At 72.7% G+C, this 54,718-nt stretch carries 55 protein-coding genes, 1 pseudogene and 1 riboswitch (1 of these 57 running past the window's edge); of the genes and pseudogenes, 14 read left to right on the plus strand and 42 right to left on the minus strand.

Translation table 11 applies throughout. The annotated features are described in order from the left end of the window. Positions 1–141: 141 nt before the first annotated feature. The gene (locus HZZ00_RS11935; RefSeq protein WP_180332155.1) at positions 142–1,299 is read right to left on the minus strand and encodes an ROK family transcriptional regulator; all 1,158 of its coding nucleotides are present in this window, start codon (positions 1,297–1,299) and stop codon (positions 142–144) included. A 320-nt stretch (positions 1,300–1,619) separates the two neighbouring features. Here HZZ00_RS11935 and HZZ00_RS11940 point away from each other — a divergent pair, with 320 nt between their 5' ends. Then, positions 1,620–1,925 carry an ABC transporter ATPase gene (locus HZZ00_RS11940; protein WP_180332156.1) on the plus strand — a complete coding sequence of 102 codons (306 nt, stop codon included), beginning with the start codon at positions 1,620–1,622 and terminating at the stop codon, positions 1,923–1,925. 25 nt (positions 1,926–1,950) lie between these two features. Here the strand turns inward: HZZ00_RS11940 and mug are convergent, their stop codons facing one another. The 3 genes from mug to HZZ00_RS11955 form a co-directional block, all read right to left on the minus strand. After that, positions 1,951–2,436, minus strand: coding sequence for a G/U mismatch-specific DNA glycosylase (gene mug / locus HZZ00_RS11945; protein WP_257585755.1), 486 nt, complete (start codon positions 2,434–2,436; stop codon positions 1,951–1,953). A 56-nt stretch (positions 2,437–2,492) separates the two neighbouring features. Then, positions 2,493–3,935 carry an adenylosuccinate lyase gene (gene purB / locus HZZ00_RS11950; RefSeq protein WP_180332157.1) on the minus strand — a complete coding sequence of 481 codons (1,443 nt, stop codon included), beginning with the start codon at positions 3,933–3,935 and terminating at the stop codon, positions 2,493–2,495. Positions 3,936–4,619: 684 nt separating this feature from the next. Beyond that, positions 4,620–5,507 (minus strand): alpha/beta hydrolase, encoded by an 888-nt coding sequence (locus HZZ00_RS11955; RefSeq protein ID WP_180332158.1) that lies wholly within the window; start codon positions 5,505–5,507, stop codon positions 4,620–4,622. Between the two features lie 149 nt (positions 5,508–5,656). Here HZZ00_RS11955 and HZZ00_RS11960 point away from each other — a divergent pair, with 149 nt between their 5' ends. Continuing rightward, positions 5,657–6,520 carry a helix-turn-helix domain-containing protein gene (locus tag HZZ00_RS11960; protein WP_180332159.1) on the plus strand — a complete coding sequence of 288 codons (864 nt, stop codon included), beginning with the start codon at positions 5,657–5,659 and terminating at the stop codon, positions 6,518–6,520. Between the two features lie 135 nt (positions 6,521–6,655). On the opposite strand, the gene HZZ00_RS11965 is transcribed toward HZZ00_RS11960, so the two are convergent. The 9 genes from HZZ00_RS11965 to HZZ00_RS12005 all read right to left on the minus strand — a co-directional run bounded on the left by HZZ00_RS11965 (position 6,656) and on the right by HZZ00_RS12005 (position 18,634). Beyond that, entirely contained in the window at positions 6,656–7,867 is a 1,212-nt protein-coding gene (locus HZZ00_RS11965; protein ID WP_374028522.1) for a PP2C family protein-serine/threonine phosphatase, read from the minus strand. Positions 7,868–8,143: 276 nt separating this feature from the next. Then, positions 8,144–9,967, minus strand: coding sequence for a thiamine pyrophosphate-dependent enzyme (locus HZZ00_RS11970; RefSeq protein ID WP_180332160.1), 1,824 nt, complete (start codon positions 9,965–9,967; stop codon positions 8,144–8,146). 412 nt (positions 9,968–10,379) lie between these two features. Beyond that, positions 10,380–11,228, minus strand: coding sequence for an SGNH/GDSL hydrolase family protein (locus tag HZZ00_RS11975; RefSeq protein ID WP_180332161.1), 849 nt, complete (start codon positions 11,226–11,228; stop codon positions 10,380–10,382). A 61-nt stretch (positions 11,229–11,289) separates the two neighbouring features. Further along, on the minus strand, positions 11,290–12,303 hold the full coding sequence (locus HZZ00_RS11980) for a hemolysin family protein (RefSeq protein ID WP_180332162.1): 1,014 nt from the start codon (positions 12,301–12,303) through the stop codon (positions 11,290–11,292). Further along, positions 12,300–13,643, minus strand: coding sequence for a hemolysin family protein (locus HZZ00_RS11985; protein WP_180332163.1), 1,344 nt, complete (start codon positions 13,641–13,643; stop codon positions 12,300–12,302). Before HZZ00_RS11985 ends, HZZ00_RS11980 begins: the two co-directional genes overlap by 4 nt. A gap of 175 nt (positions 13,644–13,818) precedes the next feature. Next, on the minus strand, positions 13,819–14,244 hold the full coding sequence (locus HZZ00_RS11990) for a GNAT family N-acetyltransferase (RefSeq protein ID WP_180332164.1): 426 nt from the start codon (positions 14,242–14,244) through the stop codon (positions 13,819–13,821). Positions 14,245–14,289: 45 nt separating this feature from the next. Continuing rightward, entirely contained in the window at positions 14,290–15,174 is an 885-nt protein-coding gene (locus tag HZZ00_RS11995; protein WP_180332165.1) for an LLM class F420-dependent oxidoreductase, read from the minus strand. A gap of 78 nt (positions 15,175–15,252) precedes the next feature. Further along, the gene (locus HZZ00_RS12000; RefSeq protein WP_180332166.1) at positions 15,253–17,826 is read right to left on the minus strand and encodes an ABC transporter permease; all 2,574 of its coding nucleotides are present in this window, start codon (positions 17,824–17,826) and stop codon (positions 15,253–15,255) included. 4 nt (positions 17,827–17,830) lie between these two features. Beyond that, positions 17,831–18,634, minus strand: a complete 804-nt coding sequence (locus HZZ00_RS12005) for an ABC transporter ATP-binding protein (protein ID WP_180332167.1) — start codon at positions 18,632–18,634, stop codon at positions 17,831–17,833. A 211-nt stretch (positions 18,635–18,845) separates the two neighbouring features. On the opposite strand from HZZ00_RS12005, the gene HZZ00_RS12010 reads away from it, so the two are divergent. Then, positions 18,846–19,088 (plus strand): toxin-antitoxin system HicB family antitoxin, encoded by a 243-nt coding sequence (locus HZZ00_RS12010; protein WP_180332168.1) that lies wholly within the window; start codon positions 18,846–18,848, stop codon positions 19,086–19,088. Between the two features lie 52 nt (positions 19,089–19,140). Next, on the plus strand, positions 19,141–19,479 hold the full coding sequence (locus tag HZZ00_RS12015; protein WP_180333473.1) for a fic family toxin-antitoxin system, toxin component: 339 nt from the start codon (positions 19,141–19,143) through the stop codon (positions 19,477–19,479). On the opposite strand, the gene HZZ00_RS12020 is transcribed toward HZZ00_RS12015, so the two are convergent. The 4 genes from HZZ00_RS12020 to bioB form a co-directional block, all read right to left on the minus strand. Next, positions 19,480–20,169 carry a class I SAM-dependent methyltransferase gene (locus tag HZZ00_RS12020; protein WP_180332169.1) on the minus strand — a complete coding sequence of 230 codons (690 nt, stop codon included), beginning with the start codon at positions 20,167–20,169 and terminating at the stop codon, positions 19,480–19,482. Between the two features lie 217 nt (positions 20,170–20,386). Next, positions 20,387–21,127 (minus strand): dethiobiotin synthase, encoded by a 741-nt coding sequence (gene bioD, locus HZZ00_RS12025; RefSeq protein WP_180332170.1) that lies wholly within the window; start codon positions 21,125–21,127, stop codon positions 20,387–20,389. A gap of 1 nt (position 21,128) precedes the next feature. Beyond that, the gene (locus HZZ00_RS12030; protein ID WP_180332171.1) at positions 21,129–22,418 is read right to left on the minus strand and encodes an adenosylmethionine--8-amino-7-oxononanoate transaminase; all 1,290 of its coding nucleotides are present in this window, start codon (positions 22,416–22,418) and stop codon (positions 21,129–21,131) included. Next, entirely contained in the window at positions 22,411–23,553 is a 1,143-nt protein-coding gene (bioB, locus tag HZZ00_RS12035) for a biotin synthase BioB (protein WP_180332172.1), read from the minus strand. Before bioB ends, HZZ00_RS12030 begins: the two co-directional genes overlap by 8 nt. Positions 23,554–23,700: 147 nt before the next feature. Here bioB and HZZ00_RS12040 point away from each other — a divergent pair, with 147 nt between their 5' ends. Continuing rightward, on the plus strand, positions 23,701–24,828 hold the full coding sequence (locus HZZ00_RS12040) for an 8-amino-7-oxononanoate synthase (protein ID WP_180332173.1): 1,128 nt from the start codon (positions 23,701–23,703) through the stop codon (positions 24,826–24,828). A 39-nt stretch (positions 24,829–24,867) separates the two neighbouring features. Here the strand turns inward: HZZ00_RS12040 and HZZ00_RS12045 are convergent, their stop codons facing one another. After that, positions 24,868–25,092 (minus strand): DUF397 domain-containing protein, encoded by a 225-nt coding sequence (locus HZZ00_RS12045; RefSeq protein ID WP_071828719.1) that lies wholly within the window; start codon positions 25,090–25,092, stop codon positions 24,868–24,870. 10 nt (positions 25,093–25,102) lie between these two features. Next, positions 25,103–25,963 (minus strand): helix-turn-helix transcriptional regulator, encoded by an 861-nt coding sequence (locus HZZ00_RS12050; protein WP_070028177.1) that lies wholly within the window; start codon positions 25,961–25,963, stop codon positions 25,103–25,105. A 213-nt stretch (positions 25,964–26,176) separates the two neighbouring features. On the opposite strand from HZZ00_RS12050, the gene HZZ00_RS12055 reads away from it, so the two are divergent. Beyond that, positions 26,177–26,647, plus strand: a complete 471-nt coding sequence (locus HZZ00_RS12055; protein ID WP_180332174.1) for an ATP-binding protein — start codon at positions 26,177–26,179, stop codon at positions 26,645–26,647. Positions 26,648–26,765: 118 nt separating this feature from the next. On the opposite strand, the gene HZZ00_RS12060 is transcribed toward HZZ00_RS12055, so the two are convergent. From HZZ00_RS12060 to HZZ00_RS12070, 3 genes are all read right to left on the minus strand, one after another. Beyond that, positions 26,766–27,239, minus strand: a complete 474-nt coding sequence (locus HZZ00_RS12060; RefSeq protein WP_070028173.1) for a C40 family peptidase — start codon at positions 27,237–27,239, stop codon at positions 26,766–26,768. A 3-nt stretch (positions 27,240–27,242) separates the two neighbouring features. Then, a riboswitch (cyclic di-AMP (ydaO/yuaA leader) is annotated at positions 27,243–27,474 on the minus strand. 341 nt (positions 27,475–27,815) lie between these two features. Beyond that, positions 27,816–28,124 carry a hypothetical protein gene (locus tag HZZ00_RS12065; RefSeq protein WP_070028172.1) on the minus strand — a complete coding sequence of 103 codons (309 nt, stop codon included), beginning with the start codon at positions 28,122–28,124 and terminating at the stop codon, positions 27,816–27,818. Between the two features lie 7 nt (positions 28,125–28,131). Beyond that, positions 28,132–28,761 carry an ATP-dependent Clp protease proteolytic subunit gene (locus HZZ00_RS12070; RefSeq protein ID WP_180332175.1) on the minus strand — a complete coding sequence of 210 codons (630 nt, stop codon included), beginning with the start codon at positions 28,759–28,761 and terminating at the stop codon, positions 28,132–28,134. Between the two features lie 85 nt (positions 28,762–28,846). Here HZZ00_RS12070 and HZZ00_RS12075 point away from each other — a divergent pair, with 85 nt between their 5' ends. Continuing rightward, positions 28,847–29,134: a type II toxin-antitoxin system Phd/YefM family antitoxin gene (locus tag HZZ00_RS12075; protein WP_180332176.1), complete on the plus strand. Its 288-nt coding sequence runs from the start codon at positions 28,847–28,849 to the stop codon at positions 29,132–29,134. A 56-nt stretch (positions 29,135–29,190) separates the two neighbouring features. Here HZZ00_RS12075 and HZZ00_RS12080 read toward each other — a convergent pair. The 10 genes and pseudogenes from HZZ00_RS12080 to HZZ00_RS12125 all read right to left on the minus strand — a co-directional run. Further along, a pseudogene (locus HZZ00_RS12080) lies at positions 29,191–29,907 on the minus strand (lysophospholipid acyltransferase family protein); the annotation flags it as partial. A 106-nt stretch (positions 29,908–30,013) separates the two neighbouring features. Continuing rightward, positions 30,014–30,658: an isoprenylcysteine carboxylmethyltransferase family protein gene (locus tag HZZ00_RS12085; protein ID WP_180332177.1), complete on the minus strand. Its 645-nt coding sequence runs from the start codon at positions 30,656–30,658 to the stop codon at positions 30,014–30,016. A gap of 137 nt (positions 30,659–30,795) precedes the next feature. Further along, a complete protein-coding gene (gene rocD / locus HZZ00_RS12090; RefSeq protein ID WP_180332178.1) occupies positions 30,796–32,013 on the minus strand; it encodes an ornithine--oxo-acid transaminase in 1,218 nt (405 codons plus the stop codon). Then, on the minus strand, positions 32,013–32,822 hold the full coding sequence (gene ddaH / locus HZZ00_RS12095; RefSeq protein WP_180332179.1) for a dimethylargininase: 810 nt from the start codon (positions 32,820–32,822) through the stop codon (positions 32,013–32,015). The genes rocD and ddaH overlap by 1 nt, the downstream gene beginning before the upstream one ends. A gap of 256 nt (positions 32,823–33,078) precedes the next feature. Beyond that, positions 33,079–33,564: an Lrp/AsnC family transcriptional regulator gene (locus HZZ00_RS12100; RefSeq protein WP_070028160.1), complete on the minus strand. Its 486-nt coding sequence runs from the start codon at positions 33,562–33,564 to the stop codon at positions 33,079–33,081. Positions 33,565–33,599: 35 nt separating this feature from the next. Beyond that, positions 33,600–33,755, minus strand: coding sequence for a hypothetical protein (locus HZZ00_RS12105; protein WP_180332180.1), 156 nt, complete (start codon positions 33,753–33,755; stop codon positions 33,600–33,602). 117 nt (positions 33,756–33,872) lie between these two features. Then, the gene (locus HZZ00_RS12110) at positions 33,873–34,823 is read right to left on the minus strand and encodes a cytochrome c oxidase assembly protein (RefSeq protein ID WP_180333474.1); all 951 of its coding nucleotides are present in this window, start codon (positions 34,821–34,823) and stop codon (positions 33,873–33,875) included. Positions 34,824–35,142: 319 nt separating this feature from the next. Then, positions 35,143–36,168, minus strand: a complete 1,026-nt coding sequence (locus tag HZZ00_RS12115; protein WP_180332181.1) for a 6-phosphofructokinase — start codon at positions 36,166–36,168, stop codon at positions 35,143–35,145. A 225-nt stretch (positions 36,169–36,393) separates the two neighbouring features. Beyond that, on the minus strand, positions 36,394–37,122 hold the full coding sequence (locus tag HZZ00_RS12120) for a type 1 glutamine amidotransferase (protein ID WP_070028154.1): 729 nt from the start codon (positions 37,120–37,122) through the stop codon (positions 36,394–36,396). A gap of 21 nt (positions 37,123–37,143) precedes the next feature. Next, positions 37,144–38,382: a MurT ligase domain-containing protein gene (locus HZZ00_RS12125; RefSeq protein ID WP_180332182.1), complete on the minus strand. Its 1,239-nt coding sequence runs from the start codon at positions 38,380–38,382 to the stop codon at positions 37,144–37,146. A gap of 152 nt (positions 38,383–38,534) precedes the next feature. Here HZZ00_RS12125 and def point away from each other — a divergent pair, with 152 nt between their 5' ends. Then, positions 38,535–39,074 carry a peptide deformylase gene (gene def, locus HZZ00_RS12130; RefSeq protein ID WP_070028150.1) on the plus strand — a complete coding sequence of 180 codons (540 nt, stop codon included), beginning with the start codon at positions 38,535–38,537 and terminating at the stop codon, positions 39,072–39,074. Position 39,075: 1 nt separating this feature from the next. Here def and HZZ00_RS12135 read toward each other — a convergent pair whose 3' ends face one another. Then, complete coding sequence (locus HZZ00_RS12135; protein WP_070028148.1) at positions 39,076–39,720, minus strand: TetR family transcriptional regulator; 645 nt, start codon at positions 39,718–39,720, stop codon at positions 39,076–39,078. Positions 39,721–39,886: 166 nt separating this feature from the next. Here HZZ00_RS12135 and HZZ00_RS12140 point away from each other — a divergent pair, with 166 nt between their 5' ends. Next, positions 39,887–41,116: an acyl-CoA dehydrogenase family protein gene (locus HZZ00_RS12140; protein ID WP_180332183.1), complete on the plus strand. Its 1,230-nt coding sequence runs from the start codon at positions 39,887–39,889 to the stop codon at positions 41,114–41,116. An 84-nt stretch (positions 41,117–41,200) separates the two neighbouring features. On the opposite strand, the gene HZZ00_RS12145 is transcribed toward HZZ00_RS12140, so the two are convergent. The 8 genes from HZZ00_RS12145 to HZZ00_RS12180 form a co-directional block, all read right to left on the minus strand. After that, positions 41,201–41,746, minus strand: coding sequence for a cupin domain-containing protein (locus tag HZZ00_RS12145; RefSeq protein WP_180332184.1), 546 nt, complete (start codon positions 41,744–41,746; stop codon positions 41,201–41,203). A 7-nt stretch (positions 41,747–41,753) separates the two neighbouring features. Further along, complete coding sequence (locus HZZ00_RS12150; protein WP_180332185.1) at positions 41,754–42,977, minus strand: cytochrome P450; 1,224 nt, start codon at positions 42,975–42,977, stop codon at positions 41,754–41,756. Beyond that, complete coding sequence (locus HZZ00_RS12155; protein ID WP_180332186.1) at positions 42,974–44,038, minus strand: type III polyketide synthase; 1,065 nt, start codon at positions 44,036–44,038, stop codon at positions 42,974–42,976. The genes HZZ00_RS12150 and HZZ00_RS12155 overlap by 4 nt, the downstream gene beginning before the upstream one ends. Before the next feature lie 742 nt (positions 44,039–44,780). After that, the gene (locus HZZ00_RS12160; protein ID WP_071828720.1) at positions 44,781–45,014 is read right to left on the minus strand and encodes a DUF6213 family protein; all 234 of its coding nucleotides are present in this window, start codon (positions 45,012–45,014) and stop codon (positions 44,781–44,783) included. A gap of 26 nt (positions 45,015–45,040) precedes the next feature. Then, positions 45,041–46,426, minus strand: coding sequence for an NADP-dependent succinic semialdehyde dehydrogenase (locus HZZ00_RS12165; RefSeq protein ID WP_180332187.1), 1,386 nt, complete (start codon positions 46,424–46,426; stop codon positions 45,041–45,043). 76 nt (positions 46,427–46,502) lie between these two features. Continuing rightward, positions 46,503–46,976 (minus strand): NUDIX domain-containing protein, encoded by a 474-nt coding sequence (locus HZZ00_RS12170; RefSeq protein ID WP_180332188.1) that lies wholly within the window; start codon positions 46,974–46,976, stop codon positions 46,503–46,505. Further along, a complete protein-coding gene (locus HZZ00_RS12175; RefSeq protein WP_180332189.1) occupies positions 46,973–48,511 on the minus strand; it encodes an ATP-dependent DNA ligase in 1,539 nt (512 codons plus the stop codon). The genes HZZ00_RS12170 and HZZ00_RS12175 overlap by 4 nt, the downstream gene beginning before the upstream one ends. 60 nt (positions 48,512–48,571) lie before the next feature. Next, a complete protein-coding gene (locus HZZ00_RS12180) occupies positions 48,572–49,513 on the minus strand; it encodes an NAD(P)/FAD-dependent oxidoreductase (RefSeq protein ID WP_180332190.1) in 942 nt (313 codons plus the stop codon). Positions 49,514–49,590: 77 nt separating this feature from the next. On the opposite strand from HZZ00_RS12180, the gene HZZ00_RS12185 reads away from it, so the two are divergent. The 5 genes from HZZ00_RS12185 (at position 49,591) to HZZ00_RS12205 (ending at position 53,782) form a co-directional block, all read left to right on the plus strand. Then, the gene (locus HZZ00_RS12185) at positions 49,591–50,166 is read left to right on the plus strand and encodes a helix-turn-helix domain-containing protein (RefSeq protein WP_180332191.1); all 576 of its coding nucleotides are present in this window, start codon (positions 49,591–49,593) and stop codon (positions 50,164–50,166) included. Between the two features lie 92 nt (positions 50,167–50,258). Then, a complete protein-coding gene (locus tag HZZ00_RS12190) occupies positions 50,259–51,224 on the plus strand; it encodes an NADPH:quinone oxidoreductase family protein (protein ID WP_070028127.1) in 966 nt (321 codons plus the stop codon). After that, entirely contained in the window at positions 51,221–52,402 is a 1,182-nt protein-coding gene (locus HZZ00_RS12195; protein WP_180332192.1) for an acyl-CoA dehydrogenase family protein, read from the plus strand. Before HZZ00_RS12190 ends, HZZ00_RS12195 begins: the two co-directional genes overlap by 4 nt. Further along, complete coding sequence (locus HZZ00_RS12200) at positions 52,399–53,472, plus strand: acyl-CoA dehydrogenase family protein (protein WP_180332193.1); 1,074 nt, start codon at positions 52,399–52,401, stop codon at positions 53,470–53,472. Before HZZ00_RS12195 ends, HZZ00_RS12200 begins: the two co-directional genes overlap by 4 nt. Before the next feature lie 115 nt (positions 53,473–53,587). Next, positions 53,588–53,782 (plus strand): hypothetical protein, encoded by a 195-nt coding sequence (locus HZZ00_RS12205; protein WP_070028124.1) that lies wholly within the window; start codon positions 53,588–53,590, stop codon positions 53,780–53,782. A gap of 14 nt (positions 53,783–53,796) precedes the next feature. Here the strand turns inward: HZZ00_RS12205 and HZZ00_RS12210 are convergent, their stop codons facing one another. Continuing rightward, positions 53,797–54,718: the 3' portion of a phosphodiester glycosidase family protein gene (locus HZZ00_RS12210; RefSeq protein WP_180332194.1), read on the minus strand. Its footprint extends 317 nt past the window's final position; 922 of the gene's 1,239 nt are visible here — the last part of the coding sequence; the start codon falls outside the window, past its right edge — the gene reads right to left on this strand; its stop codon occupies positions 53,797–53,799.

The raw sequence follows: 54,718 nt of genomic DNA on the forward strand, positions 1-54,718 counted from the left end.
GCGCCGTCCAAACCTGCCCTGGCGCTGCTCCTGCCCGCCCGGCCGCGGCAGCCGGCGGTCCCGCTCGCCAGGCCGAACCACCCACCCGTACAGGGGATTTCACGCATCCCTGCCGTGGCACCACAAGGGGGCCCCGACCGGTCAGCGGCGCGCCGTGACCGTGCCCGCCACCGCGAACAGCTGCTCCTCCACATGGTCCAGGGCCAGCCGCAGCGCGCCCGTCGGCACGGCCGCCTCACCCAGCGCCGACAGCGCAACCCGGGGAGGCCGCAGGCAGTAGCGGGCGAGTTCACGGCGCAGCGGCTCCAGCACACCGTCCAGGCCGGCCGCCCAGCCGCCGATCACGACCAGCTCCGGATCGAGCGCCAGCACCAGCGCGGCCACATCGTGCACCAGCCGCTGGACGAACCGCTCCTCGGCCGCCCGTGCCCGCAGATCGCCCTGGCGGGCCAGCGCGAACACCTCGGCCACCGCCTGCTCGTCCAGCGGGTGCAACGGCTCGTCGGTGGTGGACAGCAGCGTCTCCGGGGTGGCCTCCCGGCCCAGCAGGTGCAACGCGCCGATCTCCCCGGCCGCCCCGCCGAAGCCCCGGTGCAGCCGCCCCCCGATCAGCGCGCCCGCCCCCGGGCTCAGCCCGGCCAGCACGAACACCACGTCGTCGGTGCCGTCCGCCGCGCCCTTCCAGTGCTCGGCGACGGCCGCCGCGTTGGCGTCGTTCTCCACCAGCACCGGGCACTTGAACGAACGGCTCAGCCGCTCACCGAGGTTGAGCCCCGTCCACTGCGGCAGCGCGGTCCCCAGCCGCACCGTGCCGTCGGCCGCCACGATGCCCGGCGTGCCCACACCCACCGCGCGCAGCGAGTCACGGGGGACCCCGCAGCGCCGCAGCAGCTCGGCGACCGCGCCGCGCAGCCGGTCCAGACGCTCGTCCGCCGAAGCGGTCTCCCCGACCTTCTTGGACTGTCCGCCCAGCACCCGGCCGTCCAGGTCGGACAGGAGCGCGGCGACCCGGTGCGCCCCGACCTCCAGGCCCAGCAGATGCCCGGCCTCCGCCCGGAACCGGAACCGGCGGGCCGGGCGCCCCTGCCGGCGCGCGATGCCCTCGTCGGCGGCCCGCTCCACCACGAGCCCCGCCTCCATCAGCCCCTCGACCACACCCTCGACGGTGGGCCGGGACAGCCCGGTGACCCGGGCGACCTCGGTGAGCGTCGCGCAGTCCGCGGCACGCAGCGCGTGCAGCACCACCGCCGAGTTGATCCTCCGCAGCAGCGAGGGATCGCCGCCGGTCAGCTGCCCCACCGTCCGTCCTCCCAGCTCGCGGGCGTATTGGCCGGATCGTACTCGTCCGGCCCCATCCCGGGCGAGCGCCGGACGGAGCCGGGAGGGGAACACCGGGACGGCCGGTGCGACCCCCGGGGCCCGCCAGGGCCCTTCTTCCGCGTCGGGCCGGAGCGGCACGCGCCGCGGGTCCGGCGGGTCATGGGCTCGCGCATCGAGGGCCTGCGCCCCGCCTGGCGGCCGGGGTGCGGGGCAACTCCCTGCATACTGGAGGGCGTTGGAAGCGCGAAGTGCGGGCCGGTGCCCCGCGGGACGGCGGGAACCGGGTTCAGGGGGCCGGCATGGACTTGTCCGCGGAAGCCGCCGAGGCGGCACGACGCGCCCACGCGTGGGCGGTGCACGTGGACGGGCAGACGACGGGCTCGGGCCGCGACGTGGCGCGGGCGCGGGCCCGTCTGTGGGCACTGGTGGCACAGGCGTGCACGGCCGTTGCCGCGGCCCCGTCCCCCCGTGCCGTCCAGGCGGCGGGCCGGGCGCTCGACGCGGCGCGGCGGCAGGAACGGGCCGGGGACTTCGCGGATCTGCAGGACCAGGCCTGGACGTGGGCCGAGGTGGCCCTGGCCTGCGCTGCCACCGGCGCCGAGTAGCCGCCCCGGACCGGCCGGCGAGGGCCTAGTGCGCGGCCACCCGCAACCTCGCGAACTCCTCCGCCATCGTCGCCGCCGTCCAATGGGCGTTCAGCCCGCTGGGGTTGGGCAGGACCCAGATGCGGGTGCCGCCGATGGTCCGTTCCTGGGGGCCCACTCGCGCGGTGCGGTCGGCGAAGGCGGCGCGGTAGGCGGTGACGCCGACCACCGCCAGCCAGCCCGGCTCCAGGCGTCGTACCTTCTCGGTCAGCAGCCGGCCGCCCTCGGCGTACTCCGCGGCGGTCAGCTCGTCCGCGCGGGCGGTGGCGCGGGCCACGACATTGGTGATGCCGAGGCCGTACGACAGCAGCTCCTCCTGCTCGGCCGGCTTCAGCTGCCTCGGGGTGAAGCCGGACAGGTGCAGCACCGGCCAGAACCGGTTGCCGGGGCGGGCGAAGTGGTGGCCGGTGGCCGCCGTCAGCAGGCCGGGATTGATGCCGCAGAAGAGCACCCGCAGGCCGCCCGCGACCACGTCCGGAACGAGACGGTCGCGGGCGGCCTCCAGGTCCGCCTTGGTGAAACGCGGGGTCAGAGGATCGCTCCCGGGGTGTAGCCGGCGGCCTGCGGGTGCTGCTTGACGATCTCCTCGATCCGGTCGGCGACCTGGGCGACCTGGTCGGCCGCCGCGCCCGTGAAGGACAGCTTGTCGGCCATCAGCGCCGCCAGCTGCTCGCGGTCCAGCGGCAGCCGCTCGTCGGCGGCGAGCTTGTCGAGCAGGTCGTTGCGCTCGGCGCCCTGCTCCCGCATGGCGAGCGCGGTGGCGACGGCGTTCTCCTTGATCGCCTCGTGCGCCACCTCGCGGCCGACCCCGGCGCGCACCGCGCCCATCAGGACCTTGGTGGTGGCGAGGAACGGCAGGTAGCGGTCCAGCTCGCGGGCGACGACCGCCGGGAAGGCACCGAACTCGTCGAGGACGGTGAGGAAGGTCTCCAGCAGGCCGTCCAGCGCGAAGAACGCGTCCGGCAGCGCGACACGGCGCACCACCGAGCAGGAGACGTCGCCCTCGTTCCACTGGTCGCCCGCCAGCTCGCCGGTCATCGAGGCGTAGCCGCGCAGGATCACCATCAGGCCGTTGACGCGCTCGCAGGAGCGGGTGTTCATCTTGTGCGGCATCGCCGAGGAGCCGACCTGGCCGGGCTTGAAGCCCTCGGTGACCAGCTCGTGGCCGGCCATCAGCCGGATCGTCTTGGCCAGCGAGGACGGCGCCGCCGCCAGCTGCACCAGCGCGGTGACCACCTCGTAGTCCAGCGAGCGCGGGTAGACCTGCCCGACCGAGGTGAACGCCTGCGAGAAGCCCAGGTGGGCGGCGATCCGTTGCTCCAGCTCGGCCAGCTTCGCCGCGTCGCCGCCCAGCAGGTCCAGCATGTCCTGCGCGGTGCCGACCGGGCCCTTGATGCCGCGCAGCGGGTAGCGGGTGAGCAGTTCCTCGACCCGGCCGTACGCCACGAGCAGCTCGTCGGCGGCGGTCGCGAAGCGCTTGCCGAGGGTGGTGGCCTGCGCGGCCACGTTGTGCGAGCGGCCGGCCATGACCAGCTCGGCGTACTCGCCGGCCAGCTTGCCCAGACGGGCGAGGACGGCCACCGTGCGGTCGCGCATCAGCTCCAGGGAGAGCCGGATCTGGAGCTGCTCGACGTTCTCCGTGAGGTCACGGGAGGTCATGCCCTTGTGCACGTGCTCGTGGCCGGCGAGGGCGTTGAACTCCTCGATCCGCGCCTTCACGTCGTGCCGGGTGACCTTCTCGCGCTCCGCGATGGAGGCCAGGTCGACGGTGTCGAGGACACGCTCGTAGTCGGCGATCGCCTCGTCGGGCACCTCGATGCCGAGGTCCTTCTGGGCCCGCAGCACGGCGAGCCAGAGCTGCCGCTCCAGCTTCACCTTCTGCTCGGGCGACCAGAGCGTGGCGAGCTCGGTGGAGGCGTAGCGTCCGGCGAGGACGTTCGGGATGCGGGGCTTGGCGGGCGCTGAAGTCACGTAACCGGAGTTTACCTGCCGTCCAGGGGCCCTCCGGACTGTCCATGCGGTCCACGAAGCCCAGGTGAGACCGCACGGTACCGGCGCTTCTCGGCAGGTCTGTGAGACGAGTGTGAGACAGCGCCCGCTCGGCGACTCGACTGCCTGGCCCCCTGCTTCGGCCGCCCGCCCTGGCGAGCGCGGCGCTCGGCGCGTTCCTGCTCGGCCTTCCGCCGCCCTGATCGCCGCGTTCGCCGCCGGCGCCCGGTGACGAACCCGAACGACACGGCCCGCACCGCGCTGGCCGTCCCCCCGGCTGGCACCTCGTCGCGGCCGGCGCTACCGCCCCAGGGCCGGCATCCGCGTCGCCCAGGCTTCGACCTCGCTGGACCTCGTCACGAAGGGCACGAGGGCGGGCCGGCCGCCTCTCCGGCCTCGGCGGCAACTGATCGACGGCGTACGGTTCCGGGTCCCGACTGGTGTGCCGTCGGCTCCCGCGGCGGCCGACCTCCGCGTTTCGCCCCGGCCGACTACCGCGAGCGCCATGCTGTGAGTGCGGGATCAACCGTCTCAAGCGACGTCGCGCCGTCGCCACGAGACACGACAGGCTTGCCGTCCGCCATGAGGCCGTCGTGCCGGCCGCGGCCATCGGAGAGTGGCTGCGACCAGCGCCCTCCCGTCCCTTGACCGCTCGGGCTTGCCGACTCAGGCGAGGTGCTTGCCGAAGAACTCGACCAGCTTGGCGACGGCAGGAGCCACGTACTGGTCGCGGTCGTACAGGTCGACGTGGGTGGCGCCCTCGACGAGGAACAGCTCGGCGTTGCCGGGGCTGTCGGCGACGGCCTTCTCGGAGAAGCCGCGGGTCACCGCCTCGGTGCCGGCGATCATGAGCAGCGGACGGGGCGCGATCTTGGCGACGTCGGCGAAGGAGTCGAACTGGTCGAGGAGGTCCGCGCTGCGTACGACCAGGTCGCCGGTGGAGCGCGGGTGGTGGCCGCGGGGCGTCTTGTAGTAGTCGACGAACTCGGCGGTCGGGGCCGGGGTGTCGGCGGTGATCCGCTCGGGCAGCACCGGGAAGGTGGCGGCGGGCTCGCCGGCGGCTTCGGCACTGCGCAGGTTGCCGGAGGCCGCGACCATCTGATGCCAGCCCTCGGGGTCGGCGCCGCGGAAGAAGCTGGGGACATCGGTCCCGGACACCCCTGCCACGGCCTTCATGCGGTGGTCGGTCTGGGCGGCGTAGGGCGCATAGGCGCCGGAGCCGCACACGCCCATCACGCCGATGCGCTCGGAGTCGATCTCGGGGCGGGTGGTGAGGTAGGAGACCGCCGCGCGGAAGTCCTCGGCGCGCTGGAAGGGGTCCTCCAGGCCGCGGGGCATGCCCTCGGACTCACCCTGGAAGGCGGCGTCGAAGGTCAGCACCGCGAAGCCCGCCTCGACCAGCCGCGTTGCGTACACCGCCGGCGCCTGCTCCTTGACTCCGGTCGTGGGGTGGCCGACGACGATCGCGGCGAGCGGTCCGTCGGCGCCGTCGGGGAGGTAGAGGTGGCCGGCGAGCTGCAGGCCGTTGGTCGGGAAGCGGACGTCAGTCCTCATTTTTCTGCTCCTGGTGGGATCGTGGGTGGCCGGCCGTCTGCGGGCCTGCATCCACTGTCCGACCGGCAGCCGGGCGCAGGAAGGTCGCGTCGCTTCCTAGGAAGGATCTTTCCCAGGCAGAACCTTTCTCTCGGCGCCATGCTGGAGGAATGACTGGTTCCGCGCATCTTCGTGAACTCGGCGAGTTCCTCAGGCACCGCCGTGGCGAACTCACACCGGCGCAGGTGGGACTCCCCGAGCGCGCGCGCACCCAGCGTCGAGTGCGGGGGCTGCGCCGCGAGGAGGTGGCTGAGCTCGCCGCGATCAGCACCGACTACTACGTACGCATCGAGCAGGGCCGGCTGACACCGTCACCGCCGGTGCTCGAATCGCTCGCGCGCGAACTGCGGCTGGACCACGACCAGAGAGCGTACGTGGAGGGTCTGGTCACCCAGGCCGCTCGGGCCAGCCACCGCAAGACGCCGCGTCGGCCCCGTCGCCCCCAAGTGCACCCGCACCTCACTCGGCTACTCGGCCAGCTCACCGGCACGCCCGCGATCGTCTTCGGCCCACGGCTCGACGTCCTCGCGTGGAACCCCCTGGCAGCGGAACTGCTGTGCGACTTCGCAGCCGTGCCTGAGTCCGAGCGCAACTACATCCGCATGGTCTTCACCGACCCGGTGATGCGCGACATCTACCCGGAATGGGAGGATGTGGCCCGCACGTGTGTCGAGGTCCTGCGGATGGAAGCCGGAACCAATCCGACCGACCCGGCCCTCACGGCCCTCGTGGGCGAGCTGGCCGTTGCCGACCCGCAGTTCCGGGCCTGGTGGGCCGAACACCGCGTCGCGCACCAGGACTTCGGCAGCAAACGCATCGCTCACTCCGCCGTCGGCGAACTCACACTCGACTGGGACACCTTCCGCTACGCCGGTGCCCCGGAACAGCAACTGGTGCTCTGGTCGGCCGAACCCGGCACCGCGGACGCGGAACGACTGGCCGCTCTGGCCCGCGGCACGGCCCAGAGTCCGTGACTACGAGCAGATCGCCCTCCGACCGACCGGCCACGCCCGCACCGCCGCCGATGTCCGGCGCCGGGCGCCGCCCCGCCGAAGAACCGCCCAGGCGGAACTGTGCTTCCCGGCCTGCGCGGTGGTGGTCGGCTATGGCTACGGAGATGGGGTGGGCTTCGGCTGCCATTCGATCAGCAGGATGGTGGCGTCGTCGGTCAGCTTGCCGTTGTGGTGGTCGAGGATGTCGTGGATGAGCAGCCGCAGGGTCTCCGCGGGCCGCTGGCCTCCGGCGGCGGAACGGATGATGAAGTCGGTGAACCGGTCGAGGCCGAACTCGTCGCCGCCCCGCCGGGCCTCGACGACACCGTCCGTGTACAGCAGCACCCGGTCGCCGGGCTGCAGGGCCGTCTCGTGCACCGCGCGGGAGATACCGGGCCCGAGCAGGCCGTCCAGGCCCATGGGCGGCTCCGGCGGGCTGTCCAGTGCCCTCTCGAGCACGCGCTGACCGCGGATCAGCAGAGGAGCGGGATGGCCGCAGTTGCTCCAGCGCAGCACACCGGTGTCGGCGTCCAGCTGGCACACGACGCCGGTGCAGAACTGGTCGGGGAGCCACTGGGCGAGGGCCTGGTCGACGGTCTCGACCATCTCGGGCAGGTCGGCGCGGGAGCGGCGTGCGTTGCGGCAGCACGCCAACGCCACCGCCGTCGTCAGGCCGGACGCCAGGTTGTGGCCCATGGAGTCGAAGATGCCCGCGTGCAGGACGTTGCGGGTCAACGAGTGGTCGAAGGCGTCGCCGCCGAGATCGTAGGCCGGTTCCAGGACGCCGGTGGAGATCACCGCCGTGGTGCCGATACTGCGGGGCGGCAGGAAGGCGCGCAGCATCTCGGTGCGCGCGTGCATGGTGCGGGTGCGGGTGCGGGCCACGAACCAGTCGCTGTAGGTCCGCTTGGTGGTGACCACCATCGAAAGCGTGTGGGCCAGCAGCCGGCAGCGACGCAGCCGCACGGCGTCCATCGACCCCGACCGCAGGCCCAGCACGCCGAGGCGTTCCACGCCGTCGACGAGGGGCACCCAGACGACCAGATCGCCCTGGTCCTCCTCGATCCGCGCCGAGACCGTGCGGTAGGCCCATCCGGCCATGCTGTCGTCCACCGGCAGCTGGGCGTCCTGCTCGTCGAGCGGGACCAGGATGCGCTGCTGCAGATCGACGAGGTAGATGGCCGCGCCGGTCAGCCCCATCGCCCGGGCGCAGCGGTTCACCAGTCCGGGCAGCTGGTAGGGGGCGATCGCGTGGACGTCGGCGAGCATCCTCTCCAGCAACTGCTCGTCCATGCCGGGGGTCGCCGCGTGGTCGGGTCCGTCCGTCACGACATCACCTCGCTCCGTCGCCTCCACTCTCACACCGTTCCGGGACGGGACCCACCTGTACCGCCGCAGACGGTGCAACCGGTGGCACAGGGGGTGGCACAGGGGCGCCGCTCATCTCTGCCGTCCTCCGGAACCGGTAGCCCGCGGCGCCCACTCCCTGCCGTGTCCGAGCGGCTGAACGTAGGGGATGTCGCAGCTGCTGATGGGATACGCGCCGGCCGGTAGGGCCGGGGTCCACCTCGCCGTGCTCGGTCCAGGAGCCGGGTGCGGGCGGTGTCAGCGGTAGCGGGCGAGGTCGTCGTAGTGCTGCTGGAGCGCCGGGGAGAGAGCGACGCGGCCCTCCTGCAGGAGGTTGCGTGCCATGGCGCTCGCCGCGGGTTCTCCCTTGCCGAATGCCTGTGCGATGTGCTGGGCGTGGGTGGGTTGCAGGCTTTCGCCGAAGGGTGCTTCGTTCGGGTCGGTGACGGCCTCGACCAGGCACGGTCCGTCGTGGGCCATGGCCCGGGCGAACACGTCGGCGGCGTCCGAGGGATCTTCGATGCGGAAGGCCGTCAGGCCACAGGCGCGGGCGACGGCGGCGAAGTCGATGGGGTGCAGTTCACAACCCATCTGGGGATTGCCCAGCAGGGCGGTCTGCTCCCACACCTCCAGCGCGAGGGAGTTGTTGCGCAGCACGACGACCTTGACGGGCAACTGGTACTGGGCGAGGGTGGCCAGTTCGCCCATGCCCATGCTCATCGAGCCGTCTCCGGTGAAGGCGATGACCGGGCGTCCTGGGTGGGCAAGCTGGGCGCCGATGGCGTAGGGGAGCGCGGAGCCCATGGTGCACAGCGTGCCGGAGAAGGAGTACTGCATGCCCCGGCGCAGCCGGAGCCTGCCACCCCAGGCGGTGACCGTGCCGGCGTCTCCTGTCACGATCGCGCGGTCGGGAAGGGCTCTGGACAGCTCCCAGGTCACCACCTGCGGCCGCATCGGTGTGCCGGAGCTCGCGGCCTGCTCGCCGATCAGGTTCCACCACCGCCGGTAGGTGTCCTGCGCCTGTTCCAGGAAGGAGCGGTCGTCCTTGCGCTCCAAAAGTGGCAGCAGGCGGGTGAGCACGGCGTCGGCGTGCCCGACCAGCCCGACTTCGACGGGGTAGCGCATGCCGATGCGGTCGGCGTTGACGTCGATCTGCACGCCCCGTGCCTGCCCGGGCTCGGGCCAGAATTCGTAGTAGGGGGTGGAGGAGCCGACGATGAGGAGCCCGTCGCAGTTCTCGAACGCCTCGTGGGAGGCGCGGGTGCCGATCAGGCCCATGCCGCCGGTGGTGTAGGGGCTGTCGTCGGGCACGCAATCCTTCCCCAAGCCCGCCTTGACGATGGGCGCGCCGAGAACCTCGGCGACCTGTTCCAGCAGGTCACCCGAACCGCGGGCGCCGGCTCCGGCGCAGATGGCCACCCGCCGGCAGGCGTTCAGAACCTCCGCGGCCCGGCGCACCTGTTCCTCGGGCGGGATGACCGTGAAGGGCTGCGGGACCACCGACAGATGCCCGGGGACGTTCTTGGGCGAGGCGGTGTCCTGCTCCAGAGTGAAGGACTGGACGTCAATGGGGATGGCCAGGTGCGAGGGGGTGCGGTTCATCAGGGCGCTGCGCACCGCGAGGTCGGTGGCGGCGAGCGCGTGGGTGGGGCCCATGACACGCTCGGAGAACATGCAGGCGTGCTCGAACAGCCGGTCGGAAGGCAGATCCTGCAGGAAGTGCGCGCCGACGGTGTCGTGATACGACAGGCCGGTGATGGCGATCACCGGGGCGCCGTCGATCCGGGCGTCGTACAGGCCGTTGAGCAGGTGGACCGCTCCGGGGCCCGCGGTGGCCACGCACGCCGCCGGGCGGCCGGTGAACTTGGCGTAGCCCACGCAGGCCAGCGCGGCGTTCTCCTCATGGCGCACGTGCACGAACCGCATCTTCGGGTGGGTGCGCAGCGCCTCGAAGAAGCCGTTCACCTGATCGCCGCAGATACCGAAGCAGGTGTCGATGCCCCACTCCAGCAGCCGCTCCACCACCAGGTCCGACGTGGTCTTCGTTTCCGGCCCGCTGGCCGCCCCGGACCGGTCAGTCATGTGCAGATCCTTCTCTCACGGCTGTCGCGACGCACGGGACCGGGCCCGCCGCCCTCCCATTGCCGGTTCCCGCTTACCACTGCGCGGCATGTCACCCGTCACCGGTTCCACCCGGACGGCGCCGCACCCGGCGGGCTCAGCCCACGTTGTCCGTGGTGGCCGTGCATACGTGGCTTTCCAGCAGGCCCAGTACCGCGTCGGACGACCGAGCTTTGAGCTTGTCGGGACGCCCAGGGAGCAGCCCCGCCTCCACGTGTGCGAAGCCCGTCTCGCCGCCGTGCTGGTGGGAGAGGCAGACCGCTGTCGCCTCCCGGAGCTGTGTCGTGCACGTACCTGCAGAACTAATGGACCGGCCCGTCACCACCCTCGGCCTGCGGCCGACCAGGCCGGAGGCCGGGGCCCGGGGGCGGGGTCAGGGACCCACCTTCCGCCAGCCCGTCACCGGGCCCGGGTCCGTGTCGTCCGCGGGGCTGACCCAGAAGGGTTTGCCCAGCTCGGCGCTGAAGTGGGCGCCCGTCCGGCCGTCCCCGGAGGAGCGTCCGGTCAGGCGGCGGCCTATCCAGGGCAGCAGATGCTGCCGGGCGAAGTGGACGTCCGCCACCCGCCGGGTCAGCCACGCGGGCGGCGCCGCGGCCGGCAGCGGTGCGTGCCACTGTGCGTCCAGCGGTTCGTAGCCGAGCGTCTGCCCCACCGCCTCGGCGACGCGGCGGTGCCCCTCGGCCGTCAGGTGCAGCCGGTCCACGTCCCACAGCCGCGGGTCGCCCAGCGCCGGGGCGCCGTACAGGTCGACCACGAGGGCGCCGTGCTTCGCGGCCAGCTCGTCCACGCAGGCGAACAGCTCTTCCATGCGCGGCCGGAACCGCTCCAGGACCGGGCCACGGCGGCCGGGGCTGCGCATCAGCACCAGCTGTCCGCAGGAGGGGGCGAGCCGCTCCACCGCCTCCGTCAGCAGTCCGCGCACCCGGCCCATGTCGCACTTGGGCCGCAGGGCGTCGTTGAGCCCGCCGACCAGGGTGACGACGTCGGCGTTCATCGCCGCCGCCACGTCCACCTGCTCGTCGACGATCTGCCCGATCAGCTTGCCGCGCACCGCGAGGTTGGCGTAGCGGAAGCCCGGGGCGTCCGCCGCCATCCGGGCGGCGAGCAGATCCGCCCAGCCCCGGTAGGAGCCGTCGGGCAGCAGGTCCGACATGCCCTCGGTGAAGGAGTCGCCGACCGCGACCAGGCTGGCGTACGGGGGAGGAACGGTATTCGTCTGCATGGCGACAGCGATGGTAACCCGGTCGCATACCCAGCGGTCGGTCAGGTCCGGGACGCCCGGTTCACACGGGCTGCCCGAACAGCTCCCGCAGTACGTCCTCCATGGTCACCAGGCCCGCCAGCCGCCCGTCGTCGCCCAGCACGGCGGCCACGTGGGTGCGGCTGCCCCGCATCGCGGTGAGCACGTCGTCCAGCGGGGTGCCCGCCTTCACCCGGGCGATGGGCCGCATGTCCCGCAGCCGGAACGGCACGTCCCGCGGCGCGGCGTCCAGCGCGTCCTTGACGTGCAGATAGCCCACGATCCGGCGGCCGGAGTCGACCACCGGGAACCGGGAGAACCCCGACTCGGCCGACAGCCCCTCCAACTGCTCGGGGGTGACGCCCACCTGCGCGTACACCACCCGCTCCAGCGGCACCACCACGTCCCGCACCGGGCGGCTGCCCAGCTCCAGGGCGTCGTGCAGCCGTTCCTGCGCGCGGTCGTCGATCAGCCCCGCCTCGCTCGCGTCCTTGACGATCTCGGCGAGTTCGGTGTCCGTGAAGGTCGCCGAGACCTCGTCCCTGGCCTCCACCCTGAGCAGCTTCAGCAGCCCGCTGGCGAACGCGTTCACCGTGAAGATCACCGGACGCAGCGCCCGGGACAGCGCGACCAGCGGCGGCCCGAGCAGCAGTGCCGCGCGCACCGGCTCCGCGAGCGAGATGTTCTTGGGCACCATCTCGCCCAGCAGCATGTGCAGATAGGTCGCCAGGGTCAGCGCGATCACGAACGACACCACGTGGCCCACGCCCACCGGTACGCCCACCGCGTGGAACACGGGCTCCAGCAGATGCGCGATGGCCGGTTCGGCGACCACGCCCAGCACCAGGGTGCACAGCGTGATGCCGAGCTGGGCGGCGGCCAGCAGCGCGGACACGTGCTCCAGTCCCCACACCACGCTCTTCGCCCGCCGGTCGCCCTCCTGCGCCAGGGGCTCGACCTGGGAGCGGCGCACCGAGATCAGCGCGAACTCGCCGGCCACGAAGAAGGCGTTGACGACGAGGGTCGCCAGGCCGATCAGCAGTTGTACGGCGATCATCGCGCCCCCTCCGTCGTCTCGTCGCCGCTCTCGTCGTCCAGGGGCGCGCGCAGCAGCAGCCGGGCGGCGCGGCGCCCGGAGGCGTCCACCACGTCCAGCCGCCAGCCCGCGATCTCGACCCGGTCGCCCGTCTCCGGTATCCGGCCCAGCTCGGTGGCGACCAGACCGGCCAGGGTCTCGTACGGCCCGTCGGGCACCCGCAGTCCCACCCGCCTGAGCTGGTCGGTGCGGGCGGCGCCGTCGGCCGAGTACAGGGCGCGGCCGCTCTCGTCGGCGCCGGCCGGGGCGAGGTCGGGCGTCTCGTGCGGGTCGTGTTCGTCGCGCACCTCGCCGACGACCTCCTCGACGATGTCCTCCAGGGTCGCCACGCCCGCCGTGCCGCCGTACTCGTCGATGACGACGGCCATGGTGCGGCGGCCGGAGAGCCGGTCGAGGAGCCGGTCGACGGTGAGGGACTCGGGCACCAGCAGCGGTTCGCGCATCAGGTGCCAGACCCGGCGGTGCCGGCGGTGCTCGGCCGGTATGGCCAGGACGTCCTTGATGTGCACGGTGCCCACGACGGAGTCCAGGCTGCCCCGGTACACCGGGAACCGGGACAGGCCCGTCGCCCGGGTCGCGTTCGCCACGTCCTCGCAGGTCGCCTGCTCGTCCAGGGCGATGACCTGGACCCGCGGGGTCATCACATTCTCCGCCGTCAGGTCGGCCAGATTGAGCGTGCGCACGAACAGCTCGGCGGTGTCCGCCTCCAGGGCGCCCGCCTTGGCGGAGTGCCGGGCGAGGGCGGCCAGCTCCTGCGGGCCGCGCGCGGAGGCCAGCTCCTCGGCGGGCTCGAAGCCGAGCCGGCGCACGAAGTGGTTGGCCGTGTTGTTCAGCTGGGCGATGAACGGCCGGAAGGCGGCACTGAACCAGCGCTGCGGGGTGCCCACCCGTTTGGCCACGGCCAGGGGCGAGGAGATCGCCCAGTTCTTGGGCACCAGCTCGCCGACGACCATCAGGAACACCGTGGACAGCGCGGTGCCGACCACCAGCGCCACCGACTGAGCCGCACCGCCCGACAGCCCCAGCGCCCGGAACGGGCCGGCGAGCAGCTTGGCGATCGAGGGCTCGGCGAGCATGCCGACGACCAGGTTGGTGACCGTGATGCCGAGCTGGGCGCCGGAGAGCTGGAACGTCAGGTTCCGTACGGCCTTCAGGGCGCCCGGGGCGCCGCGCTCGCCGCGCTCGGCGGCCCGCTCCAGCGCGCCGCGCTCGACGGTGGTCAGCGAGAACTCCGCCGCCACGAACGCGCCACAGGCCAGTGACAGCAGGATCGCCACCAGGAGGAGCAGCACTTCGGTCATCGGGTCACCCCCGTCCCATGATCGGACAGGGGTCGGTGGGGCGCGCGGTGTCGCGGGCCGGGAGGCTCGCCCATGGGCGGACGCTCACTACCTTTCATAGAGGGTCGAGTGCTCCCTCCAGAGTAAAGGATGGGCAAAGCAATCCCGGGGGCCTGTGGACGACGCCGCGCACGGCTCAGCCGGTGAGGGGTTTCACCCAGCGCCGCCACCACTCCTCGGGCCCGTACCCGGCCGCCCGCCAGGCGTGCTGCGCCCGCTCGTTGCGGACCAGCACCATGGCGTCGGCTCGCCGCCCGCCCAGCCGGACGAAGCGCTCCTCGGCGGCGGCCAGCAGGGCCGTGGCGACGCCCCGGCGCCGCCGGTCGGGCCGGACCGCGAGCCGGTACAGATGGCAGCGCCAGCCGTCGAAGCCCGCGATCACCGTCCCGACCAGCTCACCGCCCAGCTCGGCCAGGAGCAGCGCCTGCGGGTCGCGCGCCACCAGGCGCTCCACCCCGGCGCGGTCGTCGCTGATGCTGGTGCCCTCGGCGGCCGTGCGCCAGAAGGCGAGCACGGCGTCGAGGTCGTCGGGGCCGGCGGAACGTACGCGCAACTCGGTCATGCGATCACCCTGATCGCGACCGGGCCCCGCGCGCCGGGGTTTCCATCATGCGGACCGTGCGCGCAGTCGCTCGATCACCGGCGCGAACGCCTCCATGTGGGGCTCCAGGACGGTCAGGTTCGTGAATCCGTACCGCTCGCGCTGCGCCTCGACCCGCGCCACGACGTCCTCCAGCGGGCCCGCCAGGACGACGGGCAGCGCCAGCGCGGACTCCAGGGTCAGCTCAGGCCGCCGCTCCAGCAGCGGCCTGAGCGCCTGCTCCGGGTCGTCGGTGACCACGGCCTGCTGGAGCAGCAGGCTCAGCTCGGCCGGCTCCGCGCGCCCGGCCGCCAGCTCCCGGTAGCGCCCCACCCGCTCGTCCAGCTCGTCGGCCGTGAGCGGTTCCAGCGACCGCGTGCTCCCCGTCCGGGCACCGGCGAAGGCGGCGATGTCGGCGTGCTCGGCGGTCAGCTCCAGCATCCGGTCGCCGTTGCCGCCGATCAGCAGCGGCACCCGGGCCTGCTCCGGACGGGGCTGGTGGTCCTCGGCGCCGAGCAGCCGGACCAACTCCTCGACGGTGCGCCGCAGATGGTCCACCCGCTCGCCCGGCGAGCCGAACGGCAGCCCGGCCGCCTCGTGTTCCTCGCGCACATAGCCGGTGCCGAGACCGAGTTCGAGGCGTCCGCCGGTGAGCGCGTCCGTGGTCGCCACCTCGCGGGCGAGCAACGCCGGGTTGTAGAAACCAGCGTTGAGCACCAGCGTGCCGACCCGGACCCGCTCGGTCGCCTGCGCCGCCGCGACCAGCGCGGGGAACGGCGCCACCCAGCCGAGATGGTCGGGGACGAGGATCACGTCGTACCCCAGTTCCTCGGCGCGACGGCACTTCGCACGCCACTCGGACCCGGACGCGGGCGTGAGCATGTTGACCCCGAAACGGAACGGGCGTGGCATGAAGTCTCCTCCACCGTCAGCGAATCGACCCTCGACCGACATCCCATCACGTCCGCCGCCGGACCATGGGCCATACCGTCACTCGTGGGCGATCGCCGCCAGCACGTTCAGCCGGGAGGCCCGCAGCGCGGGCAGCACCGCGGCCACGATCCCCACCACCGCGGAGCCGACCACCACCGCCACGATCGTCCCCCAGGGGATCGCGAACGCCGTCAACCCGCGCAGCGCCAGAACCTGTTGCATGCACACGCCCCACACCAGGCCCAGCGCCAGCCCGAGTACCGCGCCGAACACCGCGATCACCACCGACTCCAGCCGGATCATCCGCCGCAGCTGCCGCCGCCCCAGCCCGATCGCGCGCAGCAGCCCGATCTCCCGGGTGCGTTCCACCACCGACAGCGTGAGCGTGTTGACCACGCCGAGCACCGCGATGACGATCGCCAGCCCCAGCAGCGCGTACACCAGGTACAGCAGCACGCCGATCTGGTCGTGGACCAGCTTCTTGTAGTCGGTCTGGTCGCGCACCTGGACCTGCGGGAACGGCGCGAGCGTCCGCTCCAGCCGGGGCCGCAGGTCCGCCGGCCGCGTGCCCGGCGCGGCGTCGACGTAGAGCGCGGAGTCCTGGCCGCCGGGCGCGTACCGCTCCAGTGTGCCGAGGCCGAAGAAGACACCGCCCTGGTTCCCGAAGCCCTCGGTGGAGGCCTGTTCGGTGAGCGCGCCGACCGTCAGCCGCGCCCGGCGCCCGCCCGGGAAGTCCACCGGGAGCACACTGCCCGGCCGCACCCCGTGGTCCCGGGCGAACGTCGCGTCCATGGCGAGGTGCCCGTCGGCGAGCGCCGCCGCCGAGCCGCCGCGCGCGTAGTCGATGTGCACGACGTCGTCGAGCCCGGCGCCGTACGCGGCCGCGCCCGTCTCCACCCGCCCGCCGTCGGGCAGCCGCAGCGCGATCCGGGTGAGCCGCTGCGGCACGACCAGCCCGGTGCCCTCGGTCGCGGCCACCCGGGCGGCGATCTGCCGGGTGAACGGGGTGAAGTTGGCGTTCTGGACGGTGAAATCGGCGCCGAGGGTCTTGTCGATCCGCCGGTCGAACGACGCCGACATGGACGCGCTCGCCACCGACATGCCGCTCACCAGGGCCAGGCCCACCATCAGCGCGGCCGCGGTCGCACCGGTGCGGCGGGGGTTGCGCAGGGCGTTGCGCTGACTCATCCGGCCCACCGGCCCGAACAGCGCGGGGAAGGCCCCGCCGAGCACCCGGATCACCGGCCGCACCAGCAGCGGCCCGGCGACCACGGTCGCGACCAGCGTCAGCGCCACGCCCACGCCCAGCAGAGCGGCGGCGGGCGCGGTCCGCGTCGCCGCCGCGCACCCGGCCAGCGCCGCCGCGCCCGCCGTCCCGACCACCGCGCCGACGACCCCCCGGGCCCGCAACGGCTTGCCCACCGCGGCGACCTCGGCGTCCGCGAGCGCGGCCATGGGAGAGACGGCCGCCGCGCGCCGGGCGGGCAGATAGGCGGCCACGAAGGTCACGCCGAGCCCCACGACATAGGCGGCGACGGGCGTGCCCCAGCCGATCACCATCCGCGCGGCGGCCAGGTTCGTCCCGAACACGCCCATCAGCCGGATCAGCCCGAACGCGAGGCCGATCCCGGTCGCGAGCCCGAGCGTGGAGCCGACCAGACCGAGCAGCAGCGCCTCCGTCAGCACCGACCGCCGCACCTGCCGCCGGTCGGCGCCCAGCGCCCGCAGCAGGCCCAGCTCCCGGGTGCGCTGGGCGATCAGCATGGAGAAGGTGTTGACGATCAGGAACACCCCGACGAGCAGCGCCACCCCGGCGAAACCCAGCATCACGTACTTCACCACGTCCAGGAACGTGCCGAGGCTCGCCGCCGCCGACCTGGCCTGCTCCCGCGCGGTCTGCACGTCGTACGCCCCGGCGTCCGCGCCGAGCGCCGCGACGACCCGCTGCCTGAGCCGGTCGGCGGGGACCCCCTCGGCCGCGTCCACCGAGATGCCGGTCGCCCGCGCGGGGGAGCCGAGCAGTTGCCGTCCGGCCACCGCCGGGTCCAGATAGAGCAGCGCCGCGCCGGAGTTGGTCGTGGTGAACGCCGCGATCCCGGCGACCCGCACCCGGAAGGTGCCGGGCTGCGCCTGCACCGTCAGGGTGTCGCCGATCCGGACGTGCCCGCGGCCGGCCGTGTCGGCGTCGAGCAGGGCCTCGCCCGGACCGCGCGGAGCGTGCCCGGAGGTCAGCTCCACCGGACTGTGCCGGGTCGGGTACCAGGCGCCGGCGAGGGTGGGCGCCCCGTTGGTCGGCCCGACGGACCGGTTGTGCCGGTCGACCACCACGACGTTCTGCACCTGTACGTCGGCGCGGGCCGCCGCCACCCCGGGAACCAGGGCCACCCGGTCGCGCAGCGCGGCCGGCAGGGTCTGCACCGCGCCACTCGCCCGCGCGGACACCAGATCCCGCTTCGGCTGCACGGACACGTCGGCGGCGGTGGAGGCGAACAGCCGGTCGAACGTGCGGGAGACGGTGTCGGAGAAGATCAGGCTGCCCGCGACGAACGCCACGGACAGGATCACGGCCAGTGCGGACAGCGCGAGCCGTCCCTTGTGCGCGAGGAAGCTCCTCAGGGTCGCCTTGAGCACCGGCTCAGTCCTCCCGCGCGTCCGGCAGGGCACGCGCTCCGTCGAAGCGTTTCATCCGCTCCAGCACCCGCTCCGCCGTCGGCCGGGCCAGCTCGTCCACGAGCCGCCCGTCGGCCAGGAAGAGCACCAGGTCCGCGTGGGCGGCGGCGTTCGGGTCGTGCGTGACCATGACGACCGTCTGCCCCAGGTCGTCCACCGCGTCGCGCAGGAAGCGCAGCACCTCCAGGCCCGCCCGCGAGTCCAGATTGCCCGTCGGCTCGTCCGCGAAGATCAGCTCCGGCCGGGAGGCCAGCGCCCGCGCGCACGCGACCCGCTGCTGCTGGCCGCCGGAGAGCTGGCCGGGCCGGTGCGTCAGCCGGTCGCGCAGCCCGAGCCTGTCGACGACCTGGTCCAGCCACTCCTTGTCGGGGCCGCGGCCCGCGATGTCCATCGGCAGGGTGATGTTCTCCGCCGCGGTCAGCGTCGGGATCAGGTTGAACGACTGGAACACGAACCCGACCCGGTCCCGCCGCAGCCGGGTCAGTTCCCGCTCCCGCAGGCCGGTGAGTTCGGTGTCGCCCAGCCACACCTGCCCGGCCGACACCGTGTCGAGCCCGGCCAGACAGTGCATGAGCGTGGACTTGCCGGACCCCGAGGGCCCCATCACGGCGGTGAACCGGCCCCGCGCGATGTCCACGTCCACCGAGTCCAGCGCGAGGACGGCGGTCTCGCCGGTGCCGTACGCCTTGGTCAGCGCGCGGGCGCGGGCCGCGGTCCCCTCGCCCGGCGTACGGCCCGGGGCGTGCTGCGCGGCAGGGGTTGTGGACAAGACCGCCTCCCGGTCACCGGTACTACCCGTCCCGGGTGAGCCTAATGTGACCGGGCGCACAGCGGGAATCCACGACGGGCCGGGCGGCCGGACGGGCTCCGGGGGACCTGCGGGAACGGTGCGCCGAGCCCCCGGCGAAAGCTCCCGTGCGCCCCCGCCGTGCCCCCGCGCCCGTTTGCCTGTGCTAGCGGCATGGCGCTAGCGTCGAGACATGGCGAAGACCCAGTTGAACGTGCGCGTGGACGAGGGCACCGCCCGCGCGGCCCGGGAGCGCGCGCTGGCCCGGGGGATGAGCGTGAACCGCTACATCGAGGAACTGGTCAGACAGGACACCGGCGAGGTCGGCCGGACGTTCGTGGAGGCCGCGGCCGACTTCATGAAGCAGTACGAGTCCGTGTTCGCCGAGGAGTTCTCCGACGCGCGCGGCACCGGTCCGGCCGAAGGACGCAGCTGATCCCTTGAGCGATTCCCCCAACGGGCTGAGCATCGACCTCGCCTGGCTGCTCATGCTCGCCGAACAGAAGACGCCCGGGGACCCGCAGGTCGCCGACTGGGGCGCGCTGATCGCCGCCGTCGCCCGGCACCGGGCGGAGATATTCGGCGTGCCGGTGTACGAGACCCCGTACGCCCGGGCCGCCGCCCTCCTCCAGCTGCTCATCCACGTGCCGGCGCTGGAGCGCTCCAACGCGCTGTTCGCCTCCGCGGTCGCCTACGCCTACCTGGTCGCCAGCGGCGTCAAGGTGATCACCACGCCGGAACAGGTGCGCGACCTCGCCCGGCTGGTGAAGGACGGCTCGGCGAGCGTGGACGAGATCGCCCGTGAGCTGCGCCGCTGGAGCCTGTGATCAGCGCTCGCCCGCCTCGTCCGGACGCCAGGCGGTGCCCAGCACGCAGTACGAGGCCGGCAGCCTCGGCCCCCGCTCGGGCACCAGCAGGCTCCGGTGCGGCCCGAGTTCGAACCCGGCGGCTCGCAGTGCGGCCAGCGGGTCCCGGGACAGGTGGCAGCCGCCGGCGAGCGCGGGCCACACCGTCAGGTCCAGGGCGCGCTGTGCGAGCCGCATCGGCCGGCCGCCGCCCCGCCCGTGCTCGAAGAACCGCACCTGCCCGCCCGGCCGGAGCACCCGCCGCACCTCGCCCAGCGTCCGCGCCACGTCCCGCACACTGCACAGCACCAAGGACAGCACGACCGCGTCGAACGCCTCGCTCTTGACGGGCAGCGCCTCGGCCGCGCCGGGCGCGACATCGACCGGCACCTGCGCGCGCAGCGCCGACTCCAGCGCCAACCGCCGCAGCAGCGGCTCCGGTTCGATGGCGACGACCTCGCTGACGGTGCCGGGGTAGTGCGCGAAGTTCAGTCCGTTGCCCGCGCCGACCTCGAGCACCCGGCCGCTCAGCCCCGCCAGCAGCCGTCCCCGCACCCGGGCGAACCCCAGCCGCGTCTCGGCCCCGGCACTGGCCCGCGCGTAGTACCGGGCGAACACCGGATGCGCACCGGGCTCCCGCCGCCCGCCGACAGCCTTCGACCCCAGCCGCATACCGACCTCCAGGACACCGTGCCCAGGAGGAATGTCCCCCGCGGGACCGCGTGCCACTCTCGGGCGGACGTGCGCGGCGGACACGGGTGTTCGAGGGGCCGGGGGAGGGGAGCCGCCGCCGGTCGGGGGCCGGGCGAGATTTCGACGGCTTCGAGGGTCGCGGGAGGCTTCGACGGCCGGGGATGAGGAGTCCTCGCCGGCCCCCTCCCCGGCCCTCCTAGGCCGAACCCCCGGGCTCCGGCCGGGCCCCCTCCCTGGCCCGGAAGGCCGCCGCGTCCCAGGTGCCGTCCAGGCGTGGCGCCAGCCAGGCCGGGGCCTGGGCGCGGAAGTCCGCCGGGGGCAGGGCGCCCGCTCCCGCGGGGAGGGCGCCCAGGAGGGGGGCGCCGGCGACCTCCGGGAGGTCGGCGACGTTGCAGCGGGTGGCCAGGTCGGGGACGGCGGGCCAGCTGCCGATGACGACACCGGCAGGCTCCAGGTCACGGCGGCGCAGCTCGCGCGCCGTCAGTTCCGTGGTGTTCAGCGTGCCGAGCCCCGCCGTGGCCACGATCAGCACCGGCGCCCCCAGCAGCCGCGCCGCGTCGGCCAGCGTGCCGCCCTCCGCGTCGAACCGGACGAGCAGCCCGCCCGCCCCCTCGACCAGCACCAGATCGTGCTCCGTTGCCAGCTTGGCGGCCCGCTCGGCCACCTCCCGCGGGTGCACGGGCGCCATGCCCGCCCGCCGCGCCGCCGTCCCCGGCGCCAACGGCTCCGGATACCGCGCCAGTTCGTCCGCCGTGACGGCCCCCGCGAGCCGCGCCACCTCGTCGGCGTCACCGCGCTCGTCCGGCCGTACCCCGGTCTGCGCGGCCTTCAGCACGGCCACCGAGCGCCCGGCCGCGACCGCCGCCGCGGCGAGGGCGGCCGTGGTGACGGTCTTGCCGACCTCCGTGCCCGTTCCCGTGATCACCAGTACCGGCATGTCATCCCTCCCGCGCCGCGGCACACACCGCGCGCGCGATCCTCGCCACGTCCTCGTCGGAGGTGACGTACGGCGGCATCGTGTACACCAGGTCCCGGAACGGACGCAGCCACACGCCCTCCCGTACGGCCGCGCGCGTGGCCGCGGCCATGTCGACCTCGTGGTCCAGCTGGACGACCCCGATCGCGCCCAGCACCCGGACGTCCCGCACCCCGGGCACCTCGGCCGCCGGGGCCAGCCCGGCCCGCAGGCCCGCCTCGATCCGCTTCACCTCGGCCCGCCAGTCCTGGCTCAGCAGCAGCTCCAGGGAGGCGCAGGCCACGGCCGCGGCCAGCGGATTGCCCATGAACGTCGGCCCGTGCGCCAGCACCGGAACCTCGCCGCGCGAGATCCCGTCGGCCACCCGCGCGGTGCACAGGGTGGCCGCCATCGTCAGGTAACCGCCGGTCAGTGCCTTGCCCACACACATCACGTCCGGCGTGACGGCCGCGTGGTCCGCCGCGAACAGCGCCCCCGTGCGCCCGAACCCGGTGGCGATCTCGTCGAACACCAGCAGCACGTCGTGGGCGTCGCAGGCCTCGCGCAGCACCCGCAGGTACCCGGGGGAGTGGAAGCGCATCCCGCCGGCGCCCTGCACCACCGGCTCCACGATCACCCCGGCCAGTTCGTCCGCGTGCCGGGCGATCAGCTCGCGCAGCGTCCGCGCGTACGACTCGTCGTACTCCGCCGGGGGCGCGTCCGCGAAGACCTGGCGCGGCAGCACCCCGGACCACAGCTCGTGCATCCCGCCCTCGGGGTCGCACACCGACATCGGATGCCAGGTGTCCCCGTGGTAGCCGCCCCGCCAGGTCAGCATCCGCTGCTTGCCGGGCCGGCCGAGCGAACGCCAGTACTGGAGGCACATCTTCACCGCGACCTCGACCGACACCGAGCCGGAGTCGGCCAGGAAGACGTGTTCCAGACCGTCCGGCGACATGTCGACAAGGAGCTTCGCGAGCCGGACCGCGGGCTCGTGGGTGAGCCCGCCGAACATCACGTGGCTCATCCGCGAAAGCTGCCGGGTCACGGCCTCGTCGAGCACGGGGTGGCTGTAGCCGTGGATGGCCGACCACCACGACGACATGCCGTCCACCAGCTCGCCCGAACCGTCCGCGAGCCGCAGCCGGACCCCGCTCGCCGACTCCACGACGAGCGGTTCGACACGCCCGGGCATCGGACCGTACGGATGCCACACGTGCCGGCGGTCCAGCTCCAGCAGCCCGGCGACGTCCGGCGGGAACGCGTCAGGCATTGGGCGCGAGGTCCGTTCCGGCGCCCCGGCGGCGGACGGCCACCAGATCGGTCCGGGGCTCGCCCGCGACCGGCTGCGCGTCCGCGGGCGCCGAGCCGCAGGCCCCGGCCCCCTCGTGGCAGCCGCCGGCCGCCCGGTGCTCCGGCAGGGTCACCTGGTCGGCGCCCTCCACCTCGAAGCCGGCGTCGGCGATCATCTCCAGGTCGGCCTTGCCCGCCTGGCCCTCGCTGGTCAGGTAGTCGCCGAGGAAGATCGAGTTGGCCAGGTGCAGCGCCAGCGGCTGCATGGTGCGCAGGTGGACCTCGCGGCCGCCCGCGATGCGCACCTCCACGTCCGGGCAGACGAAGCGGACCATCGCCAGGATCCGCAGGCAGCGCTGGGGGGTGAGGTTCCACTCCTTGGCCAGCGGGGTGCCCTCGAACGGGATCAGGAAGTTCACCGGAACGGAGTCGGGGTCCAGCTCGCGCAGCGAGAAGACGACGTCCACCAGGTCCTCGTCGCTCTCGCCCATGCCGGCGATCAGACCGGAGCAGGGCGACAGTCCGGCCGCGTGCGCCTTCCGCACCGTGTCCACCCGATCGGCGTACGTGTGGGTGGTGGTGATGTCCCCGTAGGTGGACTCCGAGGTGTTCAGGTTGTGGTTGTACGCGTCCGCGCCCGCCTCGCGCAGCCGCTCGGCCTGGCCGTCGGAGAGCAGCCCGAGGCACGCGCACACCTCGACGCCCTCGTTCTCGTCCTTGATCGCCTTGATGGTCTGCGAGACCCGGTCCACGTCCCGGTCGGTCGGGCCGCGCCCGCTGGCCACCAGGCAGACCCGCTTGGCGCCACCCGCCAGCCCCGCGGCCGCCGCCTTGGACGCCTCGTCGGGCTTGAGCCAGGTGTACTTGAGGATGCCCGCCTCGGAGCCGAGCCGCTGGGAGCAGTAGGAGCAGTCCTCGGGGCACAGGCCGGACTTGAGGTTGACCAGGTAGTTGAGTTTCACGCGGCGGCCGAACCAGTGCCGGCGCACCTTGCCGGCCGCGGCCACCACATCGAGCAGGTCGTCGTCGGAGGTGGCCAGTACGGCGAGTGCTTCCTCGCGGGTCGGCAGCTCGCGCCGAAGCCCCTTGTCCACCAGCGTGTTCAGCAGGTCCATGAGGTCCGATCCTGTCCTACGAGACTGCCCCGGGCCAAGGAGAGTTTGCACAACGAAGACGCTTCACCGTGTGGGTATCGCCACACGGTGGACGACGGCCCGGGCCGCTAGGGTCTGTCCGCTACCTACAAAACGACCGGAGGACTCATGGCGTTCGGCTGGATCGAGGAGCAGGCGCGGGCGCGCCGCGACGCCGGACTCGTACGGCGCCTCAGCCCGCGCCCCGCCGAGTCACCGCTGCTCGATCTGGCGAGCAACGACTACCTGGGCCTGGCCCGCCACCCCGAGGTCACCGAGGGCGCGGCCCGGGCCGCCCGTACCTGGGGCGGCGGCGCCACCGGCTCCCGGCTGGTCACGGGCACCACCGCGCTCCACGCCGAGCTGGAGCGCGAACTGGCCGCCTTCTGCGGCTTCGAGGCCGCCCTGGTCTTCTCCTCCGGCTACGCCGCCAACCTGGCCGCGGTCACCGCGCTCGGCCCGCACGGCTCCCTCGTCGTCTCCGACGCGGGCAACCACGCCTCGCTGATCGACGGCTGCCGGCTCGCCCGGGGCGAGGTCCAGGTCGTCGGGCACGCCGACCCGCAGGCGGTGCGCAAGGCCCTGGCCACGCACGGGGGAGCGGCCATCGTCGTCTCCGACACCGTGTTCTCGGTCGACGGGGACCGGGCGCCGCTGGCCGAGCTGGCCGAGGCGTGCCGGGAACGCGGCGCGGGACTCGTCGTGGACGACGCCCACGGTCTCGGTGTCCTGGGCGAGGGCGGGCGCGGCTCGGCGCACGCGGCCGGGCTCGCGGGCGCCCCGGACGTGGTGGTCACGGCCACCCTGTCCAAGTCGCTGGGCAGCCAGGGCGGCGTGGTGCTGGGTCCCGCGCGGGTGATCGACCATCTGGTCAACGCGGCCCGGACGTTCATCTTCGACACCGGACTGGCCCCGGCGGCGGCCGGTGCGGCCCTCGCGGCCCTGCGGCTGCTCGCCCGCGAGCCCGAACGGGCGGCGCGGGCCCGCGCGGTGGCGGGTGAGCTGTACACGAGGCTGACCACCGCGGGCCTGGAGGCGGTGCGTCCGGACGCCGCGGTGGTCTCCGTGCGGGCTCCGTCCCCGGAGCAGGCGGTGCGCTGGGCGGCCGACTGCCGTACGGCCGGCCTGGCCGTGGGCTGTTTCCGACCTCCCTCCGTGCCCGACGGCATCTCACGGCTGAGGCTGACCGCGCGTGCGGATCTCTCCGGCGCGCAGATCGCGCATGCGGTCGGGGTCGTCGGCGAAACGCGACCATGAGTCGGCGGAGCACGGCCGTGCCTCGCACCTGACCGGGTCTCAGCGCAGCGCGGCCACGAAACCGGCCCAGCTGGGGGCGGAGAAGAGCAGCGCGGGACCCGCGGGGTCCTTCGAGTCGCGCACGGCGAGCAGTCCGGACCAGGGGCCGGAGCGCGGCCGGGCCGTCTCCACGCAGTTGTTGGCTCCGGTGCTGTAGCTGCTGCGCAGCCAGCGCACGTCGTACAGGTCGGTACTGGCAGGGACGTTCCGAGGCAATGCTGACAATGGTGCCTCCTTACGCGCCGTCACCTATCCCGGCGATGTAGGCGAGCGAATCGTGGGGGGAAAGAGCGTGTTCCTGGAGGGTCTGGAAGGCCTCCGAGTACGCCCGGAGGTCTTCTTTCCGTTCCAGGTAGAGGCTACTCGTCAATTGGTCTAGAACAACCACATCGAGATCAGAAGTGCTCGGAAATGAGAAAATAACGAAAGGGCCGGTGAGGCCGACATGCGCTCCCGCCCCGAACGGAAGTACCTGTAGCCGTACTTGCGGCAGCAGCGCGGCCTCCATCAGCCGCTCCAGCTGCCGCGCCATCACCTCGGGGCCGCCCACCTCGCGCCGCAGCACCGCCTCGTCCAGGACCGCGCACAGCTCCAGCGGGGGGTTCGAGCGCAGCACGTCCTGCCGGGCCAGCCGCACCTCCACCAGCGCGTCCAGGCGCTCCTCGTCCAGGTCCTTGACGGCTGCCCGGGTCACCGCGCGGGCGTACTCGGCCGTCTGGAGCAGGCCGGGCACCACCGTGGTCTCCAGCGTGCGCATCGCGCGGGCCTGCGACTCCAGGCTGATGAAGTCCCGGTAGGTGGGCGGCAGCACCCCGCGGTAGGCGTGCCACCAGCGGTCGCGGTCGCCGTCGTTCTCGGAGCCCGCCAGCATCAGCAGCAGCTCGCGCAGCTGGGCGTCCCGCACGGCGTAGGCGTCCAGCAGCAAGCGCAGATCGGCCGGTTTCACGCCACTGGAACCCGTCTCGATACGGCTCACCTTCGACTGGTGCCAGCCGACCAGCCGGGCGGCCTCCCCACTGGTGAGCCCCGCGCCCGTGCGCAGCGTGCGCAGTTCGGCACCCAATTTGCGACGGCGCACTGCCGGCCCGTTCTGCATGGGCTCCTCCTTACTCCTTCCGGGCCGCCCGAATACGGTCTCCCGTCGCAGAGTTCACCGCATCGAGCGACAGATATATGCATATCTTGGTGGATCGCTCCCCGTGACCGGCCCGGTGGTGGCAGTCTGGCGAGGAAGCACCAGTCCGGGACCGTACTCGAACCATCCGCTCCATGTCGGACTTCGGTCCCGTGGGAAAGGGACGACGTCGCCATGGCAGACCATCTGGAAGCATCCGTCATTCTGCCGAGCGAACCCGCCTCGGTCGCCGCCGCCCGCTCCTACGTGGTCGGCACGCTGGCGGAGTGGGGCCTGCCGTCGGACACCGAGGCGGCCGACACCGTGCGGCTCATCGTCTCCGAGCTCGCCACCAACGCCGTGCAGCACACCTTCGGGCAGTCCCCCACCTTCACCGTCGACATCGCGCTGGACCGCGACGAACGGCTCCGCATCGGTGTCACGGACAGTCACCCGCGCTTCCCCAAGCGGCTGCCCGCGGCCGTGCAGCAGGACAACGGCCGGGGCATGGTGATCATCCGCTGGCTCACCGCGGAGTGCGGCGGCAGGCTCCGGGTCCGGCCCACCCGGGAGGGCGGCAAGACGGTCTCCATCGAACTGCCCTGGACCGTCCCCGTCGCGCCGGTGCCGACGGCGGGTCGGCCGGACCCGCGGCCAAGGTCGTGAAACGTTCATCCAACGGGCGAGGGGCCCGTCCCGGTCCACCCGGGGGCTGGAGGCGGTGCCGGAGGAGAACACGGGGAGCGGCCCGGTGGCTGGAGACGCTCCCGTGGGCGCACGGGGGTCAGTTGACCCGGCCGTACCAGACGCTCTTGGACCAGATCTTCTCCAGCCGCACCACCGCACCGGTCTTCGGCGCATGCCAGATCTTGCCGTGACCGGCGTAGATGCCGACGTGGTAGACGTTCCGGCCGGAATGGAAGAACACCAGGTCACCGGCCCGGCGGCTGGAGGCGGAGATGTGGTGGGTCTTGTTGTACTGCTGGGCGGCGGTCCGCGGCAGCTTCTTGCCGGCCTTCTTGAACGAGTAGAGCGTCAGCCCCGAGCAGTCGAACCGGCGCGGTCCCGTGGCGCCCCACTGGTACGGGGCGCCCTTCTTGGACGCCGCGATCTGCAGCGCCTTCGTCGCCATGGTCGCGGCCGAGGCGTCGGAGGACATCCCCGGTACCGCGATCGAGCCGCCCACGGCGGCCAGGGTGAGGGCCGAGGCCGTACCGGCCCGGGCCATCAGCGACGGGACACGATTGAGCGCAGTCATGCGCAACCCTTCGTCAGCCGCCTGTGAAGGATGACCTGTCGGATTCGGGCTGGCGAAGTAGCCCGGCCGCGTTGCCGCGGCTTCACCCCAAGGGTCGGCCCGGAGCGTGTGCCCGTCCGTTCTCACGGACGGCCAGCCGCTACGGCGACCCGCCTTGCCTGGGTCCTCCACTCCTGCCGATCCACTCCTGTCGACCGGTCATCCGGGCGGCGGCAGGACTCGGCGTCCGCCCGGATCGCCCCGCCGCGGTGGCGGGGTCTTGTCGTCAGACAGGGATCTTCACCCACAGCTGTCCGAAAATCCCAACGGAACCGGGGATTTGTGGCGTTACTCACCACTCGCCCGTTCGGGTGGAAGCTGCTCTGTTCGATAGCTCGTCAGTTCCCGTACGTAGCCCCGGACCTGGGAAAAGATGATCGTGCAGCACGGCACGGCAGGGTCGTGGCGCAACTCGGAAGCGCCGGAAACGGTCCCGGATATACACCGGTCGGCGGTACATCGTTCGGGCCGTTTCGCGCGGGGGCCCGGCCGGGCGCGCAGACGCGCGGCACCGGCCGGGCCCGATGGCCGTCCGGATCAGTTCGAGGCCTGTGGCGGGAGCGCGACGCGCGCGGCCCGGCGCTCGCCGTCCAGCACCCGGAGGGCTCGTGCCAGCGTGCCGCCGTGCAGCTCCCGCTCGCCCCGCCGGTGCATCAGATCCAGCGCGTCGCGCAGTTCCTCCGCCTTGCGCACCAGCGCCTGCGCGGCGCGCAGCCCGCGATACGTGTCCCCGTCGCGCGCCGGGTTGATCCTGCCCAGCTGGTCGACCACGTCCAGGTAGCGGTCCACCAGCTCGCCTTCCGCACGCGTCAGCGCGGGCAGCGGCGGCAACTCCTCGGGCAGCACGGCCCGTTCACCGCTCGCCGGGGAGGTCGCGGCGACTCGGGACCACCCCGTCCACCAGGCCGTACGACAGTGCGCCCGGCGCGTCCAGCATGAGGTCACGCTCCAGGTCCTGATGGACCTGCTCCTCGCTGCGGCCGGTGTGGCGGACCAGGATCCCCTCCATGAGGGCGCGCATCCGGGACAGCTCCTCCGCCTGGATCACCAGGTCGCTCGGCTGGCCCTGCGCCGGCTCGGGGAGCGCGGGCTGTGAGAGGACCACGCGGGCGCCCGGCAGGGTGAACCGCTTGCCCGGGGTTCCCCCGGCGAGCAGTAGGGCACCGACCGAGGCGGCCTGGCCCAGGCAGTAGGTCTGCACCTCGCAGGTGACGTACTGCATCGTGTCGTAGACCGCCGTCATCGCGTGGAACGAGCCGCCCGGGCAGTTCAGGTAGAGCGTGATGTCCCGCTCCGGGGCCAGGTGTTCGAGGTGCATGAACTGGGTGATCACATCGCTCGCCGCCGCCTCGTCCAGGGGCGTCCCGATGAAGACGACCCGGCTCTCGAACAGCTTCGAGTACGGATCGAGCCTGCGCTCCCCGAAACCGGTGGTGCGTTCGGTGAACTCGGGCAGGACATAACGGGCAGACGGTCGGAACATCTGGGCACACCCCTCCTCGCGGCAGAGCCGGGCTCCCGGCTTCTGTACAGAATGTACATTACGTACGCGTGGGTATCATGGGGGCATGGCCTACGAGATTCCGGTGACCCAAGCCAGGGCTGAGCTCGCCGACCTGATCAACCGGGTGGTCTACGGCGGCGAGCGCGTCGTCGTCACCCGGCACGGCAAGCCGCTGGTCGCGCTGGTCTCGGCCGCCGACCTGGAGCGCCTTGACGCTCTCGACGGCGCGGAGGAGCCGGGCGAGGAAGAGGTGACCAGCACGGTGTCCCGCGTCCGTGACGTCCCGTCCGCCCCGCGCGAACAACAGCGTTTTGGTATCGCGGCCGAATACCGGGGCCCGGGCGTGTCCTGAGCGCCACCCGCGCCGCGCGCGACGGGCGGGCCCGGCGTCCTCGCGGTGTCAGCCGAGGGGGCCCGGGGGAACCTGCGCTCCCTCTCGCCCCGTTCCCCGGCCTGCCGGCTCTTGACGATCGCCGCGTACTGGTCGACGTACTCCTGCTCGGACAGGGTCAGGATGGCGTACATGATCTCGTCGGTGACGGCCCGCAGCACGGCCTTCTGGTCCTCCATCCCGGCGAACCGGGAGAACTCCAGCGGCTTGCCGAAGCGGATCGTGACGGGCCGGATCCGCGGGATCAGCCTGCCGGGCGGCTGCGCCTCGAAGGTGCCGATCATCGCGCAGGGCACCACCGGGACGCCCGCCGTCAGCGCCATCACGGCGACCCCGACCTTGCCCTTGTACAGCCGTCCGTCGTGCGAGCGCGTGCCCTCCGGGTAGATGCCGAGCAGTTCCCCCTTGCGCAGCACCCCGAGGCCCTCGCGGACCGCGGCCTGCCCCGCCTCCCTGCTCGAACGGTCCACCGGGATCTGCCCGGCGCTGCGGAAGAAGAACGCGGTGAGCCGGCCCTTGATCCCCGGCCCGGTGAAGTACTCCGCCTTGGCGAGGAAGGTGATGCGTCTCTTCAGGATCGCCGGCATCAGGAAGTGGTCGGAGAACGAGAGGTGGTTGCCGGCGACGATCGCCGCTCCCGTCGCCGGCACGTTCTCCAGGCCCTCGATCCGGGGCCGGAAGAGCAGTCTGAGCAGGGGACCCAGCAGCACGTACTTCAGGAGGCAGTAGAACAAGGTGCCGCTCCTCACTCCGGCGGCCCGGTTCGGCCGCGAGGACAGCGTGCTGCCACCGGTCCCGGGCGGCAACCGCACCGGGGAGCTTGGCGCGATCGTTGCCCCGCTACGGCCGGCCGCCGTCGGCGCCGTCCGGGTACGTCCGGACGGCGGGACGTATACCCGGCAGGAGCGCCGGCACGCGCAGCCGATAGGCGTCGTAGGCGGCCCCGAACTCGCGCGCCATCATCGCGTCCTCGACCCGGACCCGGCGCAGCAGCCAGGGGACCGCCACGATCAGACAGGCGATCCACACGCCGAAGCCGCAGGCCAGCATCCCGCCGGTGATCAGGCCGAGCATGCCGGTGTAGATGGGGTGGCGGACCAGCCGGTACGGGCCGTCCGTGCGCAGTTCGTGGTGGTGCCGGACGGTGGGGACGCTCGCCCACATCGTGCCCAGCACCCAGCGGGCCCAGAGCAGCAGGGCCGTGGAGACGACGACCAGCAGCGCGCCGGGCAGGGCCAGTTCGGGCCGCCAGAAGCGGAGGCCGTCCCAGAACCTCCCCGTGAGCCGTATCAGCCCGGCGAACACCACCACGCCCGCGGTCAGCGCCGTCCGGCGCCGCAGGGCCGGCCGCCACGCGCGCAGCGGGCCGCGGAAGCCGGCGCGGCTCCGGATGCCGAAGTAGGCGGCACCGAGGAGCCACGCCGCGAGGAAGACCAGGACGCAGACACCGGTGAGGGCGGCGAGTGCCGGACGCAGCGCATTCATGTCTCACAGGCTGCGCCCCGCACCCCACCCGTCACCAGCACCCACGGGTCGATGGAGACCTCTCCACCCGGAGAGGGAGAAGCCCCGATCGAACCCCGAGGGGAGCGTTCCCGGCCGCGGGACGGAACCCGGCCCGGTCAGCCGAGCACCCGCTCCAGTGTCGCCAGTGCCGAGCCCAGTTCGTCGGCGGTGATGGTCAGCGGGGGTGCCAGGCGGATGGTGGAGCCGTGGGTGTCCTTGACCAGGATGCCCTCCCGCATCAGGCGTTCGCTGATCTCCCGCCCCGTGCCGATCGCCGGGTCGATGTCGACGCCCGCCCACAGGCCGCGGGAGCGGAAGCCGAGCACGCCCTTGCCCACCAGCTCGGTCAGCCCGTCCCGCAGGACCGCGCCCAGCTCGGCGGCGCGCCGCTGGAACTCGCCGGTCTCCAGCAGTTCGACCACCGCCGTGCCGACCGCCGCCGCGAGCGGGTTGCCGCCGAAGGTCGAGCCGTGCTCGCCCGGGCGCAGCACCCCCATCACCTCGCGCCGGGCCACCACCGCGGACACCGGCACGATGCCGCCGCCGAGCGCCTTGCCGAGCAGCAGCACGTCCGGCACCACGTCCTCGTGCTCGACGGCGAGGGTGCGGCCCGTGCGGCCGAGGCCGGACTGGATCTCGTCCGCGACGAACAGGCACCCCTCGCGCCGGGTCAGCTCGCGCACGCCCGCGAGGTAACCGTCGTCCGGGACGATCACCCCGGCCTCGCCCTGCACGGGCTCGATCAGCACCGCCGCCGTCGTGTCGTCGACCGCCGCCTCCAGTGCCGCCAGGTCGTTGTACGGCACGACCTTGAAGCCCGGAGTGAACGGCCCGAAGCCCGAGCGGGCCGTCTCGTCGGTGGAGAAGCTGACGATCGTGGTCGTACGGCCGTGGAAGTTGTCCGCCGCGACCACGATTGTCGCCCGGTCGGCCGGCACGCCCTTGACGTCGTAGGCCCACTTGCGGGCCAGCTTGATGCCGCTCTCCACGGCCTCCGCGCCGGTGTTCATCGGCAGCACCATGTCCAGGCCGGTCAGCGCCGCGAGCCGTTCGGCGAACTCCGCGAGCCGGTCGTTGTGGAACGCGCGGGAGGTGAGCGTGAGCAGGTCGAGCTGGCGGTGGGCGGCCTCGATCAGCGCCGGGTGCCGGTGGCCGAAGTTGAGCGCCGAGTACCCGGCCAGCATGTCCAGGTAGCGGCGGCCCTCGACGTCCTCCACCCAACTGCCCTCGGCCCGGGCCACGACCACCGGCAGCGGGTGGTAGTTGTGCGCCAGGACCGGCTCCTCCGCACGGATCAGGTCGTCGGACGTACGGGTGCGCGCGGGTGCGGTCATCAGCGGATCTCCTGGGTGCAGCACTTGATGCCACCGCCGGCCTTGTGGAACTCCGACAGGTCGACGGGGACGGGAACGTAACCACGGTCGGCGAGGCGCTCGCACAGCACCTCGGCCTGGGGGGCGATGAACACGTGCCGGCCGTCGGACACCGAGTTCAGGCCCCAGGCGAGCGCGTCCTCGCGGGTGGCCAACACCGCGTCCGGGAACAGGCGCCGCAGCACCTCGCGGCTGCCCGGCGAGAACGCCTCGGGGTAGTAGCAGACATTGGCGTCGTCCAGCACGAACAGCGCCGTGTCCAGATGGTAGAAGTACGGGTCCACCAGAGTCAGGCCGATCACCGGGTGCCCCAGGAACTCCTGGGCCTCACGGTGCGCCTCGCGGGTGGTGCGGAACCCGGTCCCGGCCAGGATGTACCGGCCCGTCCACACCAGGTCGCCCTCGCCCTCGGACACCGCCTCGGGGCGGTACACGTCGTAGCCCGCCGCCTTGAACCAGGTGTCGTAGTGCACCGACTCGGGGCGTCGCTGCGGCGCGTGGAACAGCGAGCCGAAGACCCGGCCCTCGACCACGCACGCCGCGTTGGCCGAGAACACCATGTCCGGCAGGCCCGGCACCGGCTCCAGGGAGTCGACGGTGTGGCCGTGGGCGCGGTAGGTGCGGATCAGCTCCTGCCACTGGCCCTGCGCGAGGTCGACGTCAACCGGCCGGTCGGGGTTCATCCAGGGGTTGATCGTGTACTGCACCGCGAAGTGCCTGGGTTCACAGACAAGGAAGCGCCGAGGGCGCGATTCACGGCTTTCGGACACAGAGGGTTCCCTCCGGTTTCCGTCTGTCACTGATGGGTGACACCAAGGTAGGAACGAAGCCGGACGCGCGACAAGCGAAGAAAGCTGCGCGGATGTGCAGCGTTCCTGCGTAGTGCGCGTCCTTCACGCAGGCTTTTTGCGCATACTTCTGATCATCCGCCGACGGCCGTCCGTATCCCGTTTCCGGGTCCTTTCCCGGGGCCTCCGTGCGCCCTCCGCACGCCCCTTTCCGGGCCGTCGGCGAGCCGTCCGCAGGTCATTCAGGGGCCGCCTGGGTGGCCCCCGCCTCCGGGCTGTCGGGGAGCAGATGGGAGAGCACCATCACGCTGATCGTCTTCCGGATGAACGGCTCGGTGCGGATCCGCTCCAGCACCTCCTCGAAGTGCTCCACGTCTCGCGCCCGCACGTGCAGCAGCGCGTCGGCGCCGCCGGTCACCGTCATGGCCGCCGTGATCTCCGGATGGTTGCGGACGACCTCCGCGAGGCGCCGGGGCGGGGCCGCGCCCTCGCAGTAGACCTCGACGTACGCCTCGGTGCGCCAGCCGAGCGCCGAGGGCCGCACCGTTGCCGTGAACCCGGTGATCACCCCGGTCTCGCGCAGCCGGTCCACGCGCCGCTTGACCGCCGTCGCGGAGAGCCCGATCGCCGCGCCGATCTCGGCGAAGCTGGTCCTCGCGTTCGCCATCAGGGCGGTGGTGATCTTGCGGTCGAGATCGTCGAAGGACGGCGTCCTGCTGTTCATGCGGGCACTGTAACCAGCCGGGACTCGCGACACGGCTACGGCTGGGTGACGGCCATGGCGAGGGTCAGCAACCCCAGCACCACCCAGCCGAACCAGAGCCAGCCGTCGCCGCCGAGCGCGACCGTGTACGCGGTCACGGCGACGAGCGCGCCGGCCGTGAGCGCGCCCATCGTCTTGGTGGAACCGGGCATCGCGGCACCCCCCTCATGGTCCGTCCCGACCATGGTGCCCCGGCCGCCGCCCGTAGGGGATACCCCCGACCAGGTCCCCGGGTTTCCCCGGAACCCGGTCCCGGGGGAACCCGGAACTCAGCCCTGGCGTGTGCTCAGCGAGGCCAGGTAGGCGTTGTACGCCTCCAGCTCCTTGTCGCCGTCCCGGTCCGCCTGCCGGTCCTTGCGCTTGGCCTGCCGCTGCTCGGAGCCGTACCACTGGAACAGCAGCGCGATCAGCACCAGCACGGAGGGGACCTCGCTGAAGGCCCAGGCGATGCCGCCGGCCGAGCTCTGGTCGGAGAGGGCGTCGATGCCGAGCGAGGCGGGCGGGTGCAGGAACGTCGTCACCATCGGGGTCGACGCCATCATCAGCGCGATGCCGAAGAACGCGTGGAACGGCATGCCCGCGAACAGCTCCAGCATCCGCATCAGGTGGCCCGGCCGGTGCGGACCCGGGTCCACGCCGATGATCGGCCAGAAGAAGACGACACCGACCGCGAGGAAGTGCACCATCATCGCGATGTGCCCGGTCCTCGACCCCATCAGGAAGTCGAACAGCGGGGTGAAGTAGAGCACGTACAGGCTCGCGATGAACATCGGGATGGTGAACAGCGGGTGGGTGATGATCCGCATGTACCGGCTGTGCAGCAGCATCAGCAGCAGCTCGCGCGGGCCCGTGCGGCCCCGGCCCGCGGTCGGCAGCGCGCGCAGCGCCAGCGTGACCGGGGCGCCGAGCAGGATCAGGATCGGCGACAGCATGCTGATGACCATGTGCTGCACCATGTGCACGCTGAACATGACCATCCCGTAGTCGTTCAGCCTGGTGCACATCACCAGCATGATCGTCAGCACACCGGTGACGAACGAGACCGTCCGGGCCATGGACCACGTGTCGCCGCGCCGGCGCAGCCGTACGACCCCCCACCCGTACAGGGCCAGCCCGAGCAGGCAGGTCACCAGGAAGAACGGTTCGGCCGACCACTGGAGCCCCCGCCCGAGCGTGAACGGTGGCATGTCCATCATCATGCCGTGTCCGCTGTGATCCATGTGACCCATGTGATCCATGCGGCGGCTCCTGATTCGTGGGAGTTGTGCGATTCTGTCCGCTCACAAGAGTAGAGCCGCCCCCGGTCATGCCGATGACCGGGGGCGGGTAGTTCACGGCCGGACCAACGGCCGGGCGCACGGGTGTCACGCGGCCGGGCTAGGGCCTCTCGTCTGGATCATGCCGGGCTCGCGGGGTCTGGCACGCACATCTGCGGCGTTGTCGTCGGTCGCCAACGCTCCGCGTTGACTCCCTCCTCCGCCTTGCATCTGCACGCACCAGACCCCGCTCCCTGATCCGGCCTGATCCAAACGAAAGACCCTAGAGGACGCACTCCGCCTCGTCGTACCGCTCCGCCGGAACCGTCTTCAGGGTCTCCACGGCCTCCGCCAGCGACACCATCACGATCTCCGTGCCGCGCAGGGCCGTCATCATCCCGAACTCGCCCCGGTGCACCGCCTCCACCGCGTGCCAGCCGAAGCGGGTGGCCAGCACCCGGTCGTAGGCGGTCGGGGTGCCGCCGCGCTGCACATGCCCGAGGATGACCGGCCGCGCCTCCTTGCCGAGCCGCTGTTCCAGCTCGACGGAGAGCTGGCGGGCGATGCCGGCGAAGCGCTCGTGGCCGTAGACGTCCTTGCCGCCCTCGTCGAAGTCCATGGAGCCGGCGCGGGGCTTGGCGCCCTCGGCGGCGACCACGATGGCGAAGCGCTTGCCCGCCGCGAACCGGTCGCCGACCTTCCGGGTCAACTCGTCGATGTCGAAGGGCCGTTCCGGTACGACGACGGCGTGGGCGCCGGCCGCCATGCCGGAGTGCAGGGCGATCCAGCCGGTGTGCCGGCCCATGACCTCCACGATCAGGACCCGCTGGTGGGACTCGGCGGTGGTCTTCAGCCGGTCCAGCGCCTCGGTCGCCACGGTCACGGCGGTGTCGAAGCCGAAGGTGACATCGGTGACAGCGATGTCATTGTCGATCGTCTTCGGTACGCCCACGATGGGCAGCCCGCTGTCCGAGAGCAGCCGGGCCGCTTTCAGGGTGCCCTCGCCGCCGATCGGGATGATCGCGTCGAGACCGAGATCCGCCACGTGTCCCTTGGCCCGCTCGACCCCGTCGCGCAGGTGCTCCGGGCGGACCCGGGAGGAGCCGAGGATGGTGCCGCCGCGCGCCAGGATGCCACCCACGGCGTCCAGGTCGAGCTTCACGGAGTCGCACTCCAGCAGGCCCTTCCAGCCGTCCCGGAAACCGATGACCTCGTCGCCGTGGTCGGCGACGGCACGGTGCACGACGGACCGGATGACGGCGTTCAGGCCGGGGCAGTCGCCGCCGGACGTGAGGACACCAATGCGCATAGCCCGAATTACCTTCTCGAACGTGGGCCGGGAGACCGGACCACGTTGTCCGGCGGATTCCCGATCACCCTACCGGCGTGAGGGGGTGGCTCCGTAGCGGGCGTCCGCCTGCTGGACGCGCCCGCCCAGATGAGCGGACGAGCCGTCAGTCGGGCCCGTCACAAGCCTGCCGGAAACCGCTGAGAAGGTCCTGACGCGCGGCTCTTGGGAGCCACGCGCCGGTGCCTACGCGGGCTGCTGCGCGGCCGCGATGCGCTCCTCGCGCAGCGCGTCGTACCAGCGGTCGTCGATCGGCGGCAGCGCGTTGACGTCGAGCGCCAGCTTCAGCAGGAGATCGGCGATCAGCGGGTTGCGGGCGAGGACCGGCCCGTGCATGTACGTGCCGAAGACGGTCCCGTTGTAGGCGCCCTCCGTGCCGTCCCCGGTGCCGTTGCCCCGGCCGATCTTGGTCCGGGCGAACGGGCGGGCCGTGGGGCCGAGATGGGTGACGCCCTGGTGGTTCTCGAAGCCGGTCAGCGGGGGCAGTCCGAGCTGCGGGTCGATGTCCGCGAGCACGTCGCCGACGCACCGCTCGCCCTCGCCGCGCACCGAGACCACGTCGAGCAGCCCGAGGCCCGGCTCGCGCTGGCCGAGGTCGTTGATGAACTCGTGGCCGAGGATCTGGTAGCCGGCGCACACCGAGAAGACGATGGCACCGTTCTGCACCGCCCGCTGGAGGTGCCCGTCGCGGCGCAGCCGCTCGGCCGCGAGCCGCTGCGGACGGTCCTCGCCGCCGCCGATCAGGTAGATGTCGCCGGAGGTCGGGATCGGCTGGTCGCTGCGCACGTCCAGCCGGGCCACGTCCAGGCCGCGCTGCCGGGCCCGGCGTTCCACGACGAGGGCGTTGCCCTGGTCGCCGTAGGTGCTCAGCAGGTCCGGGTAGATCCACACCAGCCGCAGTTGGTTGTCGCTCATGAGGTGATCGCCCTTCGAAGATCAGTTGCCGACGCGGCGGCGCAGGTCCTGGAACGCGGTGTAGTTCGCGATGACCTCGATCCGGCCCGGCGGGCACAGCTGGACGGCCTGGTCGAGGTTCTCGCAGACCTGGAAGTGCTGGTTGGCCACTTCCAGACGGACCGCGAGGTCCAGCTTGCGGTCACCGAGCACGAAGATCGGGTGGCCGGTCAGCCGGGTGTAGTCGACGTCCCACAGCCAGGAGGTGTCGGTGCCGTCGGCCCCGCGCGCGTTCACGGACAGGATCACCGGGGCGGGCGGCGGGTCGATCAGGGAGAAGGTCTCCAGCCAGCCGGCCGGGTTCTTGGCGAGCAGCAGCCGCAGGTCCCGGTTCTGGAACTGCACGACGTCATAGCGTCCGGCGACCGCCTGCACCTGGTACATCCGCTCCAGGGCGACCTGCGGCGGCACCCCGAAGACGGCGGCGACGGCCGCGGAGCTGGCCGCGTTGGCCTTGTTGGCGCGGCCCGGCAGCTGGAGGTGGATCGGCCAGGCCGAGCCGTGCGGGTCGAGGACGTGGTCCCCGGACAGCGCCCAGGAGGGCGTGGGCCGGCGGAAGCCGCACTCGCCGCAGAACCAGTCGTCGCCGGGGCGCTGCATCACGCCACCGCAGGACGGGCAGGACCAGGCGTCGTCCTTCCACATCTGCCCGGCCGCGACCCAGATCACGTTCGGGGAGGAGGAGGCGGCCCACACCACCAGCGGGTCGTCGCAGTTGGCGACGACGACCGCCTTGGAGCCGGCCAGGCCCTCGCGCCAGTTCTCGGCGAGCATCCGGGTCTCGGCGGCGCGGTCGAGCTGGTCGCGCGAGAGGTTGAGCAGGGCGATGCACTTGGGGTCGGTGTCCCGGGCCACTCCGGCCAGGTACTTCTCATCGACCTCTATGACGCCGAACTTGGCGTCCGAGCCGCCCGCGAGCGCCGAGGTGATGCCGGCCGGCATGTTGGCGCCGAGCGCGTTCGAGACGACCGGTCCCGCGGCGCGCAGCGCTTCCGCGATCAGCCGGGTGGTGGTGGTCTTGCCGTTGGTGGCGGACACCAGCACGACGTCCAGGTTCTGGGCCAGCCGCGCCAGGAGGTCGGGGTCGAGCCGCAGCGCGACCTTGCCCCCGATCACCGACCCGCTGCCCCGCCCGGCGGCCCGCGATGCCGCAGCGACCGCCTTGCCCGCGGTCACGGCCAGCTTGGCCCGCGGCGTGAGCGGGTCCGAGTTGCCTGCCATCAGTTCTCGATCCTCCTTGCGTACGCGCCGCGCCTGGGGCCATCCGGCAACGTGGTGTGAACCCTCAGCCTATCGAGATCCATTCCCACACCCGAATCCCGGTCGCACCCATGGCGGCGGGCATGAGCTGAACGAACCGTACCCTTGCCGCCATGCGACACGGTTCCATTGCGGGCGCCCACGGGCGCGTCCGGCCTCTCACCCTGCTCGGCGACGGCGGCTTGCGCGAACGATGCGCGGAGGTCACCGACTTCGGCCCCGCGCTCGCGGCGCTCGTGGAGGACCTGTTCGCCACGATGTACGCGGCGCGGGGAGTGGGGCTGGCCGCGAATCAGATCGGGGTGCCGCTGCGGGTGTTCGTCTACGACTGCCCGGACGACGAGGACGTCCGGCACCTCGGCCATGTGGTGAACCCGCGGCTGGTGACGGTGGACGGGATCGTGCTGCGGGGGCCCGAGGGCTGTCTGTCGCTGCCGGGCCTGGAGGCGGGCACGGAGCGGTACGACCACGCGGTGGTCGAGGGTTTCACGGTGACGGGGGAGCCGGTCACCGTCCACGGCACGGGTTTCTTCGCCCGGTGCCTGCAGCACGAGTGCGACCATCTGGAGGGCCGGGTCTACGCGGACCGTGTGACGGGGTGGCGGCGGCGCCTGCTGGAACGGCGGATCCGGCGGGCCTCCTGGAGCCGCTGACTCAGAAGCCGGGTCCTCCCACCCTGTCCCCGGCGGCCGCCAGCCGGCCCCACAGCAGGTCGGCGAGGGAGCGCACCAACTCCGCGCGCGAGCAGGGGCGTTCGCCCAGCCACCAGTCGCCGGCGGCGTGCATCATGCCGACGATGCCGTGCCCCCACACCCGGGCGAGCTGCTGGCTGCCGGGGCCGAGGTCCACCCGCTCCTCGATGACCTGGGCCAGGTCCTCGCCCATCCGCCGCAGCAGCGGGGCGCTGTGCTTGCCCACGTCGAAGCCCTGGTCGGTGCCGGTGCTGCCCTCGGCCGGGTGCATCAGGAACCGGTAGACCTGGGGGCGGGCCTCGATGGCGGCGAGATAGGTGTCCAGCGTGGACTCCACGCGCTCCCGCCGGTCCGCCGGGGCGTCCAGCGCCGCGCGCAGGGAGGACAGCAGCGCGTCGGTGTGCCGCTTGGCGAGGGCGGCGTAGAGCCCGCCCTTGTCGCCGAAGTGGCGGTAGAGGATCGGCTTGGTGATCCCCGCCTCGGCGGCGATCGCGTTCATCGACGCCTGCGGGCCGTCGCGGAGCACCACCCGGTCGGCGGCCTCCAGCAGCTCGCGCCGTCGGCGGTCGGCGGACCGCTGCTGATCGGTCCGCTGCGTGGTGTCCATGTACTCTCCCCACCCGTGCTGAATCGGTGACGCCTGCGCAAACTAACACTGCCCGTGGCCCTGACATCGAACGGGCTGCCGAGAGGCCATCGCAGGTTGACTTTTCCTACCCGTCGGTAACAGACTCGCGTTACCGCTAGTAACACCGTACGCCGCTGGAGGGGACATGGCCGAGTTCACCATGGAGCTGAACGACGAGCAAAAGGAAGTCCGGGACTGGCTCCATGGCTTCGCCGCCGAGGTGATCCGGCCGGCCGCCGCCGAGTGGGACGAGCGCGAGGAGACCCCCTGGCCGGTCATCCAGGAGGCCGCGAAGGTCGGCATCTACTCCCTCGACTTCTACGCGCAGCAGTACTTCGACCCCACCGGCCTCGGCATCCCGATGGCCATGGAGGAGCTGTTCTGGGGCGACGCGGGCATCGCGCTGTCCATCGTCGGCACCGGTCTGGCCGCGGTCGGCGTCCTCGCCAACGGCACCGAGGAGCAGATCGGCACCTGGATCCCGCAGATGTACGGCGACGCCACCGACGTCAAGGTCGCCGCGTTCTGCTCCTCCGAGCCCGACGCCGGCTCCGACGTGGCCTCCATGCGCACCCGCGCGGTCTACGACGAGGCCAAGGACGAGTGGGTGCTCAACGGCACGAAGACCTGGGCGACCAACGGCGGCATAGCCAACGTCCACGTCGTGGTGGCCAGCGTCGACCCGGAGCTGGGTTCCAAGGGCCACGCCTCCTTCATCGTCCCGCCGGGCACGCCGGGCCTCACGCAGGGCCAGAAGTTCAAGAAGCACGGCATCCGCGCCTCGCACACCGCCGAGGTCGTCCTCGACAACGTCCGCGTCCCCGGGTCGTGCCTGCTCGGCGGCAAGGAGAAGCTGGACGAGCGCCTCGCGCGCGCCCGCGAGAAGGCGAAGGCCCAGGGCGGCGAGCGGGTGAAGAACGCGGCGATGGCCACGTTCGAGGCGTCGCGTCCGGCGGTCGGGGCGATGGCCGTGGGCACCGCGCGGGCGGCCTACGAGGTCGCCCTCGACTACGCCAGGACCCGGGAGCAGTTCGGGCGGCCGATCATCGACAACCAGGGCGTCGCCTTCCAGCTCGCGGACATGCGCACGCAGATCGACGCCGCGCGGCTGCTGGTGTGGCGGGCTTCGTGGATGGCGATCAACGGGAAGCCGTTCACCGCGGCCGAGGGGTCGATGTCCAAGCTCTTCGCCAGCGAGACCGCGAAGAAGGTGACCGCGCAGGCGATCCAGATCCTCGGCGGGAACGGGTACACCCGCGAGTACCCGGTGGAGCGCATGCACCGGGACGCGGCCATTTACACCATCTTCGAGGGGACCAGCGAGATCCAGCGGCTGGTCATCGCGCGGACGCTGTCCGGGATGTCCATTCGCTGACGCCACCGTCGAACCGGGCGGCCGGCCGCGATCCGTCGATCGCGGCCGGCCGCCCGGTTCCCCCGCTCCTCGGGGTGACCGTGGTCACCGGTGCCGGAGCGGCGTGAGCTGCTCGATGTCGTACTTCAGCCGCAGCGCCTCGATCGCCTCCTGGTCGGGCGGTCCGCCGTCGCTCAGGATCTCCAGGAGCTCCTCGAAGTAGCGCTCGTGGTCGGGGGGCGGGCTCGCCTGGAAGAACATCTTGGCGGGGGTGTCCGTCGGGTTGGCGAACGCGTGCGGGCAGCCGGGGGGTACGACGATGACGGTGCCCGGCGTCGCCCGGACCACCCTGTTGCCCGAACTCGACTCCCACTTCTTCCAGTTGTCCGGGGTACGGATGCGGGGCTCGAAGGCGAGCACGTCCAGCTCGCCCTCCAGGACGTAGAACAACTCCTCGCTGCGGGTGTGCACATGGGCACCGACGTCGAAGCCCGGCGGGACCTCCACCTCGAAGGTGGAGGCCATCCGCGAGTGCACGCCGGTGACCTTGAACGTGACCCGCTGGGCGGGCGTCTCCACCACCCGGCCGTGGCCCGGCGGGACGAGCAGCCCCTCGACCGATGCCGATGTCAGCCCTTCGATCGTCGTCATCGCGGCCTCACCACATCACGGGCAGGGCCTCGGGGCCACGGATCAGCGCGCCCTTTTTGAAGGGCACCTCATCGGGCGGCACGGCCAGCTTCAGGCCCGGTATCCGGTCCAGCAGGGCGTCGACGATCAGCTCGGACTCCAGCCGGGCGAGCTGACCGCCCGGGCAGTAGTGCGGCCCGAAGCCGAAGGAGACATGCGGGTTGGGGCTGCGGGTGACGTCGATCGTCTCCGGATCGGGGAAGACCTCCGGGTCGCGGTTGGCGGCCAGGTAGGAGACGTAGACCGCGTCGCCCGCGCGGATCCGCACACCCCTGATCTCGACGTCCTCCAGGGCGATCCGGGACAGGCCGACCGCGTTGCGGTGCGGGATGTACCGCAGCAGCTCGTCGATGGCCCGGGGGCGGATCGCCGGCTCGTAGCGCAGCCGTTCGGCCAGCTCGGGGCGGGTCAGCAGCAGATAGACCATCTGCCCGCTGTTGTTGGTGACCGCCTCGCCGCCGATCTGGAGCAGCACGGCGAGCCCGACGGCCTCCTCCAGGGTGACCTCGCCCAGGCCCACGGCGGCGCCCAGCAGCGAGGCGACGTCCTCGTCCGTGCTGTCCACGCGCCGCCCGACGAGGTCGCGGAAGTACGCGCTCATCTCGCGCTTGGCCCGCTCGCTGACCTCCTTGCCGTGCGCGGACGACAGGATCAGCTGGGTCCACTCGTGCATGTCGTGCCGGTCGGCGGCCGGAACGCCCATCAGCTCGCAGATCACCGCGATGGGGAACGGGCTGAGGACCGCCGCCGTCAGATCGGCGGGCGGGCCGTCGGCCAGGAGCCGGTCGACCATCTCGTCCAGCGTGGCGCGGGCCTTGTCGCGCACCCGCTCCACGCCCTTGGCGGTGAACGCCGCGGTGACCGAACGGCGCAGCCGGGTGTGGTCGGGCGGGTCCAGGAAACCGACCGCGCCCCGGTCGGGTATGAAGTGCGGGGCCAGCCGGGTGACCGGCTTGTCCATGACCGCCTCACGGCCGAAGCGGGGGTCGTTGGTCACCATCCGCACATCGTCGTAGCGGGTGACCAGCCACGCCCAGCCCTCGCCGTTGGGCAGCTGGATGCGGGTGACCGGGCCCTCGGCCATCAGCTCCCTGAGCACCGGGTCGAAGTCCGTCCCGGTCAGGTCGAGCGCCGGCCAGTACCGGACCGGCGGCACGGCCTCGCTGAGCGTCGCCTCCTCGGTCTCGGTCATCGCCCGCCCCCGTCCCCGTCGCTCCAGCGGCCCACCGTCATCTCGGCGGTGATGCCGGGGCCGAAGCCGGCGAGCAGTCCGCGCGCCCCCTCCTCGGCGCCGCCCTCGTCGAACAGCCGGCGCAGCGCGTCCAGGACGACGGCGCTGGCGATGTTGCCGTACTCGGTGAGCGTGGACCGGCTGAACCGGAACGCGTGCGGCTCGACCTCCAGGAACTTGCTGAGGTCGTCGAGGATGCGGGGGCCGCCGGCGTGGATGATGTAGAAGTCCAGGTCGGTGGCGTCCCAGCCGTGGTTGCCCGCCAGGTCCTTGAGCGCCGGGGCGAGCGGTTCCATGGTGGTGGGCACCCGCTTGTCCAGCAGGAAGTGGAAGCCGGTGGCCCGCACGTCGTAGGCGATCCAGTCCTCGGTCTTCGGGATCAGGTAGGAGCCGTTGCGCTCCAGCCGGACGCCCCTGCCGCCGCGTCCGCGCACCACGGCGGCGGCGATGCCGTCACCGAACAGGCCGTTGGACAGCAGCGAGCCGACGCCGAGGTCGGTGGGCTGGTAGCACAGCGAGCAGAACTCGCAGGCCACGATCAGCGCGTTGGCGTTGGGGTACGCCGTGCAGAAGTCGTGGGCCCGGTTGATCGCGGCGCCGCCGGCCGCGCAGCCCAGCTGGGCGATGGGGAGTTGGCGGGTGGTGCTGTCGAAGTCCATCTCGTTGATCAGCCAGGCCGTGAGCGAGGGCATCATGAAGCCCGTGCACGACACGTAGATGATCACGTCGATGTCGGTGGTGAGCAGCTCGGCGTCGTCCAGCGCCCGCTGGATCACCGCGGGGACCCGGGCCTTCGCCTCGGCCTCGTAGAGCTTGTTGCGGTCCTCGAAGCCGGGGTGCTTGAGGGTCTCCTCGATGGGCTGCACGATGTGCCGGGTCTTCACGCCGGTGTTCTCGATGAGCCGCAGTGCCAGCGCCAGTTGAGGGTGGTCGGCGTGGCGCGAGCGCGCCAGCTCCAGCGTCTCCTCCATCGTGATCACGTGCTCCGGGACCGACACCGATGGTCTGCACAAAGTCGCCATGAACCGTCCCTGCTTTCCGCGTGTCCGGTGGGCCTTCACCCACCGGTCAGAAGGTGGTTCACCTCAGGAGGTGCTTCACCCACCGTCACCCGGGGGGACGAGTATCTCGCGTTGGGTTACTCCGAATCGGGGACGCCGTGTCGGTCCCGAAGGAGGACTTCCGAGGCCGGACGAGCGAAAAAACCACGCCGGCCGTTAGCGCGAAAGACCTGCTGGGGAGCGCCGTCGGGGCCCTCGATCCGGTGCCCTCGGCCGCCCCGTCGTACCGCTCGCCGAACGCGGCGCGCGCCGGCACCGGCTCCGCGGCCTTCTTCACCACGCCCGCGGACGGGGGGAGGGGCGGTCGCCCGGCACCCGCCGGCTCCGCCGCGGCCTGCGCGGTCTCGCCCGCGGGCACGCCCCCGCGCCCGCTGCCGGCCTCTCCGGCCTACGCGGCCTGGCTCGCCCTCGACGCGTTCCCGGCCGACGCGGTCGTGGCGCCCACCGCCAACTTCGCCGCCTGGAGCGGCCGTTGCAGCCGGATCGCCCAGGGGCCCGCGCGCCCGCTACGGCTTCCCGGACACCGCCTGCGCCTGCTTCGGCCTCTCCACCGAGCCGTCGCCCGAGCCGGAGCGGCGGGCGACGGCGGCGGTCCGGGCGGCCCTCGGCGCCGGGACGCTCGACGGGGAGCGGGCCGGTGCGTACGGGGGGCCGCTGCGGACGTACGAGGCGAGGTTCCGGGGAGGGCCGGCGGGGCGGGCTCCTACGGCGGGCCGCTGCTGTGCGCGATGCACGCCACGTCGATCCGGTCCGCCAGCTTCGCCAGCTCGATCGTCAGCGCGGCGACGGTGTCCTCGTCCAGCCCCCGCTCCCCGGCCTCGACCAACCGCAGCCAGCGCCCGCCCACGGTTCGCAACAACTTGCTCACATCGGCCGCAGCCACCTGCAAGGTCCCGCGGTCGTCGACGATCAGAGGCAGAGTCACTTCGCGGTTCACAAAAGGGGATGGTAGACCCGCAGCCGTCACGCACTCTGCCAAACCGTCGTGATGTTGCAGAACTCCCGGATTCCGTGCCCGGACAGCTCACGGCCGTACCCCGACCGCTTCACGCCGCCGAAGGGGAACGCCGGGTGGGAGGCGGTCATCCCGTTGACGTACACCGCCCCGGCCTCCAGGTCCCGCGCGAACCGCTCGATCTCGCTCTCCTCTCGCGTCCAGACGTTCGAACTCAGTCCGAACGGCGAGTCGTTGGCGATGAGCAGCGCCTCTTCCAGGTCGTCGGCCCGGTACAGCGTGGCCACCGGTCCGAAGGCCTCCTCGCGGTGGATGCGCATCTCCCGGGTGATGCCGGCGAGCACGGTCGGCGGGTAGTACCAGCCCGGTCCGTCCGGCCGCTCGCCGCCGCACAGCACCCGCGCCCCGCTGCGCCTGGCGTCGTCGACCAGCTCCTCCAGGTCCTTGCGCCCCTGCTCGCTGGCGAGCGGCCCGACCTCGGTGTCCTCCTCCAGCGGGTCGCCGACCTTGAGCGCCTTCATGCCCGCGACGAACCGCTCGGCGAAGGCGTCGTAGACGTCGGTGTGCACGATGAACCGCTTGGCGGCGATGCAGGACTGCCCGTTGTTCTGCACGCGCGCGGTCACCGCGACCTGGGCCGCGCGGTCGATGTCGGCGGAGGGCAGTACGACGAAGGGGTCGCTGCCGCCCAGCTCCAGCACCGTCTTCTTGATCATCTCCCCGGCGGTGGAGGCGACCGCGCGCCCGGCGGGCTCGCTGCCCGTGAGGGTGGCCGCCCTGACCCGCTCGTCGCGCAGGATGTCGTCCACCGCGGCGGAGCCGATCAGCAGTGTCTGGAAACAGCCCTCGGGGAAGCCCGCCCGGTGGAACAGGTCCTCCAGGTAGAGGGCGGTCTGGGGGACGTTGGAGGCGTGCTTGAGCAGTCCCACGTTGCCCGCCATCAGCGCGGGCGCGGCGAACCGGACCACCTGCCACAGCGGGAAGTTCCACGGCATCACCGCGAGCACGGGGCCCAGCGGGCGGTAGCGGACCCGCACCCGGCTCGCCCCGGAGTCCTCGACGTCGGCCGCGGCGGGCTCCTCGTCGGCGAGCAGGGCCTCGGCGTGCTCGGCGTACCAGCGCATGGCCTTGGCGCACTTCGCGGCCTCCGCGCGGGCCTGCTGCACGGGCTTGCCCATCTCCGTGGTCATGACCCTGCCGATTTCCTGCCGGTCCTCGTCCAGCAGGTCGGCGGCCTTGTTCAGCAGCCGGGCGCGCTCGGCGAACGTGGTCGTCCGGTACGTGCGGAACGTGGCCTCGGCGAGCTGGAGCCGGCGTTCCAGCTCCTCCTCGCCCATGGGCTCGTACGTCTTGAGCGTCTCGCCGTTCGCCGGGTTCACCGTCGCGATGGGCATGGCTGACCTCCCTGGGAGCGGGCTGTGCTTAGACCTTCGCGCGCGGCCCGTCCGAGCGCAACGCCAGGTCGCTGTTTCAGGCCGAGTACTCCGCCAGCCGGTCGAGAAACTCCGCCTGCGCCGTGATGATCACCTCACGGGCCCGCTCCAGCCCGAGCCAGGCCACCCGGTCCAGCTCGGGGAACTCCTGGCGCCGGCCCGAGCGCGGGGGCCACTCCATGGTGAAGGTACCGGGGGTGAATCCGGTCAGGTCCGGGTCGCCCGCCACCGCCCAGGCGGTGACGACCTTGCCGTTCTTCTGCACGACCTCGCCCAGCGGCACCGCCTCCCCGGCGGGCGGCGTGAGGCCCAGCTCCTCCCGGAACTCGCGCCGGGCGGCCTCCCAGGCGGGCTCGTCGCCCTCGTACTCGCCCTTGGGCACGGTCCAGGCGCCGACCTCCTTCTTCGCCCACAGCGGTCCGCCCATATGGCCGAGCAGCACCTCGATCCCCCCGGGCGCGGGCCGGAACACCAGCAGCCCCGCACTGCGCTTCGTCCTTCGCACCGTCACGGTGTGACCTCCGGGTGGGCCGCGAGCAGGGCCTCCACCGTATCGGCCTCCTCGGGCCTCTTGTCCTCGCGGTAGCGCAGCACGCGCGCGAAGCGCAGGGTGACGCCGGCCGGGTAGCGGGAGGAGCGCTGGAGGCCGTCGTAGGCGATCTCCACGACGAGTTCGGGGCGGACCCGGACCGTCCAGCCGTCGTCCTCGACCGCCAGTCCCCCGAGCCGCTCGGTCTGCCAGTCGAGCATGGCGTCCGTCATGCCCTTGAAGGTCTTGCCGAGCATCGCGAAGCCGCCGTCGGCGGTGCGCGCGCCGAGATGGAGGTTGGAGAGTTTCCCGGTGCGCCTGCCGTGGCCCCGTTCGGCGGCCAGGACCACCAGGTCGAGGGTGTGCACGGGCTTGACCTTGAGCCAGGCGGCGCCGCGCCGGCCGGCGCTGTACGGTGCGTCCAGCGACTTGACCACGACGCCCTCGTGGCCCCGGGCCAGCGTCTCGGCGAGGAACCGTTCCGCCGCGGGGATGTCCTGCGGCCCCCCGGCCACCGTGCGCCGCACCCGCATCGGCTCGGGCACCAGCCGGGCCAGCTCCGCGTGCCGCTCGGCGAACGGCAGGTCGAGCAGATCACGGCCGTCGACGGCGAGCACGTCGAAGAAGACGGGGGAGACCGGGACCTGTCCGGCGGCCCGCGCCACGTCGGTGCGGGAGCCGACCCGGCCCGCCGTCTCCTGGAAGGAGCGGGGTCGCCCGGCCGCGTCGAAGGAGATCACCTCGCCGTCCAGGATGAACCGCTCACCCCCCAACTCCAGCGCGGCGGCGGTCACTTCGGGCAGCCGTGCGGTGATGTCGTCCAGTGTGCGGGTGTGCACGCGCACCGAGTCGCCGTCCCGGTGCACCTGCACCCGGATGCCGTCCAGCTTCTCCTCCACCGCGCAGGCGCCCAGTTTGCGCACCGCCTCGGCGACGGAGGAGGCGCTGTGCGCCAGCATCGGCAGCACCGGACGGCCCACGGTGAGCCGGAACCGGTCGAGCGCGGCGGGTCCCTCGCCCAGCAGGGCCCGCGCGACCGTCTGGAGCGAGCCCGACAGCATCACCGCCCGCCGTACGTCGTGCGGGTCCGCGCCGGTCGCCCGTGCCAGGCCCTCCACGGCGACGGCGTCCAGCGCCCCCTGGCGGACCTCGCCGGTGAGCAGGCCGCGCAGGAAGCGCTGCTCCGGCTCGGTGGCCGCGCCCAGCAGCGCGCCGACCAGCCGGGCGCGCTCCGCCTGGGAGCCGGGTCCGGAGAGCTTGCCCAGGTCGGTGAGGAGCGCGTCCACCTCGCGGACGGTGAGCACCGGTTCGGCGGCGGGCGGCACCGGGCGGCCCAGCACCTTCCAGCCGACGCCGAGCCGGCCCTGCGGCAGCCGTCCCGCCAGATAGGGGATGACGACCGGCACGTCCTCCGCGTCCGCCTCGCGGAACAGCTCCGCGAGCAGCCCGATCTTCCGCGATCGCGCCGCCGTGGCGGCGACCTCACCCGACACCTGCGCGAGCCGACTCAGCAACATGCCCTCAGAGTGCACCGCGCGGGCGGCCCCGACACCTGCGCCCGGCCCCCGGGGGCGGCGCTATCCCAGCGCCGCGTCCAGGTCGGCGAACAGCAGCTCCCCGTTGATCGCCGCGCCCGCCCGGTACCCCCGGCTCGCCGCGTTGACCACCTGCTCGGCGAAGCCGCTCGCGTTGCCCGCCGCCCACAGTCCGGGCACGCTCGTCAGGCCCCGCTCGTCGATCACCGGGTAGGCGCCGAAGGGCGTCTCGCGCAGTTCGGCGCCCAGCCGGACGAACAGTTCGTTGCGCGGCACGGGCCGCGGCGCGGCGTACAGCACCTCGCGGTCGTGCACCGTGCCGTCGGCGAGGCGTACGCCGGTGAGCCGGTCGCCCGCGACGACGAGCCCCGCGACCTCCCCGGGCACCACCTCGACCCCGGCGGCGGCGAGCCGCCGCAGGTCCTCGTCCGCCAGCTCCGCCTCCGGCACGAGGTGCAGGAACAACCGGACGTCCTTCGACCACTGCGTGACCATCAGCGCCTGGTGGACGCCGAGCGCGGACGCCGCGAGCACTCCGGTCGGCAGGTCGCGGGCCTCCCAGCCGTGGCAGTACGGGCAGTGCAGCACGTCCCGGCCGAACCGCTCGGCCAGCCCCGGCAGCGGCGGCAGCTCGTCGCGCAGCCCGGTGGCGACCACCAGCTGCCGGGCCCGCGCGGTGTCCCCGCCCGCGAGGACGACGGTGAAGCCGTCCTCGTCACGGCTCGCGTCCACGACCCGGTCGCGGACCAGTTCCACCCCGTACCGGGCGATCTCCTCCCGGCCCGCGGCCAGGAAGTCCGCCGGGGACATGCCGTCCCGGGTCAGATAGCCCTGCATGTGGGGGGACGGCGTGTTGCGCGGCTCACCCGCGTCCACGACCAGCGTCCGGCGCCGGGCCCGGCCCAGCACCAGCGCGGCGGACAGCCCGGCCGCCCCGCCGCCGACGACGATCACCTCGTGGCGCGCGGCCCTGTTCTCGGTCATGTGACCACCTCCGCCCCCGACGTTCACCCTAGGTCTGCGGGATTGACAAACATCTTTGCCGAAACTGCAATGGGCTCATGGGTACCGAAGACGTTCTGGCGGAGGTGGGTCCCCGGCTGCGGCGGATCCGCAAGGAACGGGAGGTGACGCTGGCCGCGCTGTCCGAGGCCACCGGCATCTCCGTGAGCACGCTGTCCCGGCTGGAGTCCGGGCTGCGCAGGCCCAGCCTGGAGTTGCTGCTGCCGATCGCCCAGGCCCACCAGGTCCCGCTGGACGAACTGGTCGGCGCGCCCCCGGTCGGCGATCCCCGGGTGCGGGCGGAGCCCGTGCGGCGGTACGGCCGCACGTTCTGGCCGCTGACCCGCCAGCCCGGCGGCCTCCAGGCCTTCAAGGTGCTCGAACCCAGACGCCGGGAGGAGCCCGACCCGCGCACGCACGAGGGGTACGAGTGGCTGTACGTGCTCTCCGGACGGCTGCGGCTGGTGCTCGGCGAGCACGACGTGGTGCTGTCGGCGGGGGAGGCGGCCGAGTTCGACACCCGGGTGCCGCACTGGTTCGGGTCGACGGGGGAGGGGCCGGCGGAGTTCCTGAGCCTGTTCGGGCCGCAGGGGGAGCGGATGCATGTGCGGGCGCGACCGGCGGCGCGGAGGTGAGCCCTCCACGTGGGGTGTTCCCTCACGGGCAAGCGACCGCTTAGTATGCGGGCGGAACCCGGTCGGACGATGCGGTCGCGTGGAGGCCCCGTATGCAGGCATGGCAGGTGCACGAGAACGGCGAGCCCGACGAGGTGATGCGTCTCGCCGAGACCGCGCGGCCCACCCCGGGCGACGGGCAGGTGCTGCTGCGGGTGCGGGCGGCGAACGTCAACTTCCCGGACGCGCTGCTGTGCCGGGGGCAGTACCAGGTGCGCCCGCCGCTGCCGTTCACCCCGGGCGTGGAGATCTGCGGCGAGACGGAGGACGGCCGCCGGGTGATCGCCACCCCGGCGCTGCCGTACGGCGGCTTCGCCGAGTACACCGTCGCGGACGAGGCGGCCGTGCTGCCCGCGCCCGAGGCGCTGGACGACGCGGAGGCCGCCGCCCTGCACATCGGCTACCAGACCGGCTGGTTCGGGCTGCACCGGCGGGCGCGGCTGGAGGCGGGCGAGACCCTGCTGGTGCACGCCGCGGCCGGTGGGGTGGGCAGCGCCGCCGTGCAGCTCGGCAAGGCGGCCGGCGCCACGGTCATCGGCGTGGTCGGCGGGGCCGAGAAGGCCGCCGTCGCCCGTGAGCTGGGCTGTGACGTGGTGGTGGACCGGCGCACCGAGGACGTCGTCGCCGCCGTCAAGGAGGCCACCGGCGGGCGCGGTGCCGATGTGATCTACGACCCGGTCGGCGGCGAGGCCTACGCCCAGTCCGCCAAGCTGGCCGCCTTCGAGGGCCGCATCCTGGTCGTCGGCTTCGCCGGCGGCACCATCCCCACCCCGGCGCTCAACCACGCCCTGGTGAAGAACTACTCGATCGTCGGCCTGCACTGGGGCCTGTACAACACCAAGAACCCCAAGCTGGTCCTGCGCTGCCACGAGCAGCTGACCGAACTGGCCGCGCGCGGCGCGATCAAGCCGCTGGTGAGCGAGCGGGTGCCGCTGGCCGGGGCCGCGGCCGCCGTGCAGAAGGTGGCGGCGGGCCGCACCACCGGCCGGGTCGCCGTGGTCCTGGAGGGAGCGTCGTGAGCCGCCCCGACGAACTGGTCGACCGCACGCGGGAGTTCCTCGCCGCGTACCCGCCGGAGCACACCGAACGGCTGGACTTCCTGCGCGCCCGCTTCGACGCCGGGCTCGCCTGGGTGCACTACCCGCAGGGGCTGGGCGGCCTCGGCGCGCCGCGCTCGCTCCAGGCGGCCGTGGACGCAAAGCTGGCGGCGGCGGGCGCCCCGGACAACGACCCGCGGCGGATCGGCATCGGACTCGGGATGGCCGCGCCGACGATCCTCAAGTACGGCACCGAGGAGCAGAAGCGGCGCTTCCTGCGGCCCCTGTGGACCGGCGAGGAGGTCTGGTGCCAGCTGTTCAGCGAGCCGGGCGCCGGCTCCGACCTGGCCGCGCTCGGCACCCGGGCGGTCCGGGACGGCGACGAGTGGGTGGTCGACGGGCAGAAGGTGTGGACCTCCAGCGCCCACCTGGCCCGCTGGGCCATCCTGATCGCCCGCACCGACCCGGACCTGCCCAAGCACCAGGGCATCACCTACTTCGTCTGCGACATGACCGACCCCGGTGTCGAGGTGCGGCCGCTGCGGCAGATCACCGGTGAGGCCGAGTTCAACGAGGTCTTCCTCACCGGCGTCCGCATCCCCGACAGCCGCCGCCTCGGCGAGGTCGGCGAGGGCTGGCGGGTGGCCCAGACCACGCTGATGAACGAGCGCGTCTCCATCGGCGGCATGCGGCTGCCCCGCGAGGGCGGCATGATCGGCCCGGTCGCCCGGACCTGGCGCGAGAGGCCCGAGGCGCGCACCCACGACCTGCACCAGCGGCTGCTGAAGCTCTGGGTGGAGGCCGAGGTCGCCCGGTTCACCGGCGAGCGGCTGCGCCAGCAGCTGGTCGCGGGCCAACCCGGCCCCGAGGGCTCCGGCATGAAGCTCGCGTTCGCCCGCCTCAACCAGGAGATCAGCGGCCTGGAGGTGGAACTCCGCGGCGAGGAAGGCCTGTTGTACGACGACTGGACCATGCGCCGCCCCGAACTGGTGGACTTCACCGGCCGCGACGCCGGCTACCGCTATCTGCGGGCCAAGGGCAACAGCATCGAGGGCGGGACCAGCGAGGTCCTGCTGAACATCGTCGCCGAGCGCGTCCTCGGGCTGCCCGCCGAGCCGCGCACCGACAAGGACGTCGCCTGGAAGGACCTGGCCCGATGACCGACCTGTTGTACTCGGAGGAGGAAGAGGCGCTGCGGGCCGCCGTGCGGGACCTGCTCACGGACCACTGCGCCGCGGCCGACGTCATCGCCCGTATCGAGTCCGGCACCCCGCACGACCTCGATCTATGGAAGTCCCTCGCCGGGAGCATGGGCCTCGCCGGACTCCTGATCCCCGAGGAACAGGGCGGGCAGGGCGCCTCCCACCGGGAAGTCGCCGTCGTCCTGGAGGAGTTGGGGCGGGCCGTCGCTCCGGTGCCGTATCTCGCGAGTGCGGTCGTGGCCACCGAGGCCCTGCTCGCCTGTGGCGACGCGGAGCTGCTCGGCCGACTGGCCACCGGGCGCACCATCGGCGTACTGGCGGTCGGGCTGCACGTGGCCCCGGGCGCCGAGGTGCGCACCGTCCGGGCAGAAGACGGCCTGCTGCACGGCGAGTTGACCGGTATCGCGGACGCCACCGCCGCGGACGTGCTGCTGGTCCCGGCCGACGACGGCGGACTGTACGCCGTGGCCGCCGACGCGGTGACCCGCACCCCGGTGCCCTCCCTCGACCTCACCCGGCCGCTCGCCACCGTCACCCTCGACGGCGCGCCCGGCCGCCGGGTCGGTGACGCCGCACCCGCCGTGCGGCGCGCGCTGCGGGCCGCCGCCGGACTTCTCGCCTCCGAACAACTGGGCGTGGCCGACTGGGCGTTGACGGAGACGGTGCGCTACCTCAAGGAGCGCAAGCAGTTCAACCGGCCGGTCGGCGGTTTCCAGGCGCTCAAGCACCGGCTCGCCCAGCTCTGGCTGGAGGTGGTCAGTCTGCGGGCCGCCGCCCGCGCCGCCGCCGACGCGCTGGCCACGGGGGAGGACACCGACATCACGGTGGCCGTCGCCCAGGCCTACGCCGCCCCGGTCGCCGTCCACGCCGCCGAGGAGGCGCTCCAGCTGCACGGCGGGATCGGCATGACCTGGGAGCATCCCGTGCACCTGTATCTCAAGCGGGCCAAGGCCGGCTCCCTCGCCTACGGCACCGCGGGCGCCCATCGTGAGGCGCTGGCCGAACTGGTCGACCTGCGGGCGCCCTGAGCCGCACCGCCGAGACACCACACGTTCGGCGGACACGCCAGCCGCCCGACGGAACCCTCCGCTACGCCACACTTGCGATCGAATGCCCCATTTGGGCGTGGCGGAGGAGGTTCCGATGGCGATTTCCATCTCAGTGGTGCTGCTGCTCCTGATCCTGGCCGTGATCTTCATGCGCAACGGCTCGCTGAAGGTCTCCCACGGCCTGGTCTGCATGCTGCTCGGCTTCTATCTGGCGTGCACGAGCATGGCGCCCACCATCCACAGCGGGCTCGACGCGACGGCCGACCTGGTCAGCAGCCTGCGGCCCTGAGGTCCACGGCCGGATCAGCCGGTCTCGAAGACACCGACCCCGTTGGCCACGGGGCGTTCGGCGCCGCCGCTCGGATGGTTGCGGACGGTCACCGAGGCCGCGCCCGGGTCCCGGGTGACCATCTCGGAGGAGCCGCCGCCGTCCAGGTTGAACGCGTAGGACGCCCCCAACGACCGCATGGTGGCGGCCTCTTCGGCGACCGTGAGGCCGGAGCGGTAGGCGACGGCCCCGTCCAGCGCGAGGATCAGCAGCTGCCGGCCGCCGCCGTTGAACCCCACCACCGTGCGCACCGCCGAGGCGGTGTCGTCCAGCCCGGCGAGCGGCTTGCCGTCGCGCAGCACCGGGAAGCCGCCGACCGCGAAGGCGTAGGGGACCGTGGAGTCGGCCGCGGTCAGGGAGTGCGTGACGGTCACCGCGTCCCCGACGGCGAGCGCGCGCAGCTGCCGGGCGCCCTCCTCGCGCCCCACCAGGACCGTGGTGTCCGGCGGGATCGCGCCGCCGCCCGGGGCGGTCGCGGCAGAGACCACCCGGCCGCCGCGCACGGTCACCTCGTAGGTGTCCGTGGTGCAGCCCGCGCCACGGTTGGTGTCGGTGCCGCACACGGCCCGCTCCCGGGAGGCGGCGCCCCACCGGGTGGTGTAGGCGCCGATCGAGTTCTGCGGCAGCGCGTACTGGTTGAGCCCCTTCAGGGGGAGCGTGCCCGCCGGGGTGCGCACCGAGCCGGTCAGGGAGAGGCGGTCCAGACGGGCCCGGTGGTCGGTGCCCACGCCGACGACGTCCTCGGTGGTGGTGCCCGGTGGCAGCGCGGGCCCGAACCGCTGGCCGCCGGGCACCGCGGCCTTGAGCACCTGGCCGTCCGCGACGGCCGGGCCGACGCTCGCGCCGGTGGCCTCGACGCCCGGGTGCTGGGTCTCGGTGATGTCGAAGAAGTCCCCG

The organism is Streptomyces sp. NEAU-sy36 (assembly GCF_013423905.1).
GTDB lineage: Bacteria > Actinomycetota > Actinomycetes > Streptomycetales > Streptomycetaceae > Streptomyces > Streptomyces misionensis.

Bases quoted from the DNA above. Each gene is read 5' to 3' on its own strand.
- HZZ00_RS11940 (WP_180332156.1), top strand. From the start codon at position 1,620: ATGGACTTGTCCGCGGAAGCCGCCGAGGCGGCACGACGCGCCCACGCG.
- HZZ00_RS11955 (WP_180332158.1), bottom strand. From the start codon at position 5,507: ATGAGGACTGACGTCCGCTTCCCGACCAACGGCCTGCAGCTCGCCGGC.
- HZZ00_RS11960 (WP_180332159.1), top strand. From the start codon at position 5,657: ATGACTGGTTCCGCGCATCTTCGTGAACTCGGCGAGTTCCTCAGGCAC.
- HZZ00_RS11970 (WP_180332160.1), bottom strand. From the start codon at position 9,967: ATGACTGACCGGTCCGGGGCGGCCAGCGGGCCGGAAACGAAGACCACG.
- HZZ00_RS11975 (WP_180332161.1), bottom strand. From the start codon at position 11,228: ATGCAGACGAATACCGTTCCTCCCCCGTACGCCAGCCTGGTCGCGGTC.
- HZZ00_RS11980 (WP_180332162.1), bottom strand. From the start codon at position 12,303: ATGATCGCCGTACAACTGCTGATCGGCCTGGCGACCCTCGTCGTCAAC.
- HZZ00_RS11985 (WP_180332163.1), bottom strand. From the start codon at position 13,643: ATGACCGAAGTGCTGCTCCTCCTGGTGGCGATCCTGCTGTCACTGGCC.
- HZZ00_RS11990 (WP_180332164.1), bottom strand. From the start codon at position 14,244: ATGACCGAGTTGCGCGTACGTTCCGCCGGCCCCGACGACCTCGACGCC.
- HZZ00_RS11995 (WP_180332165.1), bottom strand. From the start codon at position 15,174: ATGCCACGCCCGTTCCGTTTCGGGGTCAACATGCTCACGCCCGCGTCC.
- HZZ00_RS12010 (WP_180332168.1), top strand. From the start codon at position 18,846: ATGGCGAAGACCCAGTTGAACGTGCGCGTGGACGAGGGCACCGCCCGC.
- HZZ00_RS12015 (WP_180333473.1), top strand. From the start codon at position 19,141: ATGCTCGCCGAACAGAAGACGCCCGGGGACCCGCAGGTCGCCGACTGG.
- HZZ00_RS12020 (WP_180332169.1), bottom strand. From the start codon at position 20,169: ATGCGGCTGGGGTCGAAGGCTGTCGGCGGGCGGCGGGAGCCCGGTGCG.
- bioD (WP_180332170.1), bottom strand. From the start codon at position 21,127: ATGCCGGTACTGGTGATCACGGGAACGGGCACGGAGGTCGGCAAGACC.
- HZZ00_RS12030 (WP_180332171.1), bottom strand. From the start codon at position 22,418: ATGCCTGACGCGTTCCCGCCGGACGTCGCCGGGCTGCTGGAGCTGGAC.
- bioB (WP_180332172.1), bottom strand. From the start codon at position 23,553: ATGGACCTGCTGAACACGCTGGTGGACAAGGGGCTTCGGCGCGAGCTG.
- HZZ00_RS12040 (WP_180332173.1), top strand. From the start codon at position 23,701: ATGGCGTTCGGCTGGATCGAGGAGCAGGCGCGGGCGCGCCGCGACGCC.
- HZZ00_RS12050 (WP_070028177.1), bottom strand. From the start codon at position 25,963: ATGCAGAACGGGCCGGCAGTGCGCCGTCGCAAATTGGGTGCCGAACTG.
- HZZ00_RS12055 (WP_180332174.1), top strand. From the start codon at position 26,177: ATGGCAGACCATCTGGAAGCATCCGTCATTCTGCCGAGCGAACCCGCC.
- HZZ00_RS12060 (WP_070028173.1), bottom strand. From the start codon at position 27,239: ATGACTGCGCTCAATCGTGTCCCGTCGCTGATGGCCCGGGCCGGTACG.
- HZZ00_RS12070 (WP_180332175.1), bottom strand. From the start codon at position 28,761: ATGTTCCGACCGTCTGCCCGTTATGTCCTGCCCGAGTTCACCGAACGC.
- HZZ00_RS12075 (WP_180332176.1), top strand. From the start codon at position 28,847: ATGGCCTACGAGATTCCGGTGACCCAAGCCAGGGCTGAGCTCGCCGAC.
- HZZ00_RS12085 (WP_180332177.1), bottom strand. From the start codon at position 30,658: ATGAATGCGCTGCGTCCGGCACTCGCCGCCCTCACCGGTGTCTGCGTC.
- rocD (WP_180332178.1), bottom strand. From the start codon at position 32,013: ATGACCGCACCCGCGCGCACCCGTACGTCCGACGACCTGATCCGTGCG.
- HZZ00_RS12100 (WP_070028160.1), bottom strand. From the start codon at position 33,564: ATGAACAGCAGGACGCCGTCCTTCGACGATCTCGACCGCAAGATCACC.
- HZZ00_RS12105 (WP_180332180.1), bottom strand. From the start codon at position 33,755: ATGCCCGGTTCCACCAAGACGATGGGCGCGCTCACGGCCGGCGCGCTC.
- HZZ00_RS12110 (WP_180333474.1), bottom strand. From the start codon at position 34,823: ATGGATCACAGCGGACACGGCATGATGATGGACATGCCACCGTTCACG.
- HZZ00_RS12115 (WP_180332181.1), bottom strand. From the start codon at position 36,168: ATGCGCATTGGTGTCCTCACGTCCGGCGGCGACTGCCCCGGCCTGAAC.
- HZZ00_RS12120 (WP_070028154.1), bottom strand. From the start codon at position 37,122: ATGAGCGACAACCAACTGCGGCTGGTGTGGATCTACCCGGACCTGCTG.
- HZZ00_RS12125 (WP_180332182.1), bottom strand. From the start codon at position 38,382: ATGGCAGGCAACTCGGACCCGCTCACGCCGCGGGCCAAGCTGGCCGTG.
- def (WP_070028150.1), top strand. From the start codon at position 38,535: ATGCGACACGGTTCCATTGCGGGCGCCCACGGGCGCGTCCGGCCTCTC.
- HZZ00_RS12135 (WP_070028148.1), bottom strand. From the start codon at position 39,720: ATGGACACCACGCAGCGGACCGATCAGCAGCGGTCCGCCGACCGCCGA.
- HZZ00_RS12140 (WP_180332183.1), top strand. From the start codon at position 39,887: ATGGCCGAGTTCACCATGGAGCTGAACGACGAGCAAAAGGAAGTCCGG.
- HZZ00_RS12145 (WP_180332184.1), bottom strand. From the start codon at position 41,746: ATGACGACGATCGAAGGGCTGACATCGGCATCGGTCGAGGGGCTGCTC.
- HZZ00_RS12150 (WP_180332185.1), bottom strand. From the start codon at position 42,977: ATGACCGAGACCGAGGAGGCGACGCTCAGCGAGGCCGTGCCGCCGGTC.
- HZZ00_RS12155 (WP_180332186.1), bottom strand. From the start codon at position 44,038: ATGGCGACTTTGTGCAGACCATCGGTGTCGGTCCCGGAGCACGTGATC.
- HZZ00_RS12165 (WP_180332187.1), bottom strand. From the start codon at position 46,426: ATGCCCATCGCGACGGTGAACCCGGCGAACGGCGAGACGCTCAAGACG.
- HZZ00_RS12175 (WP_180332189.1), bottom strand. From the start codon at position 48,511: ATGTTGCTGAGTCGGCTCGCGCAGGTGTCGGGTGAGGTCGCCGCCACG.
- HZZ00_RS12180 (WP_180332190.1), bottom strand. From the start codon at position 49,513: ATGACCGAGAACAGGGCCGCGCGCCACGAGGTGATCGTCGTCGGCGGC.
- HZZ00_RS12185 (WP_180332191.1), top strand. From the start codon at position 49,591: ATGGGTACCGAAGACGTTCTGGCGGAGGTGGGTCCCCGGCTGCGGCGG.
- HZZ00_RS12190 (WP_070028127.1), top strand. From the start codon at position 50,259: ATGCAGGCATGGCAGGTGCACGAGAACGGCGAGCCCGACGAGGTGATG.
- HZZ00_RS12200 (WP_180332193.1), top strand. From the start codon at position 52,399: ATGACCGACCTGTTGTACTCGGAGGAGGAAGAGGCGCTGCGGGCCGCC.
- HZZ00_RS12205 (WP_070028124.1), top strand. From the start codon at position 53,588: ATGGCGATTTCCATCTCAGTGGTGCTGCTGCTCCTGATCCTGGCCGTG.